Origin of the sequence: Rhodococcus sp. 05-340-2, from assembly GCF_002258915.1 — a bacterium.
Taxonomy (GTDB): Bacteria; Actinomycetota; Actinomycetes; order Mycobacteriales; family Mycobacteriaceae; genus Rhodococcoides.
Genome location: NZ_NOYU01000001.1, coordinates 1 through 56,072, shown reverse-complemented (window position 1 = coordinate 56,072; position 56,072 = coordinate 1). Strand labels below are relative to the sequence as shown.

Genomic DNA, 56,072 nt, shown 5'->3' with positions numbered 1-56,072 from the left:
CGCGGGTGGTGAGAGTCCTGTGGGAGTCCCGGCTGCGACGGCGACCAGCGGACTTGCTCCGACGTCGCCGCAGCCTGCGGGATCGACTGCACCCACTGCGGTTCCCGATCGGGGTCCGGGACCGATACCCACCGATACCGATTCGAATACCGCAGCAGCGCAACCGGTCCCGGACGCGGGGTCCTCCGTATCCGGGGAGGGTGCGGATCGTGACCGGTATCTCGAACCCGCTCTGGTCGGTGCAGCCGCAATCACCGCCGCCGGGATCGGTGTGCGTGGGCGGCCCGGACCGTTCGGTCCCCGGACACCCGGATCTGCATTGGCCGGTGTCGTCGGTACGGTCAGCGCGCCTGTGGTCCGTTATGCACCAGGTGGGTTCGAGCAGATCACCGTGCCCAACGAGGACGGTGGCGAACGCACCCTGGTGCTCATCAACGATGCGACTTCGCCGCGTAGCTACCGATTCCCGCTGCACGTCCCCGACGGCGGACACGCGACCGAGAACCCTGATGGCTCGGTCTCGGTGTTCGATGCGGCAGGACGTGAGGTCACGCACTACGACGCACCGTGGGCGTACGACGCCACAGGAGAACCTGTCCCCACCGAGTACGAGATCGAGGGGGACGAGTTGGTTCAACACGTCTATCCCGGGCCCGACTCCATCTTTCCGATTCTGGCCGACCCGTCCTGGAGCGGTGTTCTCGACGGAGTGAAAGATTTCGGCGCGGGAGTGGGAACGTCGGTCAAGGACAATGTGGTGGGGATGGGCCCTCTCGTCGGGCTCGGGGGTGAGGGCGGACCTGGGGTCGAAGAGTCCTGGCAAGGAGTCGGGGCCTTGGTCGGCCTCGGCGGCGACGGCGCACCGGGGGTGAAGGATTCGTGGAAGAACGTCGGTAAGGAGACCGTCGCATGGGATGACTACGCGGGCGGCGACAGCGCCTATGCCACAGGGAAAGTCACAGGAAACATCGTCACCGCGCTCGTCGGCAGCAAGGGCACGTCTGCGGCCCTGAACGCAGGCAAAAACGCAGCGAAGGACGCGGCGAAGGACGCGGCGGAACAAGCAGGTCGTCATGCCCCTACCGGCGACACGCCGTCGACGGTTCCCGTCCCACCTCCCACACTGGCCGAGAAACTCGCGAACGCCGACGTCTACACCGGCGCGGGACCCTCAAGTCGGCAGCGGAACGATTTTCCGCTCACAGACGGTCCGAAAAACGGTGCACTCGTCCGACTGAACGACAGCGGGAAGGTCGCGTACTGGGCTGAATACGACAAAAATGGGACCATGATCAGGAGGGCAGATCTCGAAGGAAAGTCGCACGGGCTGATTGAGACCCCGCATGTCGTCGACGTGGTTATCGACCGGGCCCCTGACGGTACGGAACGTCCGCGACAGGACAAGAAGAACACACGTCCCGCTACAGATGAAGAGATTGCCAGTGCTGGCGCATGGAAACCGGAATCGGAACGAAGCGCCGCCCCCGCTTCATCGCCCAACTCCACACAACCTCCGAAACAAAGCTCGGGCGCTGCCACCACCGGAGCCGCCGGGTATACGGCCGCTGCACAAACACAGAACCAACAGGACACGCCGCTGCAAGGACCAGGTTTGGAAGCTCAGCGTGCTCAAGCACGAACGGAACTCGAAACCAGCTACACCCCCGCTGATCAATCCCGCGACCAACAGATAGCGCACACCCAAGGACCCGGACTGGAAGCTCAGCGTGAACAAGCACGAGCCAACCTGGACATGGTCAACCGCGAATCAGATCTGAACACCGTGAAAATCCAGGGCCCAGGCCTGGAAGCGCAGCGCGATGCCGCACGCGACCGACTTGCCGCCGACAACTACAGCAAAAAGACAACATGATCAGAGAGAATACGGCCATGGATGATGAAGCAGCCTCGCGCGAGGAAGCAGAGACGGCGCTCCAGCAAGGGGATTGGGCTTCGGTCTCGGTTGGCTTGCGATGGTTGGTAGGACATGCCGAAGGGTCTACCGACTTCGACATTTTGGTCGAAATGCTGCGGTATCCCACCAATATCGTTCCGATGGAGATTGCTGCAGAGGCGCTGATCCGCAGATATGGTTCTTCGGGCTTGGCTGCTGTCATTACCTTTCTAGTCTCTGATGAGATCGATTTCAGCTGTCATGACTATCTGCTCGCGGTCCTCGACGACTTATACCTAGATCACGGTGTACCGATCCGGGACATGCTTATGGAGTTGGACCGAGATGACAGTTTTCTCGATATCACGGATTTGCTGGATCGGCCTACACTCGCGGCGGGTTCACAGGGCTCTGCAATGAACTCCTAGAACCACGGATGCGTTAGTAACCTCGCGCGAAGAGGCGGAGGCGGCGCTCCTGCAGGGGGGTTGGGCTTCGGTCTCGACCGGTCTGCGGTGGTTTCGCAGCAACGCCGAGGGCGAACGCGATTTCCTTCTGGTTTCCGAGCAGCTGCGGTATCCGAACTTGGTGCCGATGAACATCGCGGCGGAAACGTTCGTACTCCGCTTCGGTGTTCGAGGACTCGTGGAGAATCTCATGTACCTGATCCGGGCCACGAGATGACTCGTGCTTCAGCGTGGTTGATCAGCGCCGCACTTGGCATCGCAGTCTCGATTGCCGGGGTCGTACTGCTGGCTCGCTTGTGGACCGCCTGCGAGGTGGGTGTCAATAGTTCCGGCAATGCCTTTGCACTGCTGTTCTTTTACGCACCTGTGCTGTGCTTGTGGACGATCCTTACGACTGTTCTGGTGTCGACCTGGACGGCGCGGCTATCGATGCTGTGGATGTCGATCTGCGTGCTACTCGTTGAGCTTGCGGGATTATGGCTTTTTCTGATCATTCTTCACTCGCCGGGTGGTGGCTATCCATCGCCGGTGTGCATCGACAACGTTCCTCCATGGTGGCCGCAATGGATTCCGTTGTGATGCGCAAGGGAAACCAATCGACCCGTCGGTGAATCGCTCGGTAGAAGTGGCTGATCTATCGGCGGCGGAATGGGTGGTGAATGGGCGGGAGCTGCACTCGGAGGTCAGATCGGCGGCCTCCTGGAGCATTTATCGGTGCCGGAATTGGAGCCTTCGCGGGAGGTTAGTGTACGACCAAGTACCGAGATGCATCACCGAACTCTTCCAAGGACAAGACACCGGCAAGGGATCGATCGAATTCCGCGTCACGGCACGTGCCCCCGGACAGGCCACTGTCGATACCACCTTCAAGGGGATCGACGTACCGATCCTCGAAGGCTATTCCAGACTCTGGACTTTAGAAGGCGGGAAATGGAAGTATGACAGCTGTCAGTGAATCAAACCCGCTATCGATATATGTCCCTCAAGATCAAGGATGGAAGTTGATGAGAAATCTCAGCCTGTACGAAATACTGATAGGGATAATTAACCTCTTACTCTCGGTATATTTATTGTTTGAGATCGCCAACGGAAATTCCACGATTACGAACTATATTGCAGCAGTGGCAACCTCTGCCGTCATCGCGATACTCATCTGGCGCATATTCAGCCGCCGAAAATCGTCTTAGCGCCGAAAATAAAGGGGATATTGGAGTGGGATTCCTGGATAGAAGAATAAAGATGCCGAGCGTGAAAGTTCTGGATCTGTCGGAAATTTGGAGTGGGCTCTCGTCGCTGTTTTTTTCATACTTGCGATCACGCACCTGATCGGCGGATCGGGCGACTTCCTTGACTACGCCATATTGGTGTTGAGTCTGGTGTTGTTGGTCAGAATTGTCTACCTCGTCGTCAAGGCGCGAGTCGACCCCGATGTCCGCAAAGAGCGATAGAGAGGAGAAGTAGAGTGCGCCTGTTCGATCGAAAAGTCAGTGCCGGGATCGCCCTGCTCTTGTGTGTCGCCGTCGCACTGGTGGCAGGATTCGCAGCGGTAGGGCTGTTCGGTTACTCGAAGGACGTCGACGAGGACAGTAGTCGGACGGGGTCGATCACCTCCGCTGACGCCGAACAGCCTGTGGAACTTGCTGTGCAGGCGGTGGTGAACGCGTACAACGTCGGCGACTGGGCCGCTGTCGAGCAGGGAAGTTGTGGGGATGTCGCAATCCGCACTGCGGCGGAGTCGCGAGGCGGTCTTGCAACGAACAGGGCCGACGACGAGGTCCGCATCACCGGCCTGGACGACTTCGAATTCACCACGGTCGACAGCGCAATGAACGCGTACACGTTCGCGCGCGTAACGGTCGGACGCCCCGACGACCCGACCGGCGATGCCGACGCTGTCGCTTTCTTCGCCCTGCTCGATTCCGGGGACGGCTGGAAGGTGTGCACGTCACAGATCGTGAACACGACCGGAATTTAGCCTCTGCGTTCATTGGCCGAATTAAACAACCCTGTCAGCATGGCTGGCAGGGTTGTTTCGTTGTCGCTGGAGAGAATTGACGGCGTCGCCCGCGTGGGTCCTATTCCTGACAGGTGTACGGCTGATCGGATCTCACCGAAAACGCGCCCGGTCTCGAAGACCTGGGCGCGTGGCGGTGGCCACAGTCGTAGAACGGGTCGGTCAGGGGAGTCCGAGTGCGATCGCGAGTGCTTTATTGAGTTTGAGCACGGTCGCGGGGGAGAGGGAGCCGGCCGGGCGTCCGTTGGCGATCTCGTCGTGAAAAATCTGGGCGATGTCGTCGGCGAGGATCGAACCTACAAGAGGGTCAGCGGCGGCGAACGGGACGGCGGTGGGGATCCCGGGCTTCGGAGTGGTGGTCGCACGCACCGCGAGAACCCCGTCGAGTTTGCGGTTCCGGAAGTTGTTGGAGACCACCACCCACGGCTTTTCTCCCTCGCCCAGGTCAACCCAGTAGATCTGCCCGCGCAGTGCCGTCATGCGGTGTAGGTCTTGTCGACGCGCTCGACGTAGCGGCGGCGGCGCGCCTGTTGCTCACGTCGCCCTTCCGCTTGGTCCTTGGCGAGTTCGTCGTATCCGGCTTCAAGGGCCTTTTCGCGAAGTGCTTCCGCGCCCACACGCAGAAGGGCGCGGGCGATGCCGGACTCGGAGTTGTCGCGGATGGTGATGTGCTGCTGCTGCGCCCATTCCCGCAAGATTCCTGCTTCGAGGCGTTCGGGGTCGGCGAACACGGCGAGTTCCGCTTGGTCGTCACTATCGAGTGTTACAGGTAGCCGTTTCACGCCCATGTTTCACAGTCTGACTCACTTTGTGCGTGATGGCAATGAGTTTTCCGCCACGGCGGTCCAATCTCCTCGCAAGCTTCGGTGATGCTCCGTGGATCGTCCGATGCCTTGGTATCAGACTGCTGGAATCCTCATGACCGGCGCGTTCGCGCTGCTGAGGTTTCCCAAGCTGGCGTTCGACACCCTCGACTCCTCGCTACTGCGCCGGCGGGCGCTATCGGCGGCTCAGGCGGCAGAGAAAGCTACAGAGCAGAGCGCGAAGGAAATCTTGACCGCGCGCTCCGAGGCCCTCGCCAACGTCGTCAACGTGACCCTCCCTCGACCGGAGCATGCCGTCGAGGACGCATCCGAACTGCTCACCGCCCGCGTCGGGGACGCGGTACTCAAAGCGATCCTCGATCACTGGAACGCCGAGCGTGGACGCTGGAGCGTCAGCAAATATGCCCGACCACAGGAAGAACTGGTCCTCGGTAAAGCATCGAGCACATCATGGACAGAGCGACGCGAGGCGAGGAAACGATGGGCGAAGGAACTTCAGATCGGGTGGGAAACTCTCATCCCACCGCAGGTGCGTCTCGACCGGACTCTGTTGCCTGCTGTCGCCGATATCGAGACCGTGCCGGCCGGTACTTTGGTTCGGCTCGGTGACGCGCCACTCGATGTCGACTTCGAGGACATTCTCGATCTCCGCCGCGCCCTGGGCTACCCGACCTGACCCGCGTTGGCTCCCGGATCCTCGCTCGGCACCTTCTGCCGGTCACCCTTGCCCGACTGTCTGGGCGTAGTGTTTCGACGCCCGTCGTTCGCCCCCGTCTCGCGGGTACACCTCAGGTGTGGACGTCGCCGCATCGGCGACGAGTCGACACCACCGCCTCAGAAGGGAGCCTGATGTTTCTTTTCGTATCCAACGGCGGCAAACAGCAATCCATTGCACATCGAATCGATTTTCCCTGGCAGTTCGGGCAGCTGCTCTCGCGGTTCGACGGTCTTCAGCGGTCTGCGTTGACGGTCTCGAAGGTTCCGGAGGGTCGGTACTACGAGGATCTCAGCGACGACGAGAAGACCGCGATGAGCGAAAGCTACATCCAAGCCGCTGGGTCGGCGCAGGCGATGTCGGTCGAACTGAGGTTTCCCATTGACGGCGTTCATCGCCTGTTCGTCATCGGCCGATCCGGCCCTCGTCAGGGCGAACCCACTGTCGAGATCCCGTTTTTCGGCGGCAAACGCTCCCTCACCGTGTACCCCGAAGAGGTGTTCACCGCTGATGACGCGACGCAGTTGTTCTTCGAGTGGGCCACCACAGGAGAGATCGACCGCACGAAGCATCATCTCCGCGAATTCGACCTCGACGCCTTCTACCGAACCTGAGACCAGCCTGCCGCGCGCGAACGATCGGCCGCGGACGTCGCCCTCATGGCCGAGGAGCTGCAATGCCCGAAGTCGGTGTCGATGAAGATCGCTGCTCGTACGCTGTTCCGGTGCGGTGGGCTTGGCGGAAGTCATCGAGCATTGGGGTTCGTCGATATGAGAGCCCATGCACGCGAACAGGAATGCGGAGTACTCGAGGAGTTGCATTGCACGACAGCAGGGCATCCTCGAGCGGGTCGATCAATAGCGAAGACGCCCGTTCCCGGTTGGGCAAAGACGGCGAACGCCACCGCAATCGAGCGTGAGGCAGGCCATCGCCCACCGAATGCGCTTTTCGGAGAGCCGGGAGTTCTGGAAGTCCGCCATCCAGCGGTAGTCGTACGGCTCTGTGAACCATGCCCGCACTCCACCCGCGGAACTTCCGGCGCGATGCGACGTCGAATTCGCCAGTGGATCAGAAATACCGAGGGAACGGCGACCAATCGGGCTCGCGCTTTTCCAGGAAGGAGTCGCGCCCTTCCACTGCCTCGTCGGTCATATAGGCCAGACGCGTTGCCTCACCGGCGAACAGTTGCTGGCCGACCAGGCCGTCGTCCTGCAAATTGAAGGCGTACTTCAACATTCGTTGGGCCTGAGGCGATTTCGCGTTGATCTTCGCCGCCCACTCGATGGCCGTGTTCTCGAGCTCGTCGTGATCGACCACCTTGTTCACTGCGCCCATGCGGTGCATCTCCTCGGCCGAATACGTCTCGCCGAGGAAGAAGATCTCGCGAGCGAACTTCTGACCGACCATCTTGGCCAGATACGCACTGCCGTAACCGCCGTCGAAGCTGCCGACGTCCGCGTCGGTCTGCTTGAACCGCGCATGTTCGCGGCTCGCGAGGGTCAGATCGCACACCACGTGCAGGCTGTGCCCGCCGCCTGCCGCCCAGCCGTTGACCAAGCAGATGACCACCTTGGGCATGAAGCGAATGAGGCGCTGCACCTCCAGGATGTGCAGGCGGCCGGCGCGGGCCTTGTCGACGGTGTCGGCCGTTTCCCCGTCCGCGTACTGATAGCCGCTGCGTCCGCGAATGCGCTGATCGCCACCGGAGCAGAACGCCCAGCCGCCGTCCTTGCTGCTCGGTCCGTTTCCGGTGAGCAACACCGTGCCCACGTCGGAACTCACCCGTGCATGTTCGAGAGTGCGGTAGAGCTCGTCGACGGTGTGCGGCCGAAATGCATTGCGGATTTCGGGACGGTCGAACGCAATTCGCACGGTCGCATCGGACACGTGGCGGTGATACGTGATGTCGGTCAGGTCTTCGAAGCCGGGAACGGGACGCCACAGTGCGGGAGTGAAGGTCACGAGCGCCAGCTTAACGGTGGCCGGGGTTGGCTCCGTGCCGAACGGTCGGTGCAGCTAGCGTGCAGTCATGACCGACCCGATCGAGCTCGACCGCGATTACGACCACCACGGGGGCTTCCCGCGTTTCGTTCCTGCGAAGGTGGGGCCGGAGTACGGGCAGCTGCTCGAGGCCTTGCGCACGGTGCAGGATCTCGCGGTGTCCACCTCGTTGCCGGCCGAAGTGACCGAGGCAGCTGCGGACAAGGCTCGGGAACTGATCGAGCTGTTGAGCCCGCACGTGGTGGCCGAGGGACGTCAGACCGCCGGACGCGTTCCGAGGCTTCCGGGCCGAGGCTCGCTGTTGTTGATGCCGTGGATCATCGAGAAGATCGACGCAGACGGTGTCCGCAGCCGGGGCATGTTCCGCCGCTTCCACCTCGGCGGAAACTCCGCCGCGCACGGTGGCACGCTGCCCCTTCTGTTCGACGACCTCTTCGGCCTCATCCAGCACGCCTACGGCAGGCCCATCAGCCGGACGGCGTATCTGCACATCAACTACCGCAAGGTGACGCCGCTGAACACCGAGCTGGTCGTCGAGGGCGCGGTGGATCGGGTCGAGGGACGCAAGACGTTCATCAACGCTCGGCTCACGGATCTGGACGGCAACCTGTTGGCCGACTGCGAGGCGTTGATGGTTCAGTTGCTCCCGGGGCAGCAATGATCCCCCCGATCGACGACGTTCTGGACGGTGCGCATGTGCTCTCGATGCCGATGCGGACCAAGTTCCGCGGCATCACCACCCGTGAGGTGATGCTCGTTCGCGGCCCGGCAGGGTGGGGTGAGTTCTCACCGTTTCCCGAGTACGACGACGTCGAGTCGACCCCGTGGCTGGCGTCGGCGATCGAGGCCGCGTGGGACGGCCCGCCCAGCCCGCTGCGCCGACGCATCCCGGTGAACGCGACCGTCCCCGCAGTGGCGGCATCGGACGTGACATCGGTGTTGAGCCGGTCTCCCGGTGCCGAGACCGCCAAGGTGAAGGTGGCCGAGAAGGGGCAGACTCTGGCCGACGACCTCGCCCGAGTGCGTGCCGTGCGCGAGCTGGTGCCGCGGGTACGGGTCGACGCCAACGGCGGCTGGAGCGTCGACGAAGCGGTGGCGGCTCTGACGGCCCTGACCGCCGACGGTCCGCTCGAGTACGCCGAGCAGCCGTGTGCGTCGGTGCCGGAATTGGTCGAAGTTCGGCGTCGGGTGCCCGGGGTGCGGATCGCTGCCGACGAGAGCATTCGCCGGGCCGAGGATCCGATGAAGGTCGTTCGGGCAGGCGGAGCGGACATCGCCGTGCTCAAGGTGGCCCCGCTCGGCGGGATGCGCGCGGTGCTCGAGCTGGCCGGAGAGCTGGGGGAGTACGGCGTGCCGGTGGTGGTGTCGAGTGCGCTCGATTCTGCTGTCGGTATCTCGTCCGGTTTGGCCGCGGCCGCTGCGCTGCCGCATCTCGAATTCGCCTGCGGTCTGGGAACGGGCGCACTGTTCGTTCGAGACGTCGCACCCGTGCCGGAGGTGATCGACGGAACGTACCCGGTCGGCAGCCTCGAACCCGACGCCGAGGCCCTGATCGAGCTCGATGCCGACGCCGATCGCACGCAGTGGTGGATCGAGCGAGTTCGGCGCTGCCACGCCCTTCTGCGGTAGTCTTGCGCCCGGTCCGCGTGGGGCCGCTGACACATCTGGGAGGAACTTCGAAGTGGTTGCTGCACTCAAGGATTCACTGCTCGACGAGTCGAAGGCCGACGCTCTGCGCGTCGATGTCCTGGCACTGATCGACGCCGAGGTCGCGGACAAGAAGGGCGCGAGTGGACTCGCGGTCAAGGGGGGCTACGGCGCAGTGAAGAAGGTCGGACCGTCGTACATCGACAATGCGGTCTCGGCTCTGTGGCCCGATTTCGTCGACAAGCTGGATCCGTTCTGGCAGTCGTACAACGCTGCCCCGCAGGGCACGTTCGGTCAGTACCTCGCCGCCAACGGCGACGCCGCATCCGACGCGCTGCTCTCGGTCACCGATGCCCGCATCGAGGAGACCGACAAGTCCGTCGTCAAGAAGTTCTACGGCAGCCTGCGTGGCTCGGCGAAGAAGAACGTCACCGAGGCACTGCCGCGCGTGGGTGACCTGGTCGCCAAGCACGCCTGAGCGGCTTCGCCGCATGTGAGTGTGGAGCCCTCGGGTCGTTCCGCGGGCTCCACACTCACATGCGCGTAGCGCTCAAACGCTCCCAATCGGCTTCCGTCTGATCCGCGTACAGCTGCGCGAAGCGGCACAACGCCACCTCGAGGGCATCGGAATCTCCGGTGTATCCCGAGATCATCGACGCCCCACTCGTACGCGCGTGGCCCTTGGCCAGTAGTCGACCCACCACCCGTGCGTAGTCGACCAGAGCCGGCGCGTCGATCGACGACAGGTCGATGGTCCCCTTCATGTTGCGGAACTGCCGCACGTAGTACTGCCGTCCGGCGATGGTCGTCCAGCCCAGCAGCGGATCGCTGACGGTCTGCAGATCCTGCTGATACTCCACGACCCTTTGGCCCTGGTGATCGTGCCAGGCCGATTCGCCGTGCACGTACGGCGCGAGCACCGAGCGTCTGGCCTGCTTGAGCTGCAGAAACACGACGTCGTCCTCGCTGGTGCCCTCGAGCAGAGCCACGTACGCCCGCAGGCCGACGCTGCCGACGCCGACCACGCGGTGCGCCACGTCGATCAACGTGTATCCACCGAGCACGCGACGCCAGTGCGGGGTGAGGGTGAGCAGATACTCGTCCAATCCGACGGCCAGAAGTTCCTCGTCCTTGGCGGAGATGCGCGTGGTGATCGGCGGCTCCTCGACGATTCTGCGCTTGCCCTCGTGCTTCTCGGTGAAGCGCGGCAGAACGCGGTCACTGGTGCGTCGACGCGCCTTCTTGGTGGCGCGTTTGATCTCCTTGCGCAGCGAGCCCTCGGTGGCGTCGCGCTGCAGCTTCTCGGCCGTCAGACGTTGGAACGAACGCGACATCAGCGGCTCGTCGGCAAGTCGGGCCACCTCGATTCGGTACGCGGACACGCAGGCGGTGACGGCGTCGCGGCACTGATCCTCGGTGCGGCCGTTCTGCCGCCCGGCCACCCAGATGCTCGCGGCGAGGCGTCGTAGATCCCATTCCCAGGCTCCCGGGTGGGCCTCGTCGAAGTCGTTGAGATCGATGACGAGGTCACGTTCGGGGGAGGCGTAGAACCCGAAGTTGCCCAGGTGGGCGTCGCCGCTGATGACCGGGTTGATGCCGGTCGACGGCAGCATCGCCACGTCCCGGGCCATGACGATCGCCGTGCCGCGCAGGAATCCGTACGGGGACTCGACCATCCGCTCGAGGCGCGTCGGTATCAGCCATTCGATGCGGCCCTGGTGCGAGTATTCGATCTGCTTGACCGGGTCGGGTCGATCCGCCGGTGGGGTCCAATCGCCGAGCGAGGCGATCGGCACCTTTTCGCGTAGACGTCGTCCCAGTTCGTAGCGCTCGGCTCGGGGGAGCGGACGGGCGCGCAGCGAGGCGAACGACGCACCGTCGACCTCGACCGAGTCGGTGACGACTGTGTGACCTTTTCCCAAGCCGGACATGTGAGATGACACTAATCGAGTGCTATCCGGCGGCTTTACCGAACTTCCAGTATCCGGTGAAGCAGATGCTGGATTTCGGTACTGCGCGCTCGTTCACCAGGTATCTGCGCAGGCCGGTGGCCAAGCCCTGTTCGCCTGCCACGTAGACGAACGGGGTGCCGCCGGGAAGTTCGGCTTTCTGCACTGCGGCGAGTGCCGCATCACCGGGTTTGGCATGCGGGTCGGTGCGCACGATCCACTTCAGCTCGACGCCCGGCGGCACGTGGTGCTGCTGGACGTCGGCCTCGGTGGGGACTTCGATGAACACCACGGCGCGCAGGTCTTCCGGTGAGGATCGCAGTATTCCGAGAATCGCCGGAGCGGCACTCTCGTCGCCGACGAGCAATTGCCACGAGGCATCGGTATCCGGGTTGTAGATGCGTCCCTCGTCGAGAATCGCGACGCGGTCCCCGGGAACGGCGCGTGCAGCCCACGACGACGCTGGGCCCGCGTGGCCGCCGTGTTCGGAACCGTGGACGACGAAGTCGACGTCCAGCTCCGCGCCCTCGCTCAACCGGCCATGGCCTGCGGGGCGGAAGTTGCGGACGGTGTAGTTGCGGACAACCGGCTTGGTGTCCTTGGAGAAGGTCAGATACTGGGCGTACCAGAATTTCGAGGTCGAACTGGGTATGCGGGGTTCGCGTTGATCCGGTTGTGGCAGGAACAGTCGGAACCACTGGTCGTAGCCCATGTACGCGTAGCTCGAGAGCGACTCGCCCCCGAGGGTGATCCTGACGAAGCCGGAACTGATCCGTTCGGCAGCGAGAACGTGCAGTCGGTAGAACGCCGGGTGCTCGGGTTTGAGGTACTTGGCCATGCCGGTGAGATTAGTGGACCCTAACTCCCAATGGGGGCGCGTCGATTCACTCGGGTCGACCATGCCGGTAGTGCTGGACGACCTTCGCTCCCATCGGCACCGCGAACAGCATCATGAACACCCGGATCACCTGCGCTGCCACGACGAACGTCACGTTCGCGCCGGTCGACGCGGCGATGGCAAGCACCGCGTACACACCACCCGGGGTGGTCGCCAGGTAGCCCTCGTAGCCGCTCGTCCCCGTCGCGGACGCCAGCCACAAGCCGAGCATCGCGCATCCGACGGTGACGGCGATGATCAACATCAGAGACGCGGGCAGGACCCGCGAGATCGACTTCAAGCTGGCGACGGTGAACCGCAGCCCCGCCTGCCATCCGATCACGATGTACGCCGCCCACAGCAGCAACGTCGGGACGGATGCGTCGAACGACACCCCGAGTACGTCGGCGAGCGTGGCGATCATCAGCGGGCCGAGCAGGGCGGGGGCGGGCAGCCGGATCGCCTTCGCCAGCATCACGCCGATGACGCCGCAGATCACGACGAAGGCGAGGTCGATCCACAGTGCCTCGTGCACGTCGGCGGTGACCGACGACTGTCCGGGTTGAGCGTCGAACACCAGGGTGGCGACCAGTGGCAGCGTTGTGGTCACCAGCACGACGCGGAGGTACTGCACCACCGCCACGACTCGTTCGTCGCCGCCGAGCTCCTGCGTGATCGCCACCAGTCCCGAGGCTCCGCCTGCGACCAGCGCCAAGGAACCGGTCAGTGAATCGATGTCTTTACGAAGCCCCAGCAGCGCGCCGGCCGCGATCGACAGCAACAGGGTGCCGATGCATGCCAGCAGTACCGGCAGCCAGGTATCGCCCAGCGAGCTCAGAGTGTCGCTCTGCACCAGCGTTCCGATCTCGACGCCGAGGATTGCCTGCGCCGCCATGCCGAGTCTGCGGGGGAGTGGCGCTCGCTCGGTTCCGGTCGTCGGAGCCCACCCGGCGAGCGCGAACACGATCGCCACCAGCAAGGCAACGAACAACGCAGCCGACGGCACACCGAGTGCATCGGCCCCGACGGTCAGTCCGACCGTGACGAGAACCAGCAGCAGCCAGCGAATCAAGAAGGTCGCTCGATTTCGCGAACCTCGGGCGGCAACCCCCACTCGGTGCGACCGAGGCGGCTGAGCGGGGCAATGGCGTCGAACTCGGGGAGGCCGTCCTCGGCCAGATATTCGGGACGCACCGACAGGGCGACGACAGTGCCCATGACGACGAAGCAGTTACCCACTTCGACGACGCGATGCAACGTCGCCTCGATGGCGATCGGAGCGGCCGCCACGCGCGGTGGTGTCACGACGGTACTGGGCTCGCTCTCGATGCCGACTGCCTCGAATTCGCTGACACCGTGATCGAAGCTCGCCGAACTGCTGTTGACCTGATCCACCAACGGTGCCGTCGCCAGATTCACGACGAACTCGCCGGTGGCCTCGATGTTGCGAAGACTGTCCTTGCGGGTCACCGACGTGAACTGCACGACCGGAGGCACCACCGAGGACACCGTGAAGAAGCTGTAGGGCGCGAGGTTCGCCACACCGTCGGCCGAGACGGTGGAGACCCAGGCGATGGGCCGAGGTACCACCGAAGCGGTCAGGAGCTGGTAGAAGCGACCGGGAGCGACCTCGTCGGGCCGAAAGACTGTACGCACACCTTCATACTGTCAAAGCCCGGTTGCGGCGTCCGACCGACGCGTCTGACACTCTTGAAACTGTGAATCCGTCCACCGCACAGGCCACCGCAGTCGTCGACGAACTGGCGCGCAGCGGGATCCGAGACGTCGTGTTGTGCCCCGGCTCGCGGAACGCCCCGTTGGCGTTCGCGTTGCAGGAGGCAGACGTGGCCGGCCGCCTGCGGTTGCACATGCGGATCGACGAGCGAACCGCCGGCTTCCTGGCGATCGGCCTGAGCCTGGGGAGTGGTCAGCCCGTCCCGGTGGTGATGACGTCGGGAACCGCGGTCGCCAATCTGGGGCCTGCCGTACTCGAAGCGAACTACGCCCGCATTCCACTGATCGTCATCAGCGCCAACCGCCCGTACGAGATGCTCGGCACCGGTGCCAACCAGACCATCGAGCAGCTCGGCCTGTTCGGATCCCAGGTGCGCGCGACGATCAGCCTCGGGCTCGCCGAGGAAGGACCCAAGCAGAACAGTCAGTGGCGCAGCGCCGTCTCCCGCGTCATCGCGGCTGCGCGCGGAGCACGATCCGGCAACGCCGGGCCGGTGCACTTCGATATCCCACTGCGTGAGCCTCTGGTGCCTGCGATCGGCGATCCCGGCGCGCGTCCGGAGGGTCGGCCCGATGGAATGCCGTGGACCTCGACCACCCAGGCGACACTGGACGTTCCCGTCGAACTGGATCTGACTGTCGACACCGTGGTCGTCTCCGGTCACGGCGGTGCCGTGCGTCCGGAGCTGGCCGGGTTGCCGACCGTCGCCGAGCCGACCGCACCCCTGCATGGAATCCCGTTGCATCCCTTGGCTCTTGCGCAGTTGAAGCCGCGCCAGGCTGTGATCACCGGGCGGCCGACGCTGCATCGACAGGTCTCGGCTCTGCTGGCCGACCCTGCAGTCGACGTCATCGCGCTCACCACCGGACCGCGCTGGCCCGACGTCTCCGGCAACGTCCTGGCCACCGGCACTCGGGCGGTCACAACCGGCGCGCCCGACCCCGCCTGGATCGCTCGTTGCGCCGCTCTGTCCGAGAGAGCCGAACAGGCTGTGCACGAACAACTTTCAGAGCATCCCAAGCCGACGGGACTGCATGTGGCCGACGTGGTGATGTCCGCCCTGCAGCCAGGTGACCAGCTGGTGCTCGGAGCGTCCAATCCCGTGCGCGACGCGGCCCTGGTGGCGACACCGAACCCCGACGTGAAGGTTCTGTCCAACCGCGGCGTGGCCGGTATCGACGGCACCGTTTCGACGGCCATCGGTGCCGCGATGTCCGGAAAGCGGCGCACCGTGGCACTTCTCGGCGATCTGACGTTTCTGCACGACGCGGCCGGCCTGCTCATCGGCACCGGTGAACCTCGACCTGACGACCTGACGATCGTCGTCGCCAACGACGACGGCGGCGGCATCTTCGAGCTCCTCGAACAAGGCGACCCGCAGTACGCGGGGGTGTTCGAGAGAGTCTTCGGCACGCCCCACGGCATGGACCTCGGCGCACTGTGCGGTGCCTACCGCGTGGAGCACCACCTGGTCGACTTGGCCGATCTGGCAACCGAACTCACCGGCCATGCCACGGGAATCAGGGTGCTGGAAGTGACCACGGAGCGATCGGGACTGCGCGAGCTGCACGCGGCAATCAGGGCGCGACTGTAGAGCGTGGTGGGCCGCTAACTCTGCTGCGCTGCAACCCATTCCAGGGTTTCGCCGGTTTCCTGGTCGATCATGTCCTTGATCATCTTGTTGATCAGGTCCTCGATCTTGCCGCCCACGATGGGGATCTTCACTGTCGATTCGCCCTTGACGATCAGTTTCGCGCCGGTTCCGTTGGGTCGCAACGACAGGGTGCCGTTCACCTTCGCGGGCAAACCGGTGGTGCCGCCGATCAGGGTGCCCTCGGCGTGGTCGCCTTCGAGCGGGCCCCAATGGTCGGTGCGCGAGACGATCAGCTTGCCCTTGATGACCTTGGTGACGAAGCCGGGGAGCTCGGACGTACCGACCTCTTCGGAGATGTCGACGGTCAAACCGCCGTCGTCGTGCTTGGTCAGCTCGTACCCGTCGGTTTTCTTCGCCTTGGCGAATCGCGCCTCCCACTGGTCCTCGCTGGTGAGTGCTGCGTGCACGTCAGCGGGGGGATTGGACGATTCGACGGTGAACTCGAAGCTGCGCGACATGAGTGCAGACGCTACCCGAGCGGAGTCGCGTCGGCTGCGAAGTAATCTGATCGCTGTGACCGATACCGACGGAGCCAGCCGAACGCTGTACAGGACCCGGCTGGTCGTGCTCGTGGTCGCCGTTGCGATTTCGGTCCTGGCCGTGCTTCTGGTGGTCGGAGCCTGGCGCAACGACGTCACCATCGATTCCGACAAGGGCACCGCCACCGCCGAGGTGCTGTCCGCGGGCAAGTTGCGCTCGGCCGTCAGCTTCATCACCCCCGACGGCGTGACACACAACCCGCCACTGGGGGTGCTGTACCCCACCAACCTCATCGCCGGTCAACGCATCGAGGTCGAGTACTACAAGGCCGACCCGGACGTCGAGCTGGTTCGCGTCGCCGGCCGCGACGCCGCCGTCGCTATCGTTCCGGCCGGATCCGTCATCGTCGTCACGTGGCTGGTCGCCGGCCCGGTGCTGTTCTGGCTACGTCGCAAGGAGGCCAAGAATGCGTAATGCGAAGCAGTGGGCCATCGCTGCCCTCGCCGCAGGGGCCGGGTTCGCGTTGGTGAACTTCGGCAACATCGCGTCGTCGATCGTGGTGATGGTGCTCGTCGCGGTGTTCCTTCTCGTTCTGACGACTCCGGTGCTGTATCCGAGTTCCCTGTCCGACGATGCGTCGCGCACACAGGCGACAGAGAGATCCGTGCCGCTGATCTACTGGCGTCCAGGGTGCATCTTCTGCTTGCGGTTGGCGCTGCTGCTGCGCGGAAAGAAAGCCGTCTGGACGAGCATCCGCCAGGATCCGGCTGCGGCCGCGCGGGTTCGGTCCGTCAACGACGGCAACGAGACGGTTCCCACGGTGTTCGCGGGCTCCGAACATCGCACCAACCCGGATCCGTCGTGGGTGCTCGCGCAATTCGTGTGACGTTGGCCCACACGTAACGTTGTCCATACCTGGCCGACGGCGGGGCCACCCACACTGAGGATCGTGCGAGTAGCCATCGTTGCGGAATCGTTCTTGCCCAACATGAACGGCGTCACCCACTCGGTGATCCGTGTCCTCGAACACCTCGACAAGACGGGGCACGACGCCATCGTCATCGCCCCGGACAACCCGTCCGGTCCCAGAGCCGCGACGTGGCACGACAACGTTCCGGTGCATCGGGTGCCGTCCGTCATGGTGCCGAAGGTGAGCTCGCTGCCCGTCGGTGTGCCGGGCCTCGGCATGGTCTCGGCTATGCGCGCCTTCGCCCCCGACGTCGTGCATCTGGCGTCACCGTTCCTGCTCGGAGCGGGCGGCCTGGCCGCCGCCAACCGACTGGACGTGCCCGCGGTGGCCGTCTACCAGACCGACGTCGCCGGTTTCGCCGCCAGCTACGGACTGGGCCTCACCTCGAAGGCCGCGTGGCGCTGGACCAGGAGATTGCACCGCGGCGCCGCCCGCACCCTGGCTCCGTCCACCTCGGCCGTCGACGCGTTGGAATTGCACGGCATTCCGCGCGTGCACCGGTGGGCGCGAGGAGTCGACGCCGTCCGCTTCGCACCCTCGGCCACGTCGCAGACGCTCAGAAGCCAGTGGGGAGCGGACGAGAAGCTGATCGTCGGATTCGTCGGTAGGCTCGCCCCGGAGAAGCACGTCGAGCGGCTCGCCGTACTGGCCACCGACCCGTCGATCCAGTTGGTGATCGTCGGCGGTGGACCCGACACCGCAGCGTTGCAGACCCTGATGCCGAGCGCGATCTTCACCGGACAACTCGGCGGCGACGAACTCGCTCGGGCCTACGCCAGCTTCGACATCTTCGTCCACCCCGGCGAACACGAAACCTTCTGCCAGGCAGTCCAAGAGGCCCTCTCCAGCGGCGTCCCCGTCATCGGACCCGACGCCGGGGGCCCGCGCGATCTGGTCTCGCATTGCCGCAACGGCTACCTGCTGCCGGTCGACAAGTTCACCGAACTGCTTCCCAGCGCCGTCGGAGCCCTCGCCGAACCCACCACCCGCGCACGATTCGGTGACGCGGCCCGCAAATCGGTGCTGCACCGAACCTGGCCCGCCATCTGCGACGAGCTGATCTCGCACTACTACGACGTGCAAGGCATCACAGCGCCACAGGCAGTGAACGTTGCTTGAGTAGTCTGGACCTCGTGGCCCAGACATCACGCGCAACCCTGGCAAAAGAGCCCCACGAGGTGGCGTCGATGTTCGACGGCGTCGCCCGTCGATACGACATCACCAACACGGTTCTGTCGTTCGGGCAGGACCGGAGTTGGCGCAAACTGACTCGGCGCGCCCTCGATCTCAAACCTGGCGAGCGGGTACTCGACCTCGCCGCAGGCACCGGCGTCTCCACCGTCGAACTCGGTCGCAGCGGAGCCTGGTGCGTGGCCACCGATTTCTCCAAGGGCATGCTGCAGGCAGGACTGCAACGAGGCGTTCCGATGGTCGCAGGTGACGCGATGGCACTGCCATACGCCGACGCCAGCTTCGATGCCGCCACCATCTCTTTCGGCCTCCGCAACGTCTCGGATTTCGACGCCGGCCTGCGCGAGATCGCCCGCGTCACCAAGCCCGGTGGCAGGCTCGTCGTCTCGGAATTCTCCACGCCGGTGTTCGGTCCGTTCCGCACCGTGTACATGGAGTACCTGATGAAGGCGTTGCCGAAAGTCGCTCGCGCCGTGAGCAGCAACCCCGACGCGTACGTCTATCTCGCCGAGTCCATCCGCGCGTGGCCGACGCAGGAACAACTGGCACAGCGGATCACCGACGCGGGCTGGACCGACGTGCAGTGGCGCAACCTCACCGGCGGAATTGTGGCTCTGCACAAGGCAATTCGCCCCTGACGCTCCCTGGTGTCACGAAAAGGGCGGCCGGGAATCGATTTTCAGCGATCCGGTTCCCGACGCCCGCCAGGTGCGGGCGACGAGGTCTCTGTCCGCTTCGGTGATGAGGTTGCCCATGCAGCGGACGGCGACTTTCATCAGTGCGCGTGAGCGCATGCCCACCGGTCCTGCTGCGGGCAGGAATCTGGGCACGGTCAACAGTCCGGCGAGGCGTCGAGCGATGGAGAAGGACTGCCCGTAGTGCTCGCGCAGCAGGCTCGGCCAGGCGTCGGTGAGGTCGGGGTGATCGAGCAGGTCGACGACCATGCGACCGCCTTCGAGTCCGTAGTCGATGCCCTCGCCGTTGAGTGGGTTCACGCAGGCTGCGGCGTCGCCGATGATGGCCCAGTTGGTGCCCGCGATTCCCGAGACCGCGCCGCCCATCGGCAGCAGCGCCGACGCCACCGAGCGCAACTCCCCGCTGAGGTCCCATTCGCCGCGGCGCTGGTGGGTGTAGAGGTCGAGTAGGGGGCGCAGCGCTCCTGGTGCCGGCCTCTTGGCGGTGGCCAAGGTGCCGACGCCGATGTTGATGGTTCCGTCGCCCAACGGGAAGACCCAGCCGTAACCGGGCTGCAGAGTGCCTGCGGCGTCGCGTAATTCGAGGTGCGAGCTGATCCACTCGTCGTCGCTACGGCCCGAGTCGATGTAGGCGCGAGCAGCGACGCCGAATGCGGTGTCGCGATGCCATTGCCGCCCGAGTTGCTTGCCCAGAGTCGAGCGGACACCGTCGGCGACGATCAGTGTGCGGCAGGAGATCTCGTGTGCACCGTCAGCGGTCTGAAGGGTTACCGAGCGGACCGAAGTGCCGTCGCGGGTGACGGCGACGGCCTTGGCTCCCTCGGCCATCACGGCTCCGGATTCGACTGCGGCGACGCGAATCCTGTTGTCCAGTTCGGTTCTGGGAACCGCACTTCCGATGGTCGGCAGTGATCGGCTCGGCCACTCGAGTTCCAGTTCCTGCCCGAATCCGCTCAGTCGCAGTCCTCGGTTGCGCGCTTTGCTGCGCACCCACTCGCCCAGACCGAGCTGATCGAGCTCGGCGACGGCACGTGGCGTCAACCCGTCACCGCACGTCTTGTCGCGGGGGAACACTGCCGCGTCGGCCAGGACGACGTCGCGGCCGGATCGCGCGGCCCATGCCGCAGCGGACGATCCTGCGGGGCCCGCGCCCACGACCAGAACGTCGGTCGTGGTGGGTGGGGCGGGGTGGGGAGTGCTCACGTGTTCCAGTATCCCGACTTCTACGAACGGGTGCGTCGAGGGTCTCCGTTCGCCGCCGTGTGAACGCGTGGTGGTGGCCGTGCGTGACGTCGGCTTCCAGCGAGAACTCGTGGTCACCAGCAGAATTCCGCACGTGATCCTGCTCGACGCTCTGATGACTGCACCGACCGACTCGTTGGGTGACAGGGCGTCGGCAGCGATGGCCGTGACGCTCGAAGTCATCTCCGGCAACCTCGGTGAGTGAAGCGTCACCTGTGGTCGGTGACACCGTCCCACCGGTGTGCACGCTAGGTTCACTACGGTAGAAGGCGAGCAGCGGCGCTTCGCCGCTGCCGCCGGCATGTCGACGACAGGACAGGGACCAACATCGTGAGTACAGACGACGCTGCCGTAGCAACGGTCGTTGCCGGAGTCGACCTGGGTGACCCGGAGCTCGCGCGATCCGTCGCCGACGGCCTCGCACGCGTCGAAGAACTGATGATCAGCGAACTCTCCGACGGTGAGGAGTTCCTCACCGAGGCCGCGCTGCACCTGGCCAAGGCCGGCGGAAAGCGATTCCGGCCCCTGTTCACCGTGCTCACCGGCCAACTGGGACCGTCGCCGACCGATCCGGCGATCGTCACTGCGGCCACGGTCGTCGAACTGGTTCACCTGGCGACGCTCTATCACGACGACGTCATGGACGAGGCGTCGATGCGTCGAGGTGCCGAGAGTGCGAACTCACGCTGGGGCAACAGTGTGGCGATCCTCGCGGGCGACTACCTGTTCGCGCACGCGTCTCGTCTGGTGTCCACCCTTGGACCCGACGCCGTCCGCATCATCGCCGAGACCTTCGCAGAACTCGTCACCGGCCAGATGCGCGAAACCATCGGGGCCAAGAGCACCGACGATCCCGTCGCGCACTACTTGAAGGTCGTGTGGGAGAAGACCGGCTCGCTCATCGCCTCGTGCGGACGCTTCGGCGGAACGTTCTCCGGCGGCGATGCCGAGCATGTGGGACGCCTCGAGCGCCTCGGTGACGCCGTCGGTACCGCCTTTCAGATCTCCGACGACATCATCGACATCTCTTCGGCCACCGAGCAGTCCGGCAAGACTCCCGGCACCGACCTGAGGGAGGGCGTACACACTCTGCCGGTGCTCTTCGCGCTGCGCGAAGAAGGTGCCGACGGCGATCGACTGCGCGAGATCCTCGCCGGTCCGGTCACCGAGGACGCTCTGGTCACCGAGGCTCTGGAGCTGCTCCAGCGTTCACCCGGCATGGTCTCGGCCAAGAAGACACTCGGCGAATACGCCGCTCGGGCACACGCAGAACTTGCACTGCTGCCACAGGGCCCGGCCAACGATGCACTCGGCCGGTTGGTGAATTACACCGTCGAGCGCGTCGGGTAGTCGGCTCGGACCTCGGCCGGGAACTGCCGGTCGGGGTGCTTTCGTTGAATCGGGTAGTAACACCCGGTACGAGGAGGCACTTCGGACATGAACGGTTACGCGAACGGCGCGAAGACTTTCGGCCTGCTGGTCGGGATGTCGGCGCTCATCGTCTTCATCGGCTCGCTGTTCGGTAACGCGACCATTCTCATCGGCTCCATCGTGTTGGCAGTCGGCGTCAACGGTTACGCGTACTTCAACAGCGCGAAGATGGCCTTGCGGTCGATGCATGCCGTGCCGGTGAGCGAGCTCGAGCAGCCGGCGATGTATCGGATCGTGCGGGAGTTGGCGACGACGGCTCATCAGCCGATGCCCGCGCTGTACGTCAGCCCCACCAACAACCCCAACGCGTTCGCGACTGGACGCAACCCGCGCAATGCAGCGGTGTGCTGCACCGAGGGCATCCTGCGCATCCTCGACGAGCGCGAACTTCGCGCGGTGCTCGGGCACGAGCTCTCGCACGTCTACAACCGAGACATTCTGATCTCGTCGGTGGCGGGAGCGATGGCTGCTGTCATCTCCGGCTTGGCCAACCTGGCGTTCTTCGCCAACATCTTCGGCGGACGCGGCAACGGAGGCCCGAACCCGATCGCGCTGCTCCTGGTGTCGATGCTGGGGCCCATTGCGGCCACCCTGGTTCGGCTGGCCGTCTCCCGTTCGCGGGAGTACCAGGCAGATCAGTCGGGAGCCGAGCTGACCGGAGATCCGCTGGCCCTCGCGTCGGCGCTCCGCAAGCTCGAGCAGGGGGTGCAGTTGGCACCGTTGCCGCCCGAGCCGCGGTTGGCGGCGGAGTCACATCTGATGATCGCCAATCCGTTCCGCATCGGCGATAAGGCAGGGCAGCTGTTCGCCACCCACCCCCCGATGGCCGACCGCATCGAGCGACTCGAGCGGATGGCCGGCCACCGGCCGTACTGACGCCGAGCCTGCGGAACGACCCAGGTGAGAAGCCGCTCTAGCGGTAGTTGACGAACTGCAGTGCGATGCCGAAGTCCTCGCTCTTGAGCAGCTGCTGGATGGCTTGCAGGTCGTCGCGCTTCTTGCTGCTCACGCGCAGTTCGTCGCCCTGGATCTGGGCCTTGACGCCCTTGGGGCCGTCGTCGCGGATCTTCTTGGAGATCTTCTTGGCGTTCTCGGTCGTGATGCCCTGCACGAGCTTGCCGGTGACCTTGTAGACCTTGCCGGACGCGGCCGGATCGTTGGTCTCGAAGGCCTTGAGGGAGACGTCCCGTCGGATCAGCTTCTCCTTGAACACGTCGAGGGCGGCCTTGACCTTCTCCTCGGATTCGGAGGTGATGACGATGGTCTCGGACTCGCCGCTGCCGGACCATTCGATGCTGGTGTCGGATCCACGGAAGTCGAAGCGGGTCGCCAGCTCCTTCGCGGCCTGTCCGACGGCGTTGTCCACTTCCTGTCGGTCGACCTTGCTCACTACGTCGAAGGACGAATCAGCCACTTCTCACACTCCAGTCGAATCGAAAATTTGATTTTGCGGTGGTGTCGGTCCACATCCCGCTGGGACTTTATCGGCCCGCTACCGACCGTATCCACCCGGTTTGCGTTCCGGGGGGACGTTCGTTGTATTCTTCTCACCGCGCCGAAGAGCAGTACGGGCTTCGATCGCATCACGGCAGATTGCCCGAGCGGCCAATGGGAGCGGACTGTAAATCCGTCGGCTTATGCCTACGTAGGTTCGAATCCTACATCTGCCACACCTGGAACCCCGGCGAGGATTTCTCTCGCTGGGGTTTCCATGTGAAGAGGGACCAGAACGGCTCGCTGACCACGCAATTTGGTAGTCGGCGCTCGGAATGTGTAACCTCTTGAAGGCTTCAGCGCACGGCAACATGCGTAGTTGCTCGCCCCCTTAGCTCAGTCGGTAGAGCGTTTCCATGGTAAGGAAAAGGTCAACGGTTCGATTCCGTTAGGGGGCTCGCTGGATTGGATGGCTCGACGTCGCGTTCCCCGCGTGGGATGGTGGACGGTGAGCACCTGAGGCGGTGTAGCTCAGTTGGTAGAGCAAACGACTCATAATCGTTGCGTCGCCGGTTCAAGTCCGGTCACCGCTACACAGTAGGCAAGCACGACCAGTAGCACTCATGAACAGTCCTGATTGACCCTGATCAGATTTACCCGAAAGTAGGCGTCCAGTGGCCTCCTCCACCGATGTGCGGCCCAAGATCACCTTGGCCTGCGAGGTTTGCAAGCACCGCAACTACATCACCAAGAAGAACCGTCGGAACGATCCCGACCGCATCGAGCTGAAGAAGTTCTGCTCCAACTGCGGCACGCATCGGGCTCACCGCGAATCTCGCTAGTCCGCTCGGCTCGCTGGTTCGCAGTTCCGTTCAGCAGTCGGCGCCCGGCGTTAGGACACACTTCTCCACCTAACGGCTCTTGCGTCCAGGGTAGAAAAGGTTGTCTTTCCGTGTCACAAGCTCCACAGGATGTCCCGGCCATGGATGTGTCCGCTCACGCGGCGTCCATGGTCGGTTTTCATTATCGCGTCGACGACTTCTACGAGGTCGGCCGCGAGAAGGTTCGTGAGTACGCGCGTGCGGTTCAGGATTTCCACCCCGCGCACCACGACGAGGACGCAGCGAAGGGCCTCGGTTACGACGGTCTCCTCGCGCCCTTGACCTTCATTTCACTGGTGGGCATCATCGCGCAGACGCGGATGTTCAAAGAGGTCATCACCGGTTACGACCCGAGTCAGATCCTGCAGACCGATCAGCGACTGGAATTCCACCGGCCGATTCAGGTCGGCGACCGGTTGATCTGCGACGTCCACCTCGAGTCCTTTCGTCAGATGAGTGGCAGCGACATCATGACCACCAAGAACATCGTCACCGATCAGAACGGTGAGGTCGTCCAGACGACCTGGACGACCATCGTGGCCCGTACCGGTGGCGAGATCGACGAGAACATCGCGCACGCGGTCAAGGAAGTGATCATGCATGGCGCTTCGTAATTTCGGCGACGTGTCCGTCGGTGACGAGCTTCCCGAGCGCATCGTGTCCCTGACCCGCGGCGACCTGGTGAACTACGCAGGCGTGTCGGGCGACCCCAATCCCATCCACTGGAGCGACGAAGTCGTCGAGTTGGCCGGACTGGACAACGTGATCGCGCACGGCATGCTGACGATGGGTCTCGGTGCCGGCTTCGTCACCTCGTGGCTCGGCGATCCCGGTGCGGTCACCGAATACAACGTGCGCTTCACCAGCTCGGTGTACGTCCCGGCGGACGCTGCGGCGTCGGTCGAGTTCACCGGCAAGATCAAGTCGATGGACGACGAGAAGCGCACTGCGACCGTCGCCATCGTCGCGAAGTTCGAGGGCAAGAAGATTTTCGGGAGAGCCACCGCAACGGTGCGCTTGGCCTGAGCATGGTCGATCCGGTCGAGGTAGTTCACGGCCGGGACGACGGGATTTATCTGTTCCGAAGGGTGTGCAGTACACTGAGATTTCTGGGGTAATTCGGCGCTCTGCGCTGCCCGCGTCCTCTTCCCGAGGGTGCGTGGGCCGCGTGTACGAGCCGGATGGACACCAGAGCGGCCGAGAAGTTTCGGCCGAAGGGGCGTAGCTCAATTGGTAGAGCAACGGTCTCCAAAACCGTAGGTTGCAGGTTCAAGTCCTGTCGCCCCTGCCCAAGGTGTCAGCAACTGAGAGGAACGACGTGAGCGAGGAGCGCGGTAAGCGCGACGGTCGATCGGAGGAGGAGTTCGAGAACTCCTCGGCCTCGGACGACGTCGCACCTGGCTCCGAGGGCCGTCCTTCCGATGCTGATACCACTGCCGGTGAATCCGCTGCAGACGCCGTGGTCCCCACCGGCAAGCGATCCACCAGCAGGTCCCGCGGTAGTGCCTCGGGCGTGTCGATGTCCAAGGCTCCGGCCGCATCCACCGCGCCGGCCAAGGCCAAGACCGGTAGGACTCGATCGGGCAAGGTCAAAGCCGACAAGCGGCCGAACGTGTTCCTGCGTCTGCTGCAGTTCTTCCGTGAGGTCGTCGCCGAGCTTCGCAAGGTCATCTGGCCGAACAAGAAGCAGATGGTCACCTACACCAGCGTCGTGCTCGTCTTCCTGACGTTCATGGTCGCCTACATCAGTGGCCTCGATCTGCTCTTCATTCAGGGCGTCGGCTGGCTGTTCGGCTGACCGATCGCAGCTGCGTGACATATCGACGATCGAACCGAGCAGGAAACTAGAGAAAGGGTGCTGACGTGAGCACGCCGCACAACGACGCCACCGAAGTGGCCGCATTCGACGCCGATGTCGAGGCGACCAAGCAGGGCCTCGAAGCGGAGCAGGCCGCTCAGGACCGCGAGACCGACGAAGCCATCAAGGCCGACGTCGCCGCTGCTACCGGTGAGGATGTCCCCGCCGAAGACGGCGAGACCGCCGATGCAGATGTGACAGCCGAGCCCGAGGATCCCGTTGCCGAGATGAAGGCGGCTCTGCGCCGCGCTCCCGGTGACTGGTACGTCATCCACTCGTACGCAGGCTACGAGAACAAGGTCAAGGCCAACCTCGAGACCCGCGTGCAGAACCTCGACGTCGGTGACTACATCTTCCAGGTGGAAGTTCCCATCGAAGAGGTCACCGAGATCAAGAACGGCCAGCGCAAGCAGGTCAACCGCAAGGTTCTGCCCGGCTACATCCTCGTCCGCATGGAACTCAACGACGAGTCCTGGGGAGCTGTCCGCAACACCCCAGGCGTCACCGGTTTCGTCGGTGCCACCTCGCGGCCGTCACCGTTGACCATCAACGAGGTCGTCAAGTTCCTCATGCCGCAGGAAGGCGCCAAGAAGGACGCGAAAGCGACCACAGGCGCAAGCGACCAGAGCGGCGACACCACGTCGAAGCCGACCATCGAGGTCGACTTCGAGGTCGGCGAGTCGGTCACCGTCATGGACGGCCCGTTCGCGACTCTCCCCGCCAGCATCAGCGAGGTCAACGCAGAGCAGCAGAAGCTCAAGGTGTTGGTATCGATCTTCGGCCGTGAAACACCGGTCGAGCTCGGCTTCACCCAGGTCTCCAAGATCTAGAAGCCGCGCGCACAGACTTGCAGTAGCAACCGCAAGAAACCCGAGCGAATACAAGGAAAAAGAAATGCCCCCGAAGAAGAAGAAGCTAGCCGGGATCATCAAGCTTCAGATCCAGGCCGGTGCCGCCAACCCGGCACCGCCCGTCGGCCCCGCACTGGGCCAGCACGGCGTCAACATCATGGAGTTCTGCAAGGCGTACAACGCCGCGACCGAGTCGCAGCGCGGAAACGTCGTGCCGGTCGAGATCTCGGTCTACGAAGACCGCACGTTCGACTTCAAGCTGAAGACTCCTCCCGCTGCCAAGCTGCTGCTCAAGGCCGCAGGCGTGGCGAAGGGCTCCGGCGAGCCGCACAAGACCAAGGTCGCCAAGGTGACCATGGACCAGGTGCGCGAGATCGCCAAGACCAAGCAGGAAGACCTCAACGCCAACGACATCGATCAGGCCGCGAAGATCATCGCCGGCACTGCTCGCTCGATGGGCATCACGGTCGAAGGCTGATTCTCAGCCTCTCCAAGCATCACACGTGGGAGAGCCGGCCAGGCTCGTCAACCACACTGAACTCGAACGAAGGACAGTCAGACATGGCAAAGCGCAGCAAGGCCTACCTCGAGCAGGCCGCAAAGATCGACCAGGACAACCTCTACTCGCCTCTCGAAGCCGCGAAGCTGGCCAAGGAGACCGCGTCGAGCAAGTTCGACCCCACCGTCGAGGTCGCAGTGCGTCTCGGCGTCGACCCTCGCAAGGCCGACCAGATGGTGCGCGGCACCGTCAACCTTCCCCACGGCACCGGCAAGACCGCTCGGGTTATTGTTTTCGCCGCTGGTGAGAAGGCTGCAGAGGCCGAGGCAGCAGGAGCCGACGTCGTCGGCGCAGAAGATCTGATCGAGCGCATCCAGGGCGGATTCCTGGACTTCGACGCCGCGATCGCCACCCCGGATCAGATGGCCAAGGTCGGCCGTATCGCCCGTGTCCTCGGACCGCGTGGCCTGATGCCGAACCCGAAGACGGGCACGGTCACCAACGATGTGACCAAGGCCGTCAACGACATCAAGGGCGGCAAGATCAACTTCCGCGTCGACAAGCAGGCCAACCTGCACTTCGTCATCGGCAAGGCCTCGTTCGACGAGACCAAGCTGGTGGAGAACTACGGCGCAGCGCTGGACGAGATCCTGCGTGCGAAGCCGTCGTCGGCCAAGGGTCGTTACGTCAAGAAGGTCACCGTCTCGACCACCACCGGACCCGGCGTCCAGGTCGATCCGAACCGCACGCGCAACCTCCTCGAGGACGACGCGAACGCGTAATCAGCTCAGCACTACTGCGAAGGCCGGCACCGATCCATCGGGTGCCGGCCTTCGTCGCGTGATGGGTCCGTTTCGCCTACGCAGCCCGCGCCCGCGCGAAGTTCGCCAGGATGATGCCGGCGATGCGGTCGAGCAGTGCGGCGGGCAGGTCGTGGGCCATACCGTCGATCAGAGTCAGCTCGGCGTCGGGGACGGCGCGGGCGATGGCCTTACCGCCCGACGGCCGCACCAGTTTGTCGGCGGTGCCGTGGATGACGGTGGTCGGCGCCGTGATCTTCTTCGCGTACGGCCGCAGGCTGCCGGTGCCGGTGATGGCAGCCATCTGACGGACGACTCCGGACGGGTTGTAGTTCCGCTCGTACATCACCTGCGCGATCTCCAGTTGCTCCTCGAGCGGAGTGCGGTAACCGGGGGAACCGATCGCGGCGAGCGTCTTCGCCGAGTGCGCGATGATCTCGTCCCTGGTGGCGTCCTTCCCGACTCCGCCGATGAGCGGCAGCAGCGCGCGCGGATCGGGCGGCGGCAGAAACGGCTCGTTGGTGCTCGAGAAGAGGATGCCGACCGACTTCGTTCGTTCGGGATAGCTTCCGGCGAAGACCTGGGTGATCATCCCGCCCATCGAGGCACCGACGACGTGCACCGAGTCGATGTCGAGATGGTCGAGCACGCCGACGGCGTCGGCCGCCATGTCCGTGATCGTGTACGGCACGTCCGAGGACATCCCGAACTCGTGCCGGATCAGGCGCAGGATCTGGGATCCTCGCACTTTCTGCCCGGTCATCTTGGTGGACAATCCGATATCGCGATTGTCGATTCGGATCACCCGGTAGCCGGCGTCGACGAGGCGGGTGCAGAAGTCCATGGGCCACAACGTCAATTGCGCGGACAGGCCCATGATGAGCAACACTGCAGGATCGTCGATCGACCCCATGTCCTCGTACGCGATCTCGACGGAGTTCGTCGGCGCGACACCTTGTTCGATTCTCATGTTCTCGTTCCTACCAGCCGGGCTCACCGAGTACCGGAACCACCAGGTAACTCGGATTCTTCGGATCGATGTCGATGTCCTGTCTGCGCAGCCGCGTACGGACCAGATCCGGCAGGATCGGGATGAACCGCGGTGCGTCGGTGGCGAATACGCTCACGCGTAGGCGGTGGCCGGACGCGATGACGGCCTCGGTGGTGAGGATGTCGATGTCGAGGGCGATGGGTTCGCCCACGGGTACCGGGAGCAACGCTGCCTCGGTGAGTGGATGGTACGGACGGGTGTAATCGCCGTTCGGGGCGAACAGCGATCGCTCGTCGTCCACGGCTCGGCGTGAGGCGAGCAGGGCTCCGTTGCTGAGCACGATCGATCGGCCGCTCGGGGCGACGTCGCAGATCATGATGGCCCACATCGCTTCCGGTGCATGGCAGACGACGCGTAGGTGCAGGTTCATGGGGCCGGACAGGACGGTGTCCGACTCGGCAGGCGCGGTGGTGAAGGTGACTGCTGCGCTCTCCGCGAATCGATTGTCGTAGGTGAAGCCGCCGCCCAGGACTGCCGTCACACCGGCGAGAACCTGTGTGGTGTCGCGAGATACGACGGCTCGCAGTGACGGGCGCACTGTGAGGACGTCGGATTCGGCGGCCGGTTCGCCGGTGAGGCTGCCGTCGGCGACGGCATGGGGCGCGGTGCCCGAAGCCGCTGCCGACAGGTAGAGCCGGCGGGGTTGCGCCCGGGGAGCCGGAAAGCGTCCGTGCGCAGTCCAATTGCCACCCTGCTGACGCAGGGTGACGGGGCCGTAGTTCTCGATTCCGTTGTCCACGTCGCGTAGCCACTTGTCGAACCAGGCGCGCTCGAGTACGTCCAGGCGAGGCGGAAAGCCCGGCTCGCCGAAGCCGATTCCCGGGTTGCCGTGGTAACCGTCGCCGACGAGCAACTGCTTGAATCCGCGTTCGAGAGCGAGCCGATTGTAGATGTCCGGTGCGGAACCGCCGAAGATGTCGTGCCAGCAACCGTACAGAAATGTCGGTGCCGCGATGTCTTCGATGACGGCATCGATGGTGTCGTAGTACTCGTTGTCGTAGATTCGCGGATCTCCGCCTGTGACAAAGCCTTTGGCCAGGTCGAACAGATTCGTGGCCGGGGATCGAACGCGATCGCGGAGCCAGGCGAGCGTGTCGACTCCGCCTACCGCGGGTGCCCATTTGAGCCCGTTGACCGCCGCGAGCCACAGTGGAATGAACGCCGAGGTGGCCCCTCCGGTGGCAAAGATTTCACGCACGATATCCACCGAGCCCTCGACCGCAAATATCGCGTCGAGCCCGGCGGGCTGCTTGGCCGCGGCCTGCAGCGCATTGATCGCGGAGTACGAGATGCCGGCCATCCCGATCCGGCCGTTGCACCAATACTGGCGTCGGGCCCACTCGATCACCTCGAGCGAGTCGAGCTGTTCCCGGGGACCCAGCACGTCCCAGGTGCCCGAGGAACTGCCGGTGCCGCGGACGTCGACGATCATCTGGACGTACCCGCTGCGCACGAGATGGCGGTTGACCGAAAGCAGGTCGGCAGCCCCGCCCGCCACCACTCGGGTGATCTCGGTGATGCCGTCGAATCTGGTTCCGGTCAGGTCGAACGCGGACGAGAAGGTTCTGATGGCACTGCCCAGAACCGGGGTCTCGAGGATGGTGTCGATGCCCTTGATCAGCAGCTTGTTGTAGGGCGTGAGGTTCAGGACGGTGGGCAACGTGCCCTCGACCGCGCGTCCCGACGCGTCCGCGGGGCGAAAGACGTATGCGCGCAACGCCGTCCCGTCGCTCATCGGGATGCGCACGTTCGCCGTGATGGACACGCGAGGGTAGCGCGGTTGCTCGCGCACGATCTCCGCCCACGCCGCTGCCGCGTCGCCGCCGCTGGGATCGCGTACGGGTTGCAGGAGGGGGTGGGGCGCCGTGGCAGTCATGAAGATCGATTAGACCTTCGAACGACCCTGTTTGTCCTGCGGAACGCGGATCGGTCGTAATCTGCTCCAACAAATGTCGTGCCCAGCTGTGTTTTGTTGGGAACCCTCTCAACAAAAGTTGAGTGACGCTATGGGGGGTACCAGACTTTTCCGGTCAGCGAGTCGTGAGCCCGCGGGATTGCTACGTTCTGGCGGTCCGAAGTGACATGGGACACCGATCGTTGCAGGGGAGCACGAATGCACGTAGAAGCACTGTTCGGAGACGGATCGTTGCGTCCGGTCTGGCCGCACGCGGATGCGCTGATCACCAATGAATGCCCGGGGCTTCGCTTCGCCGGTAAGTACGCGGACGTCGTTGCCCTGAGCAACGGTGATCCCACTGCGCTGCGGCCCTTCATCGACGAGGACACCCGCCGACGGGTAGCGGCGATGGCACCCCCGGTGACCGAGACCGCGCTGGTGTTCGGGGCCAACGGCTTCCTCGGCGCCCACCTGATCGGTCGACTGACGCGTGATGCGGCGGTGGAGATCGTCTACGCGATGGTTCGTCCCACCGAGGAGGAAACAGCCCTCGAGCGTCTGCAGCGCACGTTCGACCAGTACGAGATCGCGGTGGACGCAGACAAGATCCGCATCGTCGAGGGCACTCCCACGAAATTCCGGTTCGGTCTCGACAAGACCGCCTACTACGACCTGGCTGCCGGAGTGGGACAGATCTTCAACTGTGCCAGTTCCACCGATTACACCGAGAGCTACGCCGAGCTGCGCGACGACTGGTTCGTCAGCGTGCTGCGCATCCTCGAATTCAGCATCACCTCCACCCGCAAGCATCTGACGTACGTGGGCAGTATCGGTGCCCACCTCTATCAGAAGCCCGAGGATTTCCGTCGTCCCGATTCGTGGTGGTACTCCGGGTACGCACAGATGAAGTGGGTCAACGCAACGCTGCTCGGGTGGCTGTCGATGTCGGACACCTACTCCGTCACCCTGTGCGAGGCTCCTTACATCCTCGGAAGCACCGAACTCGGTCGTGATCCGGGCCGGGTCTACAGCTTCTGGCGCATCATCGAACTGGCGATCGCGGCCGGTGCCATCTGGGAAGGCCCGGGGATGAACTACGTTCCGGTCGACGTGATGTGCGACGTCATGGCGAGCAACTCGTTGCGCAGCCATCCTCTGACGAGGCTGTTGCCGAGCAATCCCACCGGCTACGGTCACGATCTCTACGCCGACCTTCTCGGGCTCGATCTGGTGAGCTGGGAGGAGTTCAAGGAGCGCGTCAGCGCGCGCATCTCTCCTCGATTCGCCGAGACGATGCTGGCCGACAACATCGATCAGCTCATGCGCCTGGTGCACAAGCCCGAGGCGATCCTGCCCGTCGACCACGACATCTCCTGGTGCGATCACCGCCGACTCTTCGAGCTCTACTTCGAGAAAGCACAGCTCAAGACGCTCACGCCCGCCGCCGTCAACTGACGTGGCGGACGGATTCGAACCCACCTCGGTGCGCCTTCGGGACGTACCCATCGGCCGCGAGGTGACCAACGGCGTTCTCTCACTGGGCTTCTACGTGGTGTGTGGGGTGATCGGGTTGCTGCCCGGGTCGGTGCGGAACCGGGCAGCCGATGCCTTCGTGACCTGGTCGGAGAGCGTCGACGAACAGCGGCACAACTGATGTCGTGGATTCGGTTGGCGCTCGCCCTCGGTGCAGTGCTGGCAGCTCCGTTCGCGCTGTTCGTGTACTGGCGGACCCGGTTCTTCTTCCGCGATCCGCACCGCGAACCACCGGCCGATCCGCGGGCGGTGCTCGCCCCGGCCGACGGGTTCGTCACGTACGTCAAACGCGTGGAGGCAGGCAGTACCGCGTTCGCCGTGAAGAAGGGACGGACGATCGTCCTCGACGAGATCGCAGGAGTCGCGTCGAGCGACAGTGGCTACCTGATCGGGATCTACATGTCCGAATACTCGGTGCACCGCAACCGAATTCCGGTGTCGGGCACCGTCGGCATGCGTCGCCACCGGTCCGCAGCACCGTTCAACAAGTCGATGGCGCGGGTCGGCGCGAACCTGTTGACCCGGCGCACACCCTACGACGAGGGCTGCGACTACCTGCTCACCAACGAGCGGCTCACCATCTCGATCGAGCACGAGTCCGGTGCCGTGGTGACGGTGACGCAGATTGCCGATCTCTGGGTCGACCGCATCGTCGCGCACGTCGCCGTCGGAGACACCGTCGAACGCGGCGAGCAGTACGGGATGATCCGCTTCGGTTCTCAGTGCGACGTGTTCGTGCCGGACGCACTCGTCGACGAGATCACCGTCCGGCCAGGTAATTACGTGTTCGCCGGGGAGACGACGGTGGCCCGTTCACCGATCCTCGTCGACGGCAGTCAACGGAGCGAAGAGGAACGATGATCACGATCGAAGAGGTCGACGGCAAAGCTGGCTGGCGCGAGTTCGAGGCCGTCTCGGACCTGGTCTACCAGGGCGACCCGTACCGCCTTCCCGACGAGTCGATGGACCTGCGTCGAGTGCTCATCTCGCCGCCGCCCTCGGTCGCCGCCACCCGTATCACCAAGGCATTCCTGGCGCGCGAGAACGGAATTGCCGTCGGTCGCATCGTGGCCATCCACGATCTGTCGTTCACCGAGTACACGGGGGAGTCGATCGGCTTCTTCGGCTTCTACGAGGCCGTCGACGATCACGACGTCGCGAAGGCGTTGCTCGACGCTGCGGCGCAATGGCTTTCGGCGCGCGGGCTCGCGACGATATCCGGGCCGTTCGGTCCGTCGATGTTCTACAGCGCAGGCATCGTCGTCGACGAGATCCCGGCACTGCCTCTGGTGGGGATGCCGCACAATCCGCTGTACTACGCGGCCCACTTCGAGAAGTGGGGTCTGATGGCGGTCAAGGACTTCTACAGCTACCTCTTCGACGACCCGTGCATCATCTACAACGACCCCAAATACGCGCGGCACATGCAGATCTTCGAGAAGATCAAGGCGCGATCGGAAGTGACGTTCCGGTCGATGCAGTACCGGACGCTCCGCCGCGACGCACGCATCGTCCGGGACCTCTACAACAAGACGTTCGTGAACTTCTGGGGCTTTTCGCCGCTGTCCTACACGGAATTGTTCGAGCTGTTGAAGATGATGCTTCCGGTCATCGACCGCAGGCTCACCCTGCTGGCCGAACTCGACGGTGAACCGGTCGGCTTCCTGATGGGAATCCCGGACGTCAATCAGGCCGCCGCGAAGGCGTCGCACCTGAAGTCGCGCTGGGCGCGAGACCTGGTGACGCTGTGGCACGTCAAGCGTCCGGGTCGCACGGAAGTGATCGACGGCGTGCGGGTGGACATGCTGTTCGTCGATCCCGATTGCCCCGATCGAGCCGTGTCCTCCCTGCTGATCATGGAGATGTCGGTGCGCATGCGCGACCTCGGGTTCACCCGCGTCGAAGCGGCTCCCGTGCTCGACGACAGTCCGTGGATGAGGGGCTCGGTCCTGTCGCGGACGAAACTCGCCCCGCACCGCACGTATCGCATCTTCAGCCGGGAGTTGACGTAGATGACCGACACGATCTCGCGAAGCGACCGGCAGTTGAGCAGGGGAAACATCGGCGACCGGTGGGGCCGACTCGTTGCGCGTCGTCGCTGGGTGGTGCTGGCGATCTGGACGCTGCTGGCGGTGGGATCGGCGGTTCTGTATCCGGCGCTGCAGAATTCGCTCGTCGGGGCCAACTTCTCGGTGCCGGGCACCGAATCGAGCCGGGCCGACGATCTGATCGAGCGTCACTTCGAATCGTTCGGCTCCGAACAACTCGTCGTCACGTTCACCTCCGAGTCGGTGAACACATCGGACCCGGCGTTCCGTGAGCGAGTAGGGGAGGTCGTCGGTCGGCTGCGGCAGTCCCCGGACTTGCTGCGAGTCGTCGACCCCTACGAGACCGCAGGCTTCGTCCCGACGATCTCCGAGGACGGCACGTCGGCGCTCGCGTTCGTCGGTATCGGCGGGGAGGCCAGCGATCGGATCGCGGTGGCCGAACGCGTGCAGGAGATGATCGGCGCGGCGTCCGGCGACGGCGTCGAGGTGGCGGTGACGGGATATTCGCCGATGACGGTCGATCTCACCCGCGTCGAATCCGAGGACGCAGTGCGGGCCGAGAGCATCGGTCTTCCCATCGCCTTCGTGGTCCTGGTTCTGGCGCTGGGGTCGGTGGTCGCGGGCATCGTGCCGTTGATCTCCACCGGAATCGGCGTGCTGGCGGCGTTCGGGATGTTCGCGCTGTTGTCCAACGTGATGACCTTCGACGTTCTCGTCACCACCGTGGCGGCGATGTTCGGTCTGGGCCTGGGAATCGACTACGCACTCTTCATCGTCAGTCGATTCCGGGAGGAGATCGGTCGAGCCGGACCTCCGGAAGATCCGGACCGGACCGAGCGCGCGGTGGGGGCGGCGATGGGTACTGCCGGGCACACCATCGTCATCTCCGGTCTGGTCGTGTTGATCGCACTCGGAGCCCTCGCCATCGTCGACGTTCCCGCGGTGCGCAGCATCTCTTTGGTCGTCGCACTCACCATCGCCACCGTCGTCGTGGTCGCGTGGACCCTGCTGCCGGCGATTCTCGCCGTGCTGGGACCGCGCATCGGGGCCTGGTCACTGCCGCGCAGATTCCGACCTCCGTCGGTCGACGAGCACGACGCCGCCGTACCCACGTGGTGGTCGCGGTGGGCGCAGCACGTCATCGAACGTCCGTGGCGCTACACGGCCGCGTCGGCCGCGGTCCTCATCGTCTGCCTGATTCCCATCGGTTCGATCTCCTACGGCGTCGACCTCGGTGCCGATGCGCTGAGCGCGGAACCGTCCGGACGGGCCAACACGGTCCTGACCGAGAAGTTCGCGCCCGGGACCATCTCGCCCATCACCATCGTGTTCACGGGTGAGGACGACAGTCCGTTGGGCCCGCAGCAGATGGCCACCGTCAACGCGTTCGCCGACTTCGTGCGCGGCGACGATCGCGTCGCCTACGCGTTGGCTCAGCCGGAGGGCGGACGGTCGTTGCTGATCGTGGTTCCGTCGGTGCCGATCGACTCGTCGGAGGCCGCCGATCTCGTCGGGTCCCTTCGTGCCCAGGCACTCGTCGCCGGTGACACGGATGGCACGAACGTCTCCGTGGGTGGCACCACCGCACTGGTGGTCGATGCCTCCGACGAGATCTCGGGCAAGTTCGCCTGGGTCGTCGCCGCTGTCCTGGCCTTCTCGCTCTTCTACTTGGCCGTCGTCTTCCGCAGCGTGGTGATTCCGCTCAAGGCCGTCGCCATGAACCTGCTGGTCACCGGAGCAGCGTTGGGTGCGACCGTCGCCGTCTTCCAATGGGGTTGGGGGTCGAGCATCCTCGGGTTCGAGAGCCCGGGCTACATCCAGGTGTATCTACCGGTGACGGTGTTCGCCGTCGTCTTCGGCCTGTCGATGGACTACGAGGTGTTCCTCATCGGCCGCATGCGTGAGGTGTTCGTGCGGGGAGCGAGCAACGACGTGGCCGTCGTCGACGGCATCGAGCACACCGCCAGGCCGATCACGGCCGCCGCCGCGATCATGGTCGCCGTGTTCGCCAGCTTCCTCACCGCCGACGTGCTCGAGCTCAAGCAGTTCGGCTTCGCACTCGCCATTGCGGTGCTGTTCGACGCGGTGCTGGTGCGCATGATGATGGTGCCGGCGATGATGAAGCTGTTCGGCGAGCGCAACTGGTGGCCCGGCTCGGACCGTAGGAAAGCCGTCACCGGCTCCGGGCGCTACGAGGCCGTCGGCAGCTGAGCGCTCGCCAGGACGGCACCCCCGGACGTGCGGATCTCGATCTCGGTCACGTCCTGGCGCAGCACCGCGGCGTTCATCCGGCACTCGATGGTGATGTCACTACCGAGGAACGTGCCGGACGGGAGTTCGACACCCGATCGGTCGACGAGAACCACCTCGTACGGCCCACGATCGGAGATGCCGTCCATCTCCAGGACGGTCTCGGTGCCCCATGTGTGGGCAACCAGGCCTCCTTCTATGTCGACGCTCGGCGTACTCGTCGTGAACGCGACCTCCTCGTACGCGCCGAGGGTTCCGGGTGGACCGGTGATCGCGGTGGGCGGATTCGTAGGGTCCTGGCGGTAGGCGTCGACTCCGAGCACGACCCCGCTGCCGACCACCACGCCAACGATTGCGGCGGCCGCGGCAAGTCCTGCTGATCTGCGCTGCCGTCCGAACCGCTGCCGTCCGAACCGCTGCCGTCCGAACTGCTGCGTGCCGAGCCGCTGGATGCCCGCCTGTTCCTCGGACTCGCCCGTCGCGACGAGGATTCGCTCGCGCAGGTCGGGTGGCGTCGGAGATTCGAGCCAGGGCTCGGTCGGTCCACGGCGGCCGAGAAAATCCGTCATCGCGCGCAATTCGGCGATCTCGGTGTCGATCGTGGGGTCCGCCGCGGCGAGCTCGCGCAGTTCGGAGGTTTCGGCGTCGTCGAGATCGTCGCCGACGGCAGCGGCGATCAACTCGGCTCGGCGATCGGGTGATGCGCTCATGTTTCCTCCTTTCCGTCGAGGTGGTCTCGTAGGGCTCGCAGTGCGTAGAAGGTGCGGGTGCGCAGTGTTCGTACGGCAACCCCGGTCGATTCCGACAACTCCGCGTAGGTGCTGCCGCTCAGGTGCACTGCGACGACGACCTGACGATGCTCGGGGGAGAGCAGGGCAAGCGCGGCGATGATGCGGAGCCGCTCGTCGATGTCGGGGCTGGTGTCGCGCGTGACCCCGCCCGAGCCCCGATCGATGTCCTCGATCCGGTCCGAGGCCGGCATCGGCATCCTCGTCAGCGACCGCTGAACATCGACGATCACGTTGCGTTCGATGGCGAACAGCCACGTTCGCAGCGACCCGCGCCTCGGCTCGAACCGGGACCGCGCTCGCCAGGCCCGAAAGAAGGTCTCCTGAACGCAATCCTCGGCCAGAGTTCTGTCGCGAAGAGCGTTGACGGCGAACCCGAGCATGGCCGACGCGTGCTCGTCGTACGCGGCAGCGACGTCGAAGTCCAGTTCGATCACGCTCCCGATGCTCATGACAGTGGATACGTCGGTCGACCCTCGGACGTTCATGCCGAAGGCGGGAAATATTTCTTTACCGAGCTTTGAACATTCTGGCATCGGCGCTCGTACACCTTGCACGGGCTCGCTTGCCCGATACTCCCACGGAAGGCACACGAGATGACCAGACGCTCGATCCCACGCCCGGCAACGTCGATCCGATCCACCGCCACCGCCGTCGTCGGTGGTACGGCCACCGCCGCCGCGCTGATGCTGTTCGCCGCTGCCCCGGCCGGTGCCGATACGCCTGTCGCCGAACCGGATTCGTTCACCAGCGCGTTCACGGCCATGGCCACTCCCGACCAGGTGCTCAACGGTGAGGGAGTCGCCACTCCGGGGCAGCCCGGCGCGATGGGCACCTTCACTCTGCGCATCAACTCCGATCTCGACATCGTCTGCTACGACATCGCGCTCGAAGGCGTGACCGGCGACTACATGAGCCCGGCCAAGACCGCCACGCACATCCACCAGGCGGCAGCGGGCGCAGCAGGACCTCCGCGTCTGGCATTCCCCAACCCGACCCCCATCGGCGACGGCCCGCGTACCAGCAGCGGCTGCATGCAGGGACCGTTCACCACCGGCCTCACTCCGGCCGGTGCCGATGCGGACAGCGGTACCGGATTCACCCTCGATCAGATCGAAGCCGATCCCGCGGCCTTTGCCGCCGACACCCACACCGTCGACTTCTCGGCGGGAGCGGTGCGCGGACAGCTGACCCAGATTCCGGTCGGATCGGTGGCAACCGGAGGTGGCGGCTCGGCAGTCGCGGCGTCCGATTCGGCGTCGAGCTCGGTGGTTCCCGTCGTCGGCGCAGTGGCTCTGGGCGCGATGGTCGTTGCGGGCGTGACGTTCGCGGCTCGACGCGAGGTGCGGAGCTGAGATATTCGGTCGTGATCGCGGCCGCAGCCGCGGCGGTGGTGGTGGGCTGTTCCTCGCCACCGCCACCGCCACCGGCGACGGCCCCGACACCGGCAGCGCCCGTGGTGTCGCAGTCGTCGTCGGGCGCTGCCCCGACTGCGCCGGCAGTGGACTCGGTGCGACCGGCCCCGGCGCGGGTGAGCGCCGAGGACATCGATCTCGACGAACCGTTGATCGGCCTGGGTCTCACCGAATCGGGGGAGATGCAGGTGCCCACCGACTACGACGACGTCGGGTGGTTCACCGGAGGTGGCCGTCCCGGCGCGATCGGCAGCCCGACGGTGATCGCCGGGCACGTGGACTCGACGACCGGCCCCGCGGTGTTCGATCGTCTGTCGGAACTCGGAGCCGGCGATGTCGTCGCGGTCGAGGACGAGGCGGGTGGTCGAGCCGAGTACCGCATCGACGAGATCGGGGACTACGGCAAAGCCGAGTTCCCGACGGCACTGGTCTTCGGTGCGGTGCCTGCCGACGAGATCCGGCTCATCACGTGTTCGGGTGACTTCGATGCAGCCGTGGGCAGCTACGAGCGCAACCTGGTCCTGTACGGGGTGCGCATATGACAGTGCGAACATCGAACGTTTTGGAGTTGACACCGAACGTGTTGTAACCTGGTCGACGGTTCGGATCACGAGTGCTCGCACTTGTGCCCTGACCGCCCAATCAAGTTCTACCCAAGACCGTTGGTCACCGCCTTCTCGAAGGATTCGCTTCCGGGAGTTGCGCGGTTGAAGGTCCGAGATCGCTTCGGACGGCCCACGCAGGAGAACGAGGTAGGGAACCTGTATGCAGTCCTCGTGGCTGCCGCTCGTTCACGCCCCGTGTGCTTCTTGCGCCGGGGCGTTCGTCGTTTTCCGGCCCTCTCGCGATCGACACAACTTCCCACGAGAGGAGGCGAAGTATGGCAAAGCCCGAAAAGGTCTCAGCAGTATCGGAGATCACCGAACAGTTCAAGGGTTCGACGGCTGCCGTCGTCACGGAATACCGTGGCCTGTCGGTGTCCGGTCTGACTCAGCTCCGGCGTGCGCTCGGCGAAGGTGCCACGTACTCCGTCGCCAAGAACACCCTGGTCAAGCGCGCAGCTGCCGAAGCCGGTATCACCGGCCTCGACGATTTGTTCGTCGGACCGACCGCCATTGCATTCATCAAGGGCGAGCCGGTCGACGCTGCGAAGGCCATCAAGGCCTTCGCGAAGGACAACAAGGCCTTGATCGTCAAGGGCGGCTACATGGACGGCGCAACGCTGTCCGTGGACGAGATCAACAAGATCGCAGACCTCGAGTCGCGCGAAATCCTGTTGGCCAAGCTCGCCGGCGCCATGAAGGGCAACTTGTCGAAGGCTGCAGGCCTGTTCAACGCTCCCGCATCGCAGTTCGCGCGTTTGGCGTTCGCGTTGCAGGAGAAGAAGGCTGCCGGCGCACCCGCCGCAGCCGAGGCACCTGCAGAAGCAGAAGCACCGGCGGAAGCTCCCGCCGAAAGCTGATCCGCTGGTATCGGCGAACAGCTCAGCTCCACACCATCACCGAACACCAGTCGCGGATCAGCGACCAGGTACTTACAGGAAGGACCCGCCACCATGGCGAAGCTCAGCACCGAAGAATTGCTCGACCAGTTCAAGGAGCTCACCCTCCTCGAGCTCAGCGAGTTCGTGAAGGCATTCGAGGAGACCTTCGAGGTCACCGCAGCCGCTCCCGTCGCAGTTGCAGCAGCAGGCGCAGCCGGTGCTCCGGCTGAGGCTGCCGAGGAGCAGGACGAGTTCGACGTCGTCCTCGAGTCGGCCGGCGACAAGAAGATCCAGGTCATCAAGGTCGTCCGTGAGGTCGTCTCCGGCCTCGGCCTGAAGGAAGCCAAGGACCTCGTCGAGAGCGCTCCGAAGGCAATCCTGGAGAAGGTCGCCAAGGATGCAGCCGAGGCTGCCAAGGAGAAGCTGGAAGCTGCCGGCGCAAAGATCTCCGTCAAGTAAGACCGCTTCACTGCAGTCGTACTTCACGCTCTGAAATCGAGAGCGGGTCGAGGGGCCGTTCCCACTTCGGTGGGAACGGCCCCTTTTCTGTGTTCATGGTGGCACCGGATGACGCGTCGTTGTGATCGGTCACGGACTCCGCCGGATCGCGTGACACTCGCTCCGCACCACTGTTTACTCGACCTCGCCGAAGTCCGAAGCGTTCCGAAGGGTTTCGGCCGTCATTGTTTGTGGTGTGTCACAGCTTTGCAACGCAGGGACTTGTCACAGTTCTGGCGAGTCGGCGACCGTGTCGCGTGAGATGAGCCACACTGATGCAAGCTCTACAGCCTGACTCGGGGAAGTTCTTACTGGGCGGTAAGCTCCTGTGTCGGAGCGGACACGTGCATGGGTTACAGTGACGCAACCCACATCTGGGTCGATGTGTACGAATTGTGGAGGTCAGCGTGGGAGTCGAGGTTTCGGTCGAGGGATTGACCAAGTCTTTCGGTGTACAGAAGATCTGGCAGGACGTGACGTTGACCCTGCCGAAGGGTGAAGTCAGTGCTCTCCTCGGTCCGTCCGGTACCGGTAAGTCGGTCTTCCTGAAGTCGCTGATCGGTCTGCTGCGGCCCGAGCAGGGCAAGATCTTCATCGACGGAACCGACATCCTGCAGTGCTCCTCGCGTGAGCTCTACGAGATCCGCAAGCTGTTCGGGGTGCTGTTCCAGGACGGCGCATTGTTCGGCTCGATGAACCTCTACGACAATGTCGCCTTCCCGCTGCGCGAGCACACGAAGAAGTCCGAGTCCGACATCCGCAAGATCGTCATGGAGAAGTTGGAACTGACGGGTCTGCTCGGTGCAGAGGACAAGCTGCCCGGCGAGATCTCCGGCGGTATGCGCAAGCGCGCAGGCCTGGCCCGTGCTCTGGTTCTCGATCCCGAGATCATCCTCGTCGACGAGCCGGACTCCGGCCTCGATCCCGTTCGTACCACCTACATTTCGCAGACCCTGATCGACATCAACGCCGAGATCGACGCCACGATCCTGATCGTCTCGCACAACATCAACCTCGCTCGGACGGTGCCCGACAACATCGGCATGCTCTTCCGTCGCCAGCTGGTGATGTTCGGCCCGCGTGAGGTGCTGCTGACGAGTGACGAGCCGGTGGTCAAGCAGTTCCTCAACGGAACGATGATCGGTCCGATCGGGATGTCGGAGGAGAAGGACGAGGCGCAGATGGCGCAGGAGCAGGCCATGGTCGACGCCGGGCACCACGCCGGTGGTGTCGACGACGTCGAAGGCATCGTCCCGCAGATGAAGGCCACCCCGGGTACTCCGGTGCGCCAGGCCGTCGGACGCAGGCAGGAACGCGTCCGTCAGATCATGCACACGCTGCCGCACAGTGCGCAGGTCGCCATCCAGGAAAGCCTCGACACCACCGACCCCGGGCAGCGGTACCCCGCATACGCGGATCAGCAGCAGGGTTACGACCAGCAGGGTTACGACCAGCAGGGCTACGACCAGCAGGGCTATGGCCAGCAGGGCTACGACCAGCAGGGCTACAGCGGGCAAGTTCATGACCAGCCGGGCTACCAAGCTCCGACACAGGGTCGGGGTCAATAGCAGACATGGGGGGATCGAAGAAGTCCGCGTTCGCTCCGGCGAACGCCGCTCTGACTCAAGCCGGCAACATCGTAGAACTGTTCGTCGAGGTGGTTCGCAACACCTTCCGTAGGCCGTTCCAGTTCCGTGAATTCATCGAGCAGGCCTGGTTCATCGCCAGCGTCACGATTCTGCCGACGGCGCTGGTCGCCATTCCGTTCGGCGCGGTCGTGTCTCTGCAGACCGGATCGCTCATCAAGCAGCTCGGTGCCGAGTCGTTCACCGGCGCGGCCAGCGTGCTCGCGGTCATTCAGCAGGGCAGTCCGATCGTGACCGCACTGCTGGTGGCCGGTGCCGCCGGTTCTGCTGTCACGGCCGACCTCGGCTCGCGCACCATTCGTGAAGAGATCGACGCGATGCGGGTGCTGGGTATCGACCCGGTGCATCGTCTCGTCGTTCCGCGCGTCCTCGCGATGATTCTCGTCGCCCTGTTGCTCAACGGTCTGGTCTCGGTCGTCGGCATCGCCGGTGGTTACTTCTTCAACGTGATCCTCCAGGGCGGTACCCCCGGTGCGTATCTGGCGTCCTTCGGTGCGCTGGCGCAGCTTCCGGATCTGTATGTCGCAGAAGCCAAAGCGGCGATCTTCGGACTCATCGCGGGCATCATCGCCTCCTACAAGGGGCTCAATCCCAACCCCGGACCCAAGGGCGTCGGCGAGGCAGTGAACCAGACGGTTGTCATCACGTTCCTGCTGCTCTTCTTCGCCAACCTCATCCTGACCCTGGTGTACCTCCAGGTCGTCCCAGCGAAGGGAGCGTAACCGCGATGACGATCGCAAGAGGTCGCGGTGACCGCACGCTGATGCGCGTCAAGCGCGTCGGCAATGCCCCGCTCAACGTGCTCGACCGCGCAGGCGAGCAGATGTCGTTCTACCTGCGGGCCATCGGGTGGATTCCCAAGACCGCGGTGCACTACAAGAAGGAGGTGCTCCGCCTGCTGGCGGAGGTCACCTTCGGCAGCGGTGCGCTCGCCGTCATCGGCGGAACCATCGGCGTGATCGTGATGATGTCCGGCTTCACCGGAATCGTCGTCGGCCTGCAGGGCTACGCCGCACTCGAGCAGCTCGGTAGCTCCGTGCTGACCGGATTCCTGTCCGCGTACGTCAACACCCGTGAGATCGCGCCGATCGTTGCGGGACTGGCACTGTCGGCCACCGTCGGCTGTGGCTTCACAGCCCAGCTCGGTGCCATGCGGATCTCGGAGGAGATCGACGCCCTCGAGGTGATGGCGGTACCCAGCGTGCCGTTCCTGGTGACCACCCGCATGATCGCCGGCTTCGTGGCCGTCATCCCGCTCTACATCGTCGGACTGCTGGCGTCGTACGTCGCCTCCCGAGGGATCAGCACCATCTTCAACGGGCAGTCCACGGGGTCCTACGACCACTACTTCAACCTCTTCCTACCTCCGGAAGACGTGTTGTATTCGTTCCTGAAGGTGTTGATCTTCGCCTTCGTCCTGATCATGATCCACTGCTATTACGGCTACCACGCCTCCGGCGGACCTGCCGGTGTCGGCGTCGCAGTGGGCCGTGCCGTTCGTACCGCGATCGTCACGATCGCGGTGCTGGACTTCTTCTTGAGCCTCGCCATCTGGGGCACGACCACCACAGTGAGGGTTGCGGGATGATCGACTCGCCGTCGCGACTGAAGCGAGTACTGCTCGGTTTGGCGTTCTTCCTGGTGCTGATCCTGTTCTTGGGATGGAGCATCACGTCCTACAACAAGACGTTCAAGTCGGTGGTGAACGTCAGCCTCGAAACCGACTCGGTCGGCAACGCTCTGCCGATGAACGCGGATGTGAAGGTGCGCGGAATGATCGTCGGCGAGGTGCGCTCGGCATCCACCGTCGACGGTGTCGTCACCTCTCGGCTCGCCATCGACCCGGACAAGGCTCCACTGATTCCGTCCAACGCGACGGCGCGGTTGCTTCCCAAGACACTGTTCGGTGAGCGCTACGTCTCGCTGATCGTGCCCGAGAACGACTCGGCGTCGCCGATCACCGAGGGCACCGTCCTCCGGCAGGACACCAGCGGGAACGCAATCGAGGTCGGGCAGCTGCTCGACGGCTTGCTTCCACTGCTGCAGGCGATTCCGCCGCAGGATCTGGCGAACACCCTCGGGTCGTTGGCACAGGGCCTCAGCGGGCGCGGCGAGCAGCTCGGTCAGACCATCGACAATCTGACCAACATCGTGTCGGGTCTGAACACGGAGTTGCCGAACATCCAGCAGACGCTGGTCGGTCTCGCCGACTTCTCGCAGACCTACGCAGACGCTGCACCCGAACTGATCTCGGCGCTGGACAACCTGCGGACGACGGGCAACACCGTGGTCGAGCGGCAGTCCAGCCTCGAAACGCTGTACGGCTCGCTGACCTCGGCGTCCTACACAACCGCGGACTTCCTGCAGACCAACTCCGAGAACCTGATCGGATTGGCCGCGAACTCTCGTGAGGCGCTCGAGCTGCTGGCCGAGTTCTCTCCGACGTTCGGCTGCACGTTCACCCAGTTCGCCGAAGGTGCCAGGCGCGGAGCGGTCGTTCTCGGCGAGGGCGACGAGTACCCCGGCATCAACGTGTCCGCATCGTTCGTCAACCCGAAGGGCCGTTACTTGCCGAACCAGGACGAGCCGCGCTTGTTCGACGATCGCGGAGCCACCTGCTTCGAGCCTGCAGCACCGGGTGAGTTCTTCCCGCAGTATCCGGGAGGTTCGATCAACGACGGTTCCTACCAGGTGCCGACCCGCAACCCGGGCCCGCAGGTGATCGAAGGACAGGGACCACCGAAGTCGGCTCAGAGCTCCATCGTTCCCGCCGTCTCCGCATCCGCGCAGCCGGCGAGCTACGAGGGCTCGGACTTCGAGCGTGACACTCTCGCCGTGATCTACGGACAGGCGAGTGGTGTTGCACCAGAAAGTATTCCGTCGTGGGCGGCCGCTATCGGCGCACCGGCACTGAGAGGAGTGGAGGTGACCGTGCCATGAGAGGCCTTCTCGCGCCGATCATCAAGTTGGTCGTGTTCGCCGTGATCACGATCATCGCTACGGCCACCCTCGCCTTCACCATCGCCAATTCCAGCGGCGGCGGCGGCACCAAGTTCTCGGCGATGTTCACCGACGTCACCTCCCTCAACGAGGGCGACGAGATTCGTATCGCGGGCGTTCGCGTCGGCCAGGTGGACAAGATCGAGATCGCCAACGAGCGCGAAGCGAAAGTGGACTTCACACTGAGCAGTCGCGATTGGCTCCCGGCCAGCTCGACGGCAACCATCCGGTTCAGGAACCTGGTGGGTCAGCGCTACATCGCCATCGAGCAGGGCTCGGGGGACCAGGGCCGGAAGATCACCGAAGGTGCCACCATTCCTTTGGAGCGGACCAAGCCTGCGGTGAACCTGACCACGCTGTTCGACGGCTTCCGGCCGCTGTTCACCACACTCAGCTCCGATGACGTCAACAAGCTGTCGTACCAGATCATCCAGGTGTTCCAGGGGGAGTCGGGCACCATCAACGAACTGGTCACCAACACGGCGACTCTGACGAACACGGTCGCCGACAAGGATCAGGTCATCGGCCAGGTCATCACCAATCTCAACAACGTGCTGGCGACGGTCAACCAGAACGACGGTCAGCTCGACAGCTTGATCGTCAACACGCAGCAGCTCGTCTCGGGCCTGTCGGCCGACCGTGGCGTGGTCGGCTCCGCCGTCACCTCGCTCGCCGGTCTGACCAACGCCACCGCAGACCTGCTCGAGCCGACTCGGCCGTCGATCCAGGGATCGGTGACTGCGTTGAACACGCTGTCCGAGACCATCAACCGCCGAAGCGACGACGTGGACAAGGTCCTCGGAATTCTGCCCGTCAAGCTCGACAAGCTCATTCGCACGGCCCAGCAAGGGTCTTGGTTCACGTTCTACCTGTGCGGTATAGACATCGTCGCCGGACCGGGTAGCTCGCCGAACCTGAATCTGCCGACCGGGCTTCCGACCGTCAACCAGCCGCTGTACACGAACTCGGCAGAGCGTTGCAAAGCTGGGGGGATCAAACAATGAAATCTCGTCGTAGTCCGGCCACCATCGGTGCACTGGGCATCGCGATCATCCTGCTGGCCACGATGTCGGTCTTCTTTCTCGACCGGCTCCCGATCATCGGTGCCGGTTCGGTGTACACCGCCGAGTTCAGCGAGGCCGCAGGACTCAAGCCCTCCAACGAGGTTCGCATTGCGGGCGTCAAGGTCGGCAAGGTGACCGACGTTCGTCTCGAAGGCGACCGGGTGCTCGTGGACTTCACGGTGAAGGACGCGTGGGTCGGAAACGAGTCACGGGCCGCCATCGCGATCAAGACCCTGCTGGGGCAGAAGTATCTGGCGCTCGACCCGAGCGGACCGGAGACACTGAGCCCCAAGGACCCGATTCCGCTCGAGCGCACCACGTCCCCGTACGACGTCATCGACGCGTTCTCCGATGCGGCGTCGACCATCAACGACATCGACACCGATCAGCTCGCAACGAGTATGCGGACCCTGTCCGAGGCGTTCTCCGAGACGCCCGCGAACATCCGTGCCTCGCTCGACGGCGTCACCCGGTTGTCGCAGACCGTGGCCAGCCGTGACGAGGAGCTCAAGAAGCTGTTCGAGGCCACCGGTGAGACGTCGAAGGTGTTGGCCGACCGCAACGAGCAGTTCAACAAGCTGATCACCGACGCGGGCCCGCTTCTCGAAGAGCTCAACAATCGACAGCAGGCCATTTCGCAGCTGCTCACCGGCACTCAGCGTGTATCGCAGGAGCTGACCGGTCTCGTTCGCGACAACGAGGCAACCATCAACCCGATGTTGCAGCAGCTCAACGGCGTCATCGACATCCTTCAGCGCAACAACGACAACCTCGACCGTGCGCTGAAGCTGTACGAACCGTTCATTCGTCTGTACACGAACGTGACCGGTAACGGTCGATGGCTCGATATCACGCTGGCCAACCTCACACCTCCCGGAGTTCCGTTGATACCTGGCTACCGCCAACCGTCGGTCGACAAGTTGCCGGGGGAATGATGACAGACACGCAGGCAGCACCGAGAAACAAGAACAAGCTCGCGCTGATCGCCGTCGTCGTGATCGTGGCGTTGGTCCTGGCCGTCGCCGGCTGGTGGTTGTTCACCAGGGCAGGCACGACCAAGATCACCGCGTACTTCGACAAGTCGGTCGGCATCTACTCCGGCTCCGAGGTTCGGGTGCTGGGCGTCAAGGTCGGCACCGTCGAGTCCGTCACGCCACTCGGTGACGACGTCGAGGTCGTCCTTCGAGTCGACCGCGGGATCGACATCCCGGCCGACGCCAAGGCCGTCCAGGTCAGTCCGTCGCTCGTCGCCGATCGCTACGTCCAGCTCTCGCCCGTCTACACCGGCGGCGACACCATGGCCGACGGCACCACGATCGCTCGCGATCGCACCGCCACCCCCGTCGAGGTCGACGAGCTGTACAAGTCCATCAACGACCTGTCGACCGCCCTCGGTCCCGACGGTGCCAACAAGGACGGCGCTCTCACCGACCTCGTCAACACCGGTGCGGCAAACCTCGACGGTAACGGTGAAGCGTTGGGCGACAGCATCACTCAGCTTTCGGCCGCCGGCCGCACGTTGAGCGACTCGCGCACCGACGTCTTCGACACGATCAAGAACCTGCAGACCTTCGTCAGTGCCCTGGCCGTCAACGATCAGCAGGTCCGCAACTTCAATACTCAGTTGGCCGACCTGACCGGATTCCTGTCCGGCCAGCGGGAGGATCTGGGAGCGGCGCTTCAGCAGCTGTCGGTCTCGCTCGGCGACGTGGCTACGTTCGTCGCGGACAACCGGACCGAACTGACCGATGCCGCAAACGGTCTCGTGGTGCCGACTCAGACGCTCGCCGACAACCGCGAGCAGCTGGTGCAAACACTCACGTTGCTGCCGCTGGCCATCAGCAACCTGGTGAACGCCTACGACGCCGAGTCCGGCACGCTCGCCTCGCGCGCCAATCTCCAGAACGAGACCCAGGATCCGCTCGGCACCGTGTGCAAGCTCCTCGACCTCGGCGCTCTCGTTCCCGGCGATCCGCGCTTCGAGGCACTCGGTGCGCAGATTCAGCCGATCATCGATCAGTGCGCCAACATCACCACGATGATCCAGGCACCGATCACCGACCAGAATCGGATCGTGCTGCCGTTCGGTGTTCTCACCAACGACATCGAGCAGAACGTATCCGTGCCGGGCACCGTGCCGGGCGTCGTCTCGCCACGGCTCGGAAACAGCACGATGCCCGGACTCGAGCAGTCGTACATCGGAGGTGGGGGACAGTGAGAACCTCTGTGAAACGGAATCGAGCTCGTGTGAAGCGTTCGTTGGTCGTCGGAGCGGGCGTGTGCGTGGTCGCGCTGTCGGCCGGAGCGTGCTCGTCGGCCGGCATCTACGCCGTACCGCTTCCCGGCGGTGCCGATGTCGGTGACAACCCGTTCAACCTGACGGTGCAGTTCGACGACGTGCTGGACCTGGTGCCGCAGTCGACCGTCAAGGTCGACGGTGTGGCGGTTGGTCGAGTCGCCTCGATCTCCGTTCCGAACGACGGGTGGACGGCCGATGTCGACGTCATCCTCAACTCCGACGTGGATCTGCCTGCCAATGCGATCGCTTCGGTGCAGCAGACCAACCTGCTCGGTGAGAAGTTCGTGCAGCTCTCGGCACCTCCCGGTGACGAGGCAGCAGCGCGGCTTCAGGACGGCGACACCATCCCGCTCGATCGAACCCGTCACGCGACCGACATCGAGCAGGTCCTCGGTGCGCTGTCACTGTTGCTCAACGGTGGTGGCGTCGGGCAGCTCTCGCCGATCATCAAGGAACTGAGCACGGCATTCGACGGTCGCGAAGGCAAGACGAAAGAGCTTCTGCAGCAGGCCAACACGTTGATCGACGGCCTCAACCAGCAGCGTGACGACATCACCCGCGCCATCGACGGTCTCGACACTCTCAGCGGCCGGGTCAACACCCAGACGGACAAGATCGACGCCGTGCTGAAGGACCTGCCGATCGCCACCGAGGTTCTCGAGCAGCAGCGTCCGCAGCTGACCGAGATGCTCGGAGCGCTCGATCGTCTCGGAGCCGTCGGCACCGACGTGATCGACCGTTCCAAGGACGATCTGATCGCAGACCTGCGGGCACTGCGCCCGACGCTCCAGGCCCTGGCAGATTCGGCGGACGACGTGGTGAGTTCGCTCTCGGTCATCCCGACGCTGCCGTTCGCGGACGGCACCGAGAAGATCATCGAGGGCAACTCCGCCAACCTGTTCCTCTCACTCGATCTGTCCATCGGAACCGCGCTGCGCAACTTCGGCGTCGGTGAAGGCGACCCGGTCTACGTCCAGCCCAAGTACGGCAACACGTTGCCCGTCGTCGATCCGTCCAATCCGTACTACAACGGAAACGGACCGCGCCCGGGTTGGCCGACGATCTCGCTGCTGCCGTTGCCGCCGATCATCCCGTCACCGGTTCCGGGCCCGGGTGCTCCTGCGAACGAGCAGGCAGCCGCAGCCGCCGCGCCCGCACCGGCGGATCCGTTGGCACCGTTGAACGATCTGCTCGAGCGATTCGGAGTTGGACAGTGAGATCGAAACTGGTTCGCTTTCAGTTGGTCGCGTTCGTCGTGGTCGCCCTCCTGGGGTTGATCTATGTCGGCGGCAAGTACGTGCGTCTGGACAACATGCTCGGCTTCGGGCAGTACCAGGTCGATCTGAACCTCGCCGATTCCGGTGGCATCTTCTCGAACGCCGAGGTCACGTACCGAGGTGTTCCGGTGGGAACCGTCGGAGATCTGGAACTGACGCAGGACGGCGTCCGAGTCGCGCTCATGCTCGACAACGGTGGGCCCGACATCCCGGCCGACACGAAAGCCGTCGTGGCCAACCGGTCTGCGATCGGTGAGCAGTACGTCGACCTGCAGCCCGAGACCGATCAGGGCCCGTTCCTGGCCGACGGTTCGCAGATCGCGCAAGCCGACACCACCACGCCCGTGCCGGTGGAGGACGTCCTCGCCAACACGAACACGCTGGTCCGGTCGGTACCGCTGGACGCGCTGACGAGGGTCGTCAACGAGCTCGGCGTGGCATTCGACGGTAAGGGCACAGATCTTGCGTCTCTCGTCGATTCGCTCGGGAACATCTCCGAGGCAGGCAACGAGGCGCTGCCGCAGACGCTCGCGCTGGTACGTGACGCCGTGCCGGTGCTGAACACGCAGTCCGAGCAGTCGGATCTGATTCGTGAGTTCAGCACCAGCCTGGACGAGGTGACGGCTCAGTTGAAGTCCAGCGATCCCGACATCCGCCGCCTGATCGATACCGGTACCGCAGCGGGCGACCAGCTCGGTGGGCTCATCACCGACGCCGGTCCGGCGCTGACCACCGATATCAACAACCTTGCGCTGGTTGCCGCTCAGGCCCAACCGCGGTACGTCGCGCTTCGTCCGTTCCTGACGTTCCTGCCTGCACTCGGTGCCGGCATCTCCACGATCGTTCCGGACGACGGCACGATCCATCAGGGTCTGCTGCTCGAGGTCAACAACCCGCCGCCCTGCACGGTGGGCTACGAGGGTTCGCAGGCGATCCTCGACGAGGAGAAGCGGAAGAACCCGAACTTCGATCCGACTCGGGAGAACTACCCCCTGAACCTCGACGCGAACTGTGCTACACCGCAGGGCAGCGTGACGGGTGTGCGTAGCGCGAACCGCATCGTGTTCGCCGATCCGGACGTGCCGCAGCCGTGGGACCTCAAGCCCAAGGTCGATCCGGAAAAGCTCAACCTCAACCCCATCGCCACCCAGTTGGCACCGCTGATCGGCGTCACGCCGAAGTAACGGAATCGGTGGAACTGCTGCTCAGCACTACTGTCGGGCCGAGAGTGGTTCGGCCGGATATTACCGAGTAGTAGGGTGAAAGTGTGAACTCGAGCACCGAAGCCCTGGAGTCCCCAGCGACTCCAGGGCGTAACAAGACCGCGAAAATTCTGCTTGCCGTCGTCTCGGTGATCGCCGTGGCCGCTCTCGCAGCGGCAGTGTTCTTCGGGTACGGCTGGGGCAGCGCGCTGCTGAGCCAGAAGCCCACTGCGGACACCAGGGACGCGGCGCTCACCGGAGCTCAGCAGGCTGCCGTCAATCTGAACACGGTCGACGCATCGGCTATCGATCAGTCGTTCGACAACATGAAGTCGTCGATCACCGGCGATCTGATGCTCAACGACCTCGAGCAGACGCGCTCGGGCATCACCGATCAGGTTCGTCAGTCCGGCGCCAAGAGCGAGGCCGAGGTGTTGCACGGCACGCTGACGGAACTGAGCACGGACGAGAACACCGCGACTGCACTTGTGGTCATCGCGACAACCACCACCTGGCCCGATCGCGTCGAGCGAAGCAAGCTGACGATGCGTCTGGCCATGGAAGAGGTCGACGGGGTGTGGAAGACCAACAAGGTCGATCCAATCGGTTCACGGATCTCGCTCGACAACCCGAACACGAACCCCGTCGTCCCGACCGAACCGGGTGGCCCCGCCGACCCGAACGCGGCCGATCCGAATGCGGCCGACCCCGGTACGGACGCCACGCCGGCCCCCCAGCCGGACACCGGCGGCAACTGAGATACCCGGCAGTGGTGTTTTCCGTCTGTACCGAAGTGAGTTTCGAAGGAGTTCTGTAGTGCCTCCCCAGCGTCGCAAGATCGTTCCACCCACCACCACCAGCAAAGTTCGCCGCAAGGTGGCAGGCACCGGGAAGCCGAGTGCTGCCAACACCGACACGGACTCGACCGGTGCCGAGGGATCGGCTGCGACCGAGACGGCGGCGATCACCACGACGCCGCCCACCGAGCCTGTGTCGGACAAGCCTGCCCTCGACAAGCCCGGAGCAGACAAGCCCGCAGCAGACAAGCCCGCAGCAGCGACGCATTCTGCCGAGACGCCTGTCCTCGACAAGCGCGCTGCCGACAAGCCCGCTGCCGAGACTCCCGCAGCCGACAAGCCTGCTGCCGAGTCCGAGTCGACCGACGCGTCCGTCGCGTCGGCGTCGGGAATCGGCTACAAGCACGTGATCGTCGTTGCGGTCATTGCCGTTGTGCTCGGCGCGTTCGCTGCCGTGGCCGCGTTCAAGCCGTTCGCCACGATCGACAATGCGGCATGGGTGGATTCCGCGGCGACTCAGGAGGTCACCTCGGCCGCGACCGATGCGCTGCAGACCTTGTACACGTACAAGGCCGCCACGATCGATGCCGATTTCGATGCCGCCCGTGCAGTGCTCAATCAGTCGATGCTCGACGAGTTCAACTCCACCGCCGACACCACCAAATCTGCTGTGGTGCAGACGGATACGGGAACCGAGGCCATGGTCACCGATATCGGAGTCTCGCGGCTAGAGGATGGCAGGGCGGAACTGATCGCCAACGTGAACATCAGTGCCACGCAGAACGGTGTCGCGTCGGGCAGTGCCGAGGGCCCGTTGACAGTGAACATGGAGAAGGTCGACGGCACCTGGAAGTTGTCGGCCATCGACGATCAGTAGTAGCCCAGCCGGCACTCGATCCAGCCCCGTTCGACGCAGAAGCCTGCTCGGACGGGGCTTTTTCGTGTGGTTTTCGGTGAGCTGTCACCGGCTTGCCGCAGAGTTACCATCGCGTTTGCGTCCTGGCTTGGGACGAGCCCTGGTTGTTCGGGACAACCATTCACAGCTCGACAGCCAGGGGTGGATCCGATGAAAACGGAGCATGCTGGTCATGACTGACACAACTATCCATTATTCCGTGCTGGAATCCAGGTCCGGTCGATCGGGCTTTGCCGAACACGTCAATCCCGAACTGTATCGGCTGTTGTCTGCGCTGAATCTGGATCGCGAGTACGTGCGGGGCGACGGGACTGTCCTGTTCGACGCATCGGGCCGTCGCTATCTGGACTTCGCCGGGGCGTACGGTGCCCTTCCGTTCGGGCACGGTCCCACTCCGATCTGGCAGGCGGTCAACGACGTTCGCTGCAGCGGGGAAGCGATTTTCGTGCAGCCCTCGGTACTGAGCGCGGCGGGGGAACTGGCAGATCGGTTGGGGCGCATCGCACCCGACGGATTGACGCGAACGACGTTCGTCAACAGTGGTACCGAGGCGACCGAGGTGGCGCTCAAGATCGCGCGAGCGCACACCGGTCGGCTGGGTGTGCTGACCACCGGGAACAGTTTTCACGGCAAGACTCTCGGAGCGTTGTCTGCGACGGGAAACATCAAGTACCAGAGCGGTTTCGGCGCTCCGGTCGAGGGATTCGATCATATCGAGTTCGGTGATTCGGACGCGCTCGACGCGGCCCTGGCGGCGGCGCCCGGGCATTATGCGGTGTTTCTGGTGGAGCCGATTCAGGGTGAGGGCGGAGTGGTGTGTCCGCCCGATGGGTACCTGCGCCGCGTGCGGGAGATCTGCGATCGGCACGGGGTGCTGATGGCTCTCGACGAGGTGCAGACAGGGCTGGGCCGGACCGGCAGGATGTTCGCCGCCGAGCACGAGGGGGTGGTGCCGGACATTCTGACCGTCGCCAAGGCTCTCGGTGGTGGGATCGTGCCGGTAGGCGCGGTGCTGTGCCGTCCGGAGTTGGTGAACGAGAGTTTCGCGCTGCGCCACACGTCGACCTTCGCGGGAAACGCGTTGGCTGCGCGGGTGGGTATCGCGGTTCTCGACGAGTTGACCCGAGACGACTGCGCACTGGTCACCGGAGTGGCTGTGCTCGGGCGTCAGCTGAAGAACGATCTGAGCAGGCTGGCCGAGAAGTATCCGTCGGTCGTGACCGAGGTGCGCGGTAGGGGATTGCTGCTCGGCTTGGAACTGACCGCGGACGTGAATTTCGTCGGGCGGCAGTCGCTGCTGGGATCGATCGCCGATCAACACAACCTGGCCGTGGTGATCTGCTCGTACCTGCTCGATGTGGAGGGGATACGAGTGGCTCCGACTCTGTTCGGCAACAGGGTGATTCGGATCGAACCACCGCTGACGGTCTCGGCGGTGCAGTGCTCGCGTCTGGTCGCAGCATTGGATCGGGCACTGGGTTATGCGGCGGTGGGGGACATGGACGGATTGTTCGGGCATCTGCTGGGCCGCCCGACCGTCGCCACTCCGCCCGCACTCGAGGCGTTGCGCCCCGGGCGGACGCCCGATATCGCGGTACGGCCGACGGATCGACGCTTCGCGTTCATTGCGCATCCTCTCGATCTCGGCTTCTTCGCGGCGTTCGATCCGGCGCTGGAGGTGTTCGACCACGGCGAGCGGCAGGATCTGCTCGAGCGGTTCGCGGCGTCGACCTCCGAGCTCGAACCCGCGTCGTTCGTCATCGGCAGTGGCCGGGTCGTCGGGGGTGGGGAGGCGACGGCGCACGGTGATCTGATCGGGCTGCCGTACACCTCCGAGCAGTTGCTGCGCCTGCCGACCGAGCGTGCGCTGGCAGTGGTGGGCGGGGCCGTCGAACTGGCGATCTCCCGCGGTGCGACGGTCGTGGGGTTGGGCGGCTATTCGTCGGTGATCACCGGGAACGGGTTGGGTCTCGGCGCGACGACGCGACCGATCACCACCGGCAACACGTTCACCGCTGCGGCGAGTCTGCGGGCTGTTCGACGCGTGTGCCGTGAACGCGGTATCGATGTCGCGCGGGCTCGGGTGACGATTCTCGGTGCCGCCGGGGCGATCGGACGAACCATCGGCATGCAGTTGGCCGGCGAGGTCGGCAGCATCGTGCTGGTCGGTAGGCGGGGGGAGAGTTCGGTCATCGCGCCCAAGCTGTGGGCGGCCGCGCAGGAGATGGTGGCGAGCGCTCGGGCCGGTGCGGGTTCGGGAGATCTGGCCGCTGCCGCGCATGCCGTCGACGGCGACCTGGACGATCTGATCAGGTCGCGGCACGTCGAATTCTTCACCGATCCTGTTGCTGCGGTGAAGGATTCGTTGATCGTCATCGCTGCGACGTCGGCGCCGCATGCGCTGATCGATCCAACGGATCTGATGGAGGGTGCCATTGTCTGCGATGTGGCGCAGCCGCCGAACATCGGCCGGGACGTGCGCAGCGAGCGGCCCGACGTGACGGTGTTCGACGGCGGCATCGTGCGGGTGCCGTCGGGTTCGGATTTCGGGTTGACGTACGGGTTGGCTCCAGGGCTGACGTATGCCTGCATGGCCGAGACGATGCTGATCGCGTTGTCGGGTGAGTTCGGACTGCGCAGTATCGGAACCACCCTCGACGGCGACAGCGTGGAGCGGTTGGGTGAGTTGGCGGATGTCCACGGGTTCGCGCTCGTCGAGGCCACGCGGTGGCGCGAGGCGAACCGGTAGACGGCAGGGGGCGGGACGCGTCGGTGTACCCGCCCCCTGCCGTCTACCGG

General features: G+C 64.5%; 59 protein-coding genes and 4 tRNA genes (1 of these 63 running past the window's edge). 49 read left to right on the top strand and 14 right to left on the bottom strand.

Features of this window, described 5'->3' with window-relative positions; translation table 11 throughout:
• The 4 genes from CH271_RS00325 to CH271_RS00300 form a co-directional block, all read left to right on the top strand.
• Positions 1-1,873 carry the 3' portion of a polymorphic toxin type 24 domain-containing protein gene (locus tag CH271_RS00325; protein ID WP_143545981.1) on the top strand. Its footprint begins 470 nt before the window's first position, so 1,873 of the gene's 2,343 nt are visible here — the last part of the coding sequence; its start codon lies beyond the left edge, outside the window; its stop codon occupies positions 1,871-1,873.
• A 17-nt stretch (positions 1,874-1,890) separates the two neighbouring features.
• A complete protein-coding gene (locus CH271_RS00320; RefSeq protein WP_143545980.1) occupies positions 1,891-2,322 on the top strand; it encodes a hypothetical protein in 432 nt (143 codons plus the stop codon).
• 252 nt (positions 2,323-2,574) lie between these two features.
• Positions 2,575-2,940 carry a hypothetical protein gene (locus tag CH271_RS00315; RefSeq protein ID WP_094631974.1) on the top strand — a complete coding sequence of 122 codons (366 nt, stop codon included), beginning with the start codon at positions 2,575-2,577 and terminating at the stop codon, positions 2,938-2,940.
• 883 nt (positions 2,941-3,823) lie between these two features.
• Positions 3,824-4,336: a hypothetical protein gene (locus tag CH271_RS00300; RefSeq protein WP_094631968.1), complete on the top strand. Its 513-nt coding sequence runs from the start codon at positions 3,824-3,826 to the stop codon at positions 4,334-4,336.
• Between the two features lie 201 nt (positions 4,337-4,537).
• Here CH271_RS00300 and CH271_RS00295 read toward each other — a convergent pair whose 3' ends face one another.
• Together CH271_RS00295 and CH271_RS00290 are read right to left on the bottom strand one after the other, a co-directional pair.
• Positions 4,538-4,855: a type II toxin-antitoxin system PemK/MazF family toxin gene (locus CH271_RS00295; protein ID WP_094631966.1), complete on the bottom strand. Its 318-nt coding sequence runs from the start codon at positions 4,853-4,855 to the stop codon at positions 4,538-4,540.
• A complete protein-coding gene (locus tag CH271_RS00290) occupies positions 4,852-5,163 on the bottom strand; it encodes a hypothetical protein (RefSeq protein ID WP_143545979.1) in 312 nt (103 codons plus the stop codon). Before CH271_RS00290 ends, CH271_RS00295 begins: the two co-directional genes overlap by 4 nt.
• 130 nt (positions 5,164-5,293) lie before the next feature.
• On the opposite strand from CH271_RS00290, the gene CH271_RS00285 reads away from it, so the two are divergent.
• Together CH271_RS00285 and CH271_RS00280 are read left to right on the top strand one after the other, a co-directional pair.
• Positions 5,294-5,875 carry a hypothetical protein gene (locus tag CH271_RS00285; RefSeq protein ID WP_052047285.1) on the top strand — a complete coding sequence of 194 codons (582 nt, stop codon included), beginning with the start codon at positions 5,294-5,296 and terminating at the stop codon, positions 5,873-5,875.
• 173 nt (positions 5,876-6,048) lie between these two features.
• Positions 6,049-6,528: a hypothetical protein gene (locus CH271_RS00280; protein WP_094631962.1), complete on the top strand. Its 480-nt coding sequence runs from the start codon at positions 6,049-6,051 to the stop codon at positions 6,526-6,528.
• Positions 6,529-6,982: 454 nt separating this feature from the next.
• Here the strand turns inward: CH271_RS00280 and CH271_RS00275 are convergent, their stop codons facing one another.
• Positions 6,983-7,876: a 1,4-dihydroxy-2-naphthoyl-CoA synthase gene (locus CH271_RS00275; RefSeq protein WP_094631959.1), complete on the bottom strand. Its 894-nt coding sequence runs from the start codon at positions 7,874-7,876 to the stop codon at positions 6,983-6,985.
• A 67-nt stretch (positions 7,877-7,943) separates the two neighbouring features.
• On the opposite strand from CH271_RS00275, the gene CH271_RS00270 reads away from it, so the two are divergent.
• From CH271_RS00270 to CH271_RS00260, 3 genes are read left to right on the top strand one after another with little or no spacing between them, the layout of a single operon-like run.
• On the top strand, positions 7,944-8,576 hold the full coding sequence (locus tag CH271_RS00270) for a PaaI family thioesterase (RefSeq protein WP_037187079.1): 633 nt from the start codon (positions 7,944-7,946) through the stop codon (positions 8,574-8,576).
• A complete protein-coding gene (locus CH271_RS00265) occupies positions 8,573-9,544 on the top strand; it encodes an o-succinylbenzoate synthase (protein WP_094631957.1) in 972 nt (323 codons plus the stop codon). Before CH271_RS00270 ends, CH271_RS00265 begins: the two co-directional genes overlap by 4 nt.
• 52 nt (positions 9,545-9,596) lie before the next feature.
• Positions 9,597-10,040, top strand: coding sequence for a DUF6918 family protein (locus CH271_RS00260; RefSeq protein ID WP_037187084.1), 444 nt, complete (start codon positions 9,597-9,599; stop codon positions 10,038-10,040).
• Between the two features lie 55 nt (positions 10,041-10,095).
• Here CH271_RS00260 and CH271_RS00255 read toward each other — a convergent pair whose 3' ends face one another.
• The 4 genes from CH271_RS00255 to CH271_RS00240 are packed head-to-tail and all read right to left on the bottom strand — an operon-like array spanning position 10,096 to position 14,044.
• Positions 10,096-11,493 (bottom strand): DUF2252 domain-containing protein, encoded by a 1,398-nt coding sequence (locus tag CH271_RS00255; RefSeq protein WP_037187086.1) that lies wholly within the window; start codon positions 11,491-11,493, stop codon positions 10,096-10,098.
• A gap of 22 nt (positions 11,494-11,515) precedes the next feature.
• Entirely contained in the window at positions 11,516-12,349 is an 834-nt protein-coding gene (locus CH271_RS00250; RefSeq protein ID WP_094631955.1) for a siderophore-interacting protein, read from the bottom strand.
• A 46-nt stretch (positions 12,350-12,395) separates the two neighbouring features.
• Positions 12,396-13,460, bottom strand: a complete 1,065-nt coding sequence (locus tag CH271_RS00245; RefSeq protein ID WP_094631953.1) for an AbrB family transcriptional regulator — start codon at positions 13,458-13,460, stop codon at positions 12,396-12,398.
• Entirely contained in the window at positions 13,457-14,044 is a 588-nt protein-coding gene (locus tag CH271_RS00240; protein WP_037187092.1) for a flavin reductase family protein, read from the bottom strand. The genes CH271_RS00245 and CH271_RS00240 overlap by 4 nt, the downstream gene beginning before the upstream one ends.
• A 62-nt stretch (positions 14,045-14,106) precedes the next feature.
• Between CH271_RS00240 and menD the strand changes: the two genes are divergently transcribed.
• The gene (gene menD, locus CH271_RS00235; RefSeq protein ID WP_094631951.1) at positions 14,107-15,717 is read left to right on the top strand and encodes a 2-succinyl-5-enolpyruvyl-6-hydroxy-3-cyclohexene-1-carboxylic-acid synthase; all 1,611 of its coding nucleotides are present in this window, start codon (positions 14,107-14,109) and stop codon (positions 15,715-15,717) included.
• Positions 15,718-15,731: 14 nt separating this feature from the next.
• Here menD and CH271_RS00230 read toward each other — a convergent pair whose 3' ends face one another.
• Entirely contained in the window at positions 15,732-16,235 is a 504-nt protein-coding gene (locus CH271_RS00230) for a DUF2505 domain-containing protein (protein WP_037187096.1), read from the bottom strand.
• A 55-nt stretch (positions 16,236-16,290) separates the two neighbouring features.
• Here CH271_RS00230 and CH271_RS00225 point away from each other — a divergent pair, with 55 nt between their 5' ends.
• The 4 genes from CH271_RS00225 (at position 16,291) to CH271_RS00210 (ending at position 19,056) form a co-directional block, all read left to right on the top strand.
• Complete coding sequence (locus CH271_RS00225; protein WP_179274593.1) at positions 16,291-16,731, top strand: DUF3592 domain-containing protein; 441 nt, start codon at positions 16,291-16,293, stop codon at positions 16,729-16,731.
• Positions 16,724-17,143, top strand: coding sequence for a glutaredoxin domain-containing protein (locus CH271_RS00220; RefSeq protein ID WP_256986101.1), 420 nt, complete (start codon positions 16,724-16,726; stop codon positions 17,141-17,143). Before CH271_RS00225 ends, CH271_RS00220 begins: the two co-directional genes overlap by 8 nt.
• 63 nt (positions 17,144-17,206) lie before the next feature.
• Positions 17,207-18,346, top strand: coding sequence for a glycosyltransferase family 4 protein (locus CH271_RS00215; RefSeq protein ID WP_179274589.1), 1,140 nt, complete (start codon positions 17,207-17,209; stop codon positions 18,344-18,346).
• A gap of 14 nt (positions 18,347-18,360) precedes the next feature.
• Positions 18,361-19,056, top strand: coding sequence for a demethylmenaquinone methyltransferase (locus CH271_RS00210; RefSeq protein ID WP_094631949.1), 696 nt, complete (start codon positions 18,361-18,363; stop codon positions 19,054-19,056).
• Between the two features lie 12 nt (positions 19,057-19,068).
• Here CH271_RS00210 and CH271_RS00205 read toward each other — a convergent pair whose 3' ends face one another.
• Complete coding sequence (locus CH271_RS00205) at positions 19,069-20,316, bottom strand: geranylgeranyl reductase family protein (RefSeq protein WP_094631947.1); 1,248 nt, start codon at positions 20,314-20,316, stop codon at positions 19,069-19,071.
• Between the two features lie 79 nt (positions 20,317-20,395).
• Here CH271_RS00205 and CH271_RS28625 point away from each other — a divergent pair, with 79 nt between their 5' ends.
• The 3 genes from CH271_RS28625 (at position 20,396) to htpX (ending at position 22,662) form a co-directional block, all read left to right on the top strand.
• Positions 20,396-20,560, top strand: a complete 165-nt coding sequence (locus tag CH271_RS28625; protein ID WP_179274588.1) for a hypothetical protein — start codon at positions 20,396-20,398, stop codon at positions 20,558-20,560.
• Positions 20,561-20,685: 125 nt separating this feature from the next.
• Positions 20,686-21,705 carry a polyprenyl synthetase family protein gene (locus CH271_RS00200; protein ID WP_008713814.1) on the top strand — a complete coding sequence of 340 codons (1,020 nt, stop codon included), beginning with the start codon at positions 20,686-20,688 and terminating at the stop codon, positions 21,703-21,705.
• An 87-nt stretch (positions 21,706-21,792) separates the two neighbouring features.
• Positions 21,793-22,662 (top strand): zinc metalloprotease HtpX, encoded by an 870-nt coding sequence (gene htpX / locus CH271_RS00195; protein ID WP_037187105.1) that lies wholly within the window; start codon positions 21,793-21,795, stop codon positions 22,660-22,662.
• Between the two features lie 37 nt (positions 22,663-22,699).
• Here the strand turns inward: htpX and CH271_RS00190 are convergent, their stop codons facing one another.
• Positions 22,700-23,200, bottom strand: coding sequence for a YajQ family cyclic di-GMP-binding protein (locus tag CH271_RS00190; RefSeq protein WP_037187107.1), 501 nt, complete (start codon positions 23,198-23,200; stop codon positions 22,700-22,702).
• 173 nt (positions 23,201-23,373) lie between these two features.
• On the opposite strand from CH271_RS00190, the gene CH271_RS00185 reads away from it, so the two are divergent.
• From CH271_RS00185 to rplA, 11 genes are all read left to right on the top strand, one after another.
• Positions 23,374-23,456 (top strand) — tRNA-Tyr (locus CH271_RS00185).
• A gap of 149 nt (positions 23,457-23,605) precedes the next feature.
• Positions 23,606-23,678, top strand: a tRNA-Thr gene (locus CH271_RS00180).
• 62 nt (positions 23,679-23,740) lie between these two features.
• Positions 23,741-23,813, top strand: a tRNA-Met gene (locus CH271_RS00175).
• Positions 23,814-23,894: 81 nt separating this feature from the next.
• On the top strand, positions 23,895-24,062 hold the full coding sequence (rpmG, locus tag CH271_RS00170) for a 50S ribosomal protein L33 (protein WP_027498281.1): 168 nt from the start codon (positions 23,895-23,897) through the stop codon (positions 24,060-24,062).
• A 140-nt stretch (positions 24,063-24,202) separates the two neighbouring features.
• Positions 24,203-24,715, top strand: coding sequence for a (3R)-hydroxyacyl-ACP dehydratase subunit HadA (gene hadA / locus CH271_RS00165; RefSeq protein WP_052047287.1), 513 nt, complete (start codon positions 24,203-24,205; stop codon positions 24,713-24,715).
• Positions 24,702-25,127: a (3R)-hydroxyacyl-ACP dehydratase subunit HadB gene (hadB, locus tag CH271_RS00160; RefSeq protein WP_037187111.1), complete on the top strand. Its 426-nt coding sequence runs from the start codon at positions 24,702-24,704 to the stop codon at positions 25,125-25,127. Before hadA ends, hadB begins: the two co-directional genes overlap by 14 nt.
• Before the next feature lie 189 nt (positions 25,128-25,316).
• Positions 25,317-25,389, top strand: a tRNA-Trp gene (locus CH271_RS00155).
• Positions 25,390-25,419: 30 nt separating this feature from the next.
• Positions 25,420-25,899, top strand: a complete 480-nt coding sequence (gene secE, locus CH271_RS00150) for a preprotein translocase subunit SecE (RefSeq protein ID WP_037188687.1) — start codon at positions 25,420-25,422, stop codon at positions 25,897-25,899.
• 65 nt (positions 25,900-25,964) lie between these two features.
• A complete protein-coding gene (nusG, locus tag CH271_RS00145; RefSeq protein ID WP_094631945.1) occupies positions 25,965-26,789 on the top strand; it encodes a transcription termination/antitermination protein NusG in 825 nt (274 codons plus the stop codon).
• A 64-nt stretch (positions 26,790-26,853) separates the two neighbouring features.
• Positions 26,854-27,288 carry a 50S ribosomal protein L11 gene (rplK, locus tag CH271_RS00140; RefSeq protein ID WP_008713829.1) on the top strand — a complete coding sequence of 145 codons (435 nt, stop codon included), beginning with the start codon at positions 26,854-26,856 and terminating at the stop codon, positions 27,286-27,288.
• An 83-nt stretch (positions 27,289-27,371) separates the two neighbouring features.
• On the top strand, positions 27,372-28,091 hold the full coding sequence (gene rplA / locus CH271_RS00135) for a 50S ribosomal protein L1 (protein WP_027498276.1): 720 nt from the start codon (positions 27,372-27,374) through the stop codon (positions 28,089-28,091).
• 76 nt (positions 28,092-28,167) lie between these two features.
• On the opposite strand, the gene CH271_RS00130 is transcribed toward rplA, so the two are convergent.
• The gene (locus CH271_RS00130; protein WP_037188689.1) at positions 28,168-29,079 is read right to left on the bottom strand and encodes an alpha/beta fold hydrolase; all 912 of its coding nucleotides are present in this window, start codon (positions 29,077-29,079) and stop codon (positions 28,168-28,170) included.
• A 10-nt stretch (positions 29,080-29,089) separates the two neighbouring features.
• A complete protein-coding gene (locus tag CH271_RS00125; RefSeq protein ID WP_094631943.1) occupies positions 29,090-31,036 on the bottom strand; it encodes a CocE/NonD family hydrolase in 1,947 nt (648 codons plus the stop codon).
• Positions 31,037-31,273: 237 nt separating this feature from the next.
• Between CH271_RS00125 and CH271_RS00120 the strand changes: the two genes are divergently transcribed.
• The 5 genes from CH271_RS00120 to CH271_RS00100 are packed head-to-tail and all read left to right on the top strand — an operon-like array spanning position 31,274 to position 36,849.
• On the top strand, positions 31,274-32,512 hold the full coding sequence (locus tag CH271_RS00120) for an SDR family oxidoreductase (protein ID WP_094631941.1): 1,239 nt from the start codon (positions 31,274-31,276) through the stop codon (positions 32,510-32,512).
• 1 nt (position 32,513) lies between these two features.
• Complete coding sequence (locus CH271_RS00115) at positions 32,514-32,711, top strand: serine/threonine protein phosphatase (protein ID WP_094631939.1); 198 nt, start codon at positions 32,514-32,516, stop codon at positions 32,709-32,711.
• Positions 32,711-33,451 carry a phosphatidylserine decarboxylase gene (locus CH271_RS00110; protein WP_037187119.1) on the top strand — a complete coding sequence of 247 codons (741 nt, stop codon included), beginning with the start codon at positions 32,711-32,713 and terminating at the stop codon, positions 33,449-33,451. The genes CH271_RS00115 and CH271_RS00110 overlap by 1 nt, the downstream gene beginning before the upstream one ends.
• Entirely contained in the window at positions 33,448-34,602 is a 1,155-nt protein-coding gene (locus tag CH271_RS00105; RefSeq protein WP_094631937.1) for a hypothetical protein, read from the top strand. The genes CH271_RS00110 and CH271_RS00105 overlap by 4 nt, the downstream gene beginning before the upstream one ends.
• Entirely contained in the window at positions 34,603-36,849 is a 2,247-nt protein-coding gene (locus CH271_RS00100) for an MMPL family transporter (RefSeq protein ID WP_094631935.1), read from the top strand.
• On the opposite strand, the gene CH271_RS00095 is transcribed toward CH271_RS00100, so the two are convergent.
• Positions 36,828-37,598, bottom strand: a complete 771-nt coding sequence (locus CH271_RS00095) for a hypothetical protein (RefSeq protein WP_094631933.1) — start codon at positions 37,596-37,598, stop codon at positions 36,828-36,830. The genes CH271_RS00100 and CH271_RS00095 overlap by 22 nt on opposite strands.
• Entirely contained in the window at positions 37,595-38,128 is a 534-nt protein-coding gene (locus tag CH271_RS00090; protein WP_230596135.1) for a sigma-70 family RNA polymerase sigma factor, read from the bottom strand. Before CH271_RS00090 ends, CH271_RS00095 begins: the two co-directional genes overlap by 4 nt.
• Before the next feature lie 144 nt (positions 38,129-38,272).
• Between CH271_RS00090 and CH271_RS00085 the strand changes: the two genes are divergently transcribed.
• The 16 genes from CH271_RS00085 (at position 38,273) to CH271_RS00005 (ending at position 56,022) form a co-directional block, all read left to right on the top strand.
• Complete coding sequence (locus CH271_RS00085; protein WP_037187126.1) at positions 38,273-39,031, top strand: CHRD domain-containing protein; 759 nt, start codon at positions 38,273-38,275, stop codon at positions 39,029-39,031.
• Between the two features lie 11 nt (positions 39,032-39,042).
• The gene (locus tag CH271_RS00080; protein ID WP_256986097.1) at positions 39,043-39,633 is read left to right on the top strand and encodes a class F sortase; all 591 of its coding nucleotides are present in this window, start codon (positions 39,043-39,045) and stop codon (positions 39,631-39,633) included.
• Positions 39,634-39,971: 338 nt separating this feature from the next.
• The gene (rplJ, locus tag CH271_RS00075; protein WP_032380459.1) at positions 39,972-40,553 is read left to right on the top strand and encodes a 50S ribosomal protein L10; all 582 of its coding nucleotides are present in this window, start codon (positions 39,972-39,974) and stop codon (positions 40,551-40,553) included.
• 93 nt (positions 40,554-40,646) lie between these two features.
• A complete protein-coding gene (gene rplL / locus CH271_RS00070) occupies positions 40,647-41,033 on the top strand; it encodes a 50S ribosomal protein L7/L12 (RefSeq protein WP_032380460.1) in 387 nt (128 codons plus the stop codon).
• 446 nt (positions 41,034-41,479) lie between these two features.
• Entirely contained in the window at positions 41,480-42,640 is a 1,161-nt protein-coding gene (locus tag CH271_RS00065) for an ABC transporter ATP-binding protein (protein WP_094631998.1), read from the top strand.
• A 5-nt stretch (positions 42,641-42,645) separates the two neighbouring features.
• Positions 42,646-43,440, top strand: a complete 795-nt coding sequence (locus CH271_RS00060; protein WP_037191254.1) for an MlaE family ABC transporter permease — start codon at positions 42,646-42,648, stop codon at positions 43,438-43,440.
• Between the two features lie 5 nt (positions 43,441-43,445).
• Positions 43,446-44,306, top strand: coding sequence for an MlaE family ABC transporter permease (locus tag CH271_RS00055; protein WP_027498223.1), 861 nt, complete (start codon positions 43,446-43,448; stop codon positions 44,304-44,306).
• On the top strand, positions 44,303-45,658 hold the full coding sequence (locus CH271_RS00050) for an MCE family protein (RefSeq protein WP_037191255.1): 1,356 nt from the start codon (positions 44,303-44,305) through the stop codon (positions 45,656-45,658). The genes CH271_RS00055 and CH271_RS00050 overlap by 4 nt, the downstream gene beginning before the upstream one ends.
• Positions 45,655-46,722 (top strand): MCE family protein, encoded by a 1,068-nt coding sequence (locus tag CH271_RS00045; protein WP_037191258.1) that lies wholly within the window; start codon positions 45,655-45,657, stop codon positions 46,720-46,722. The genes CH271_RS00050 and CH271_RS00045 overlap by 4 nt, the downstream gene beginning before the upstream one ends.
• A complete protein-coding gene (locus tag CH271_RS00040) occupies positions 46,719-47,717 on the top strand; it encodes an MCE family protein (RefSeq protein WP_094631931.1) in 999 nt (332 codons plus the stop codon). The genes CH271_RS00045 and CH271_RS00040 overlap by 4 nt, the downstream gene beginning before the upstream one ends.
• On the top strand, positions 47,717-49,000 hold the full coding sequence (locus CH271_RS00035) for an MCE family protein (RefSeq protein WP_037191264.1): 1,284 nt from the start codon (positions 47,717-47,719) through the stop codon (positions 48,998-49,000). The genes CH271_RS00040 and CH271_RS00035 overlap by 1 nt, the downstream gene beginning before the upstream one ends.
• Positions 49,001-49,029: 29 nt before the next feature.
• A complete protein-coding gene (locus CH271_RS00030; protein ID WP_037191267.1) occupies positions 49,030-50,298 on the top strand; it encodes an MCE family protein in 1,269 nt (422 codons plus the stop codon).
• Positions 50,295-51,542 (top strand): MCE family protein, encoded by a 1,248-nt coding sequence (locus CH271_RS00025; protein WP_037191269.1) that lies wholly within the window; start codon positions 50,295-50,297, stop codon positions 51,540-51,542. Before CH271_RS00030 ends, CH271_RS00025 begins: the two co-directional genes overlap by 4 nt.
• 83 nt (positions 51,543-51,625) lie before the next feature.
• Positions 51,626-52,318: a hypothetical protein gene (locus CH271_RS00020; RefSeq protein ID WP_037191270.1), complete on the top strand. Its 693-nt coding sequence runs from the start codon at positions 51,626-51,628 to the stop codon at positions 52,316-52,318.
• A gap of 58 nt (positions 52,319-52,376) precedes the next feature.
• Positions 52,377-53,234: a hypothetical protein gene (locus CH271_RS28620; RefSeq protein WP_179274587.1), complete on the top strand. Its 858-nt coding sequence runs from the start codon at positions 52,377-52,379 to the stop codon at positions 53,232-53,234.
• Between the two features lie 211 nt (positions 53,235-53,445).
• Positions 53,446-56,022, top strand: coding sequence for an aminotransferase class III-fold pyridoxal phosphate-dependent enzyme (locus CH271_RS00005; RefSeq protein WP_094631996.1), 2,577 nt, complete (start codon positions 53,446-53,448; stop codon positions 56,020-56,022).
• Positions 56,023-56,072: the final 50 nt, after the last annotated feature.

Excerpts from the sequence above, each read along its gene's own strand:
- CH271_RS00320 (WP_143545980.1), top strand. The coding sequence starts at position 1,891 with ATGGATGATGAAGCAGCCTCGCGCGAGGAAGCAGAGACGGCGCTCCAG.
- CH271_RS00315 (WP_094631974.1), top strand. The coding sequence starts at position 2,575 with ATGACTCGTGCTTCAGCGTGGTTGATCAGCGCCGCACTTGGCATCGCA.
- CH271_RS00295 (WP_094631966.1), bottom strand. The coding sequence starts at position 4,855 with ATGACGGCACTGCGCGGGCAGATCTACTGGGTTGACCTGGGCGAGGGA.
- CH271_RS00290 (WP_143545979.1), bottom strand. The coding sequence starts at position 5,163 with ATGGGCGTGAAACGGCTACCTGTAACACTCGATAGTGACGACCAAGCG.
- CH271_RS00285 (WP_052047285.1), top strand. The coding sequence starts at position 5,294 with ATGACCGGCGCGTTCGCGCTGCTGAGGTTTCCCAAGCTGGCGTTCGAC.
- CH271_RS00280 (WP_094631962.1), top strand. The coding sequence starts at position 6,049 with ATGTTTCTTTTCGTATCCAACGGCGGCAAACAGCAATCCATTGCACAT.
- CH271_RS00270 (WP_037187079.1), top strand. The coding sequence starts at position 7,944 with ATGACCGACCCGATCGAGCTCGACCGCGATTACGACCACCACGGGGGC.
- CH271_RS00265 (WP_094631957.1), top strand. The coding sequence starts at position 8,573 with ATGATCCCCCCGATCGACGACGTTCTGGACGGTGCGCATGTGCTCTCG.
- CH271_RS00255 (WP_037187086.1), bottom strand. The coding sequence starts at position 11,493 with ATGTCCGGCTTGGGAAAAGGTCACACAGTCGTCACCGACTCGGTCGAG.
- CH271_RS00250 (WP_094631955.1), bottom strand. The coding sequence starts at position 12,349 with ATGGCCAAGTACCTCAAACCCGAGCACCCGGCGTTCTACCGACTGCAC.
- CH271_RS00230 (WP_037187096.1), bottom strand. The coding sequence starts at position 16,235 with ATGTCGCGCAGCTTCGAGTTCACCGTCGAATCGTCCAATCCCCCCGCT.
- CH271_RS00220 (WP_256986101.1), top strand. The coding sequence starts at position 16,724 with ATGCGTAATGCGAAGCAGTGGGCCATCGCTGCCCTCGCCGCAGGGGCC.
- htpX (WP_037187105.1), top strand. The coding sequence starts at position 21,793 with ATGAACGGTTACGCGAACGGCGCGAAGACTTTCGGCCTGCTGGTCGGG.
- hadA (WP_052047287.1), top strand. The coding sequence starts at position 24,203 with ATGGATGTGTCCGCTCACGCGGCGTCCATGGTCGGTTTTCATTATCGC.
- hadB (WP_037187111.1), top strand. The coding sequence starts at position 24,702 with ATGGCGCTTCGTAATTTCGGCGACGTGTCCGTCGGTGACGAGCTTCCC.
- rplK (WP_008713829.1), top strand. The coding sequence starts at position 26,854 with ATGCCCCCGAAGAAGAAGAAGCTAGCCGGGATCATCAAGCTTCAGATC.
- rplA (WP_027498276.1), top strand. The coding sequence starts at position 27,372 with ATGGCAAAGCGCAGCAAGGCCTACCTCGAGCAGGCCGCAAAGATCGAC.
- CH271_RS00130 (WP_037188689.1), bottom strand. The coding sequence starts at position 29,079 with ATGAGAATCGAACAAGGTGTCGCGCCGACGAACTCCGTCGAGATCGCG.
- CH271_RS00125 (WP_094631943.1), bottom strand. The coding sequence starts at position 31,036 with ATGACTGCCACGGCGCCCCACCCCCTCCTGCAACCCGTACGCGATCCC.
- CH271_RS00120 (WP_094631941.1), top strand. The coding sequence starts at position 31,274 with ATGCACGTAGAAGCACTGTTCGGAGACGGATCGTTGCGTCCGGTCTGG.
- CH271_RS00110 (WP_037187119.1), top strand. The coding sequence starts at position 32,711 with ATGTCGTGGATTCGGTTGGCGCTCGCCCTCGGTGCAGTGCTGGCAGCT.
- CH271_RS00105 (WP_094631937.1), top strand. The coding sequence starts at position 33,448 with ATGATCACGATCGAAGAGGTCGACGGCAAAGCTGGCTGGCGCGAGTTC.
- CH271_RS00100 (WP_094631935.1), top strand. The coding sequence starts at position 34,603 with ATGACCGACACGATCTCGCGAAGCGACCGGCAGTTGAGCAGGGGAAAC.
- CH271_RS00095 (WP_094631933.1), bottom strand. The coding sequence starts at position 37,598 with ATGAGCGCATCACCCGATCGCCGAGCCGAGTTGATCGCCGCTGCCGTC.
- CH271_RS00090 (WP_230596135.1), bottom strand. The coding sequence starts at position 38,128 with ATGAGCATCGGGAGCGTGATCGAACTGGACTTCGACGTCGCTGCCGCG.
- CH271_RS00085 (WP_037187126.1), top strand. The coding sequence starts at position 38,273 with ATGACCAGACGCTCGATCCCACGCCCGGCAACGTCGATCCGATCCACC.
- rplJ (WP_032380459.1), top strand. The coding sequence starts at position 39,972 with ATGGCAAAGCCCGAAAAGGTCTCAGCAGTATCGGAGATCACCGAACAG.
- rplL (WP_032380460.1), top strand. The coding sequence starts at position 40,647 with ATGGCGAAGCTCAGCACCGAAGAATTGCTCGACCAGTTCAAGGAGCTC.
- CH271_RS00060 (WP_037191254.1), top strand. The coding sequence starts at position 42,646 with ATGGGGGGATCGAAGAAGTCCGCGTTCGCTCCGGCGAACGCCGCTCTG.
- CH271_RS00055 (WP_027498223.1), top strand. The coding sequence starts at position 43,446 with ATGACGATCGCAAGAGGTCGCGGTGACCGCACGCTGATGCGCGTCAAG.
- CH271_RS00050 (WP_037191255.1), top strand. The coding sequence starts at position 44,303 with ATGATCGACTCGCCGTCGCGACTGAAGCGAGTACTGCTCGGTTTGGCG.
- CH271_RS00045 (WP_037191258.1), top strand. The coding sequence starts at position 45,655 with ATGAGAGGCCTTCTCGCGCCGATCATCAAGTTGGTCGTGTTCGCCGTG.
- CH271_RS00040 (WP_094631931.1), top strand. The coding sequence starts at position 46,719 with ATGAAATCTCGTCGTAGTCCGGCCACCATCGGTGCACTGGGCATCGCG.
- CH271_RS00035 (WP_037191264.1), top strand. The coding sequence starts at position 47,717 with ATGACAGACACGCAGGCAGCACCGAGAAACAAGAACAAGCTCGCGCTG.
- CH271_RS00005 (WP_094631996.1), top strand. The coding sequence starts at position 53,446 with ATGACTGACACAACTATCCATTATTCCGTGCTGGAATCCAGGTCCGGT.